At 45.4% G+C, this 57,671-nt stretch carries 51 protein-coding genes (2 of these 51 running past the window's edge); 27 read left to right on the top strand and 24 right to left on the bottom strand.

Going from position 1 to position 57,671, the window contains the following annotated elements; translation table 11 throughout:
* The 6 genes from lapB to ACPXXB_RS08490 all read left to right on the top strand — a co-directional run.
* Positions 1-489: the end of a lipopolysaccharide assembly protein LapB gene (lapB, locus tag ACPXXB_RS08515; RefSeq protein WP_423906573.1), read on the top strand. 702 nt of this gene lie to the left of the window's left edge; the window shows 489 of its 1,191 coding nt (coding positions 703-1,191); its start codon lies beyond the left edge, outside the window; it ends in the stop codon at positions 487-489.
* A 71-nt stretch (positions 490-560) separates the two neighbouring features.
* The gene (locus ACPXXB_RS08510) at positions 561-1,886 is read left to right on the top strand and encodes a UDP-glucose dehydrogenase family protein (protein ID WP_423906571.1); all 1,326 of its coding nucleotides are present in this window, start codon (positions 561-563) and stop codon (positions 1,884-1,886) included.
* A complete protein-coding gene (gene rfaE1, locus ACPXXB_RS08505; protein WP_423906568.1) occupies positions 1,867-2,871 on the top strand; it encodes a D-glycero-beta-D-manno-heptose-7-phosphate kinase in 1,005 nt (334 codons plus the stop codon). The genes ACPXXB_RS08510 and rfaE1 overlap by 20 nt, the downstream gene beginning before the upstream one ends.
* Positions 2,868-3,878: an ADP-glyceromanno-heptose 6-epimerase gene (gene rfaD, locus ACPXXB_RS08500; RefSeq protein WP_423906565.1), complete on the top strand. Its 1,011-nt coding sequence runs from the start codon at positions 2,868-2,870 to the stop codon at positions 3,876-3,878. Before rfaE1 ends, rfaD begins: the two co-directional genes overlap by 4 nt.
* A 48-nt stretch (positions 3,879-3,926) precedes the next feature.
* Positions 3,927-4,817, top strand: a complete 891-nt coding sequence (rfbA, locus tag ACPXXB_RS08495; protein WP_423906562.1) for a glucose-1-phosphate thymidylyltransferase RfbA — start codon at positions 3,927-3,929, stop codon at positions 4,815-4,817.
* A gap of 106 nt (positions 4,818-4,923) precedes the next feature.
* A complete protein-coding gene (locus tag ACPXXB_RS08490) occupies positions 4,924-5,697 on the top strand; it encodes an S-methyl-5'-thioinosine phosphorylase (RefSeq protein ID WP_423906559.1) in 774 nt (257 codons plus the stop codon).
* Here the strand turns inward: ACPXXB_RS08490 and ACPXXB_RS08485 are convergent.
* Together ACPXXB_RS08485 and mfd are read right to left on the bottom strand one after the other, a co-directional pair.
* A complete protein-coding gene (locus ACPXXB_RS08485) occupies positions 5,689-6,363 on the bottom strand; it encodes a CsiV family protein (protein WP_423906556.1) in 675 nt (224 codons plus the stop codon). The genes ACPXXB_RS08490 and ACPXXB_RS08485 overlap by 9 nt on opposite strands.
* A gap of 60 nt (positions 6,364-6,423) precedes the next feature.
* A complete protein-coding gene (mfd, locus tag ACPXXB_RS08480; RefSeq protein WP_423906554.1) occupies positions 6,424-9,882 on the bottom strand; it encodes a transcription-repair coupling factor in 3,459 nt (1,152 codons plus the stop codon).
* Between the two features lie 204 nt (positions 9,883-10,086).
* Here mfd and ispD point away from each other — a divergent pair, with 204 nt between their 5' ends.
* Together ispD and ispF are read left to right on the top strand one after the other, a co-directional pair.
* Entirely contained in the window at positions 10,087-10,791 is a 705-nt protein-coding gene (gene ispD / locus ACPXXB_RS08475; RefSeq protein ID WP_423906551.1) for a 2-C-methyl-D-erythritol 4-phosphate cytidylyltransferase, read from the top strand.
* A 2-nt stretch (positions 10,792-10,793) separates the two neighbouring features.
* Positions 10,794-11,282, top strand: a complete 489-nt coding sequence (ispF, locus tag ACPXXB_RS08470) for a 2-C-methyl-D-erythritol 2,4-cyclodiphosphate synthase (protein WP_423906550.1) — start codon at positions 10,794-10,796, stop codon at positions 11,280-11,282.
* On the opposite strand, the gene ACPXXB_RS08465 is transcribed toward ispF, so the two are convergent.
* The 4 genes from ACPXXB_RS08465 to ACPXXB_RS08450 form a co-directional block, all read right to left on the bottom strand.
* Entirely contained in the window at positions 11,279-11,632 is a 354-nt protein-coding gene (locus tag ACPXXB_RS08465) for an HIT domain-containing protein (protein ID WP_423906547.1), read from the bottom strand. The two genes, ispF and ACPXXB_RS08465, sit on opposite strands and share 4 nt — an antisense overlap.
* A 68-nt stretch (positions 11,633-11,700) precedes the next feature.
* Positions 11,701-12,276, bottom strand: coding sequence for a gamma-glutamylcyclotransferase (locus ACPXXB_RS08460; RefSeq protein WP_423906545.1), 576 nt, complete (start codon positions 12,274-12,276; stop codon positions 11,701-11,703).
* Between the two features lie 90 nt (positions 12,277-12,366).
* The gene (locus ACPXXB_RS08455) at positions 12,367-12,870 is read right to left on the bottom strand and encodes a HugZ family protein (protein ID WP_423906543.1); all 504 of its coding nucleotides are present in this window, start codon (positions 12,868-12,870) and stop codon (positions 12,367-12,369) included.
* A 118-nt stretch (positions 12,871-12,988) separates the two neighbouring features.
* Positions 12,989-17,812: an NAD-glutamate dehydrogenase gene (locus ACPXXB_RS08450; RefSeq protein WP_423906540.1), complete on the bottom strand. Its 4,824-nt coding sequence runs from the start codon at positions 17,810-17,812 to the stop codon at positions 12,989-12,991.
* Between the two features lie 274 nt (positions 17,813-18,086).
* Here ACPXXB_RS08450 and ACPXXB_RS08445 point away from each other — a divergent pair, with 274 nt between their 5' ends.
* The gene (locus tag ACPXXB_RS08445; protein ID WP_423906537.1) at positions 18,087-18,896 is read left to right on the top strand and encodes a 3'-5' exonuclease; all 810 of its coding nucleotides are present in this window, start codon (positions 18,087-18,089) and stop codon (positions 18,894-18,896) included.
* Between the two features lie 82 nt (positions 18,897-18,978).
* Here the strand turns inward: ACPXXB_RS08445 and ACPXXB_RS08440 are convergent, their stop codons facing one another.
* Complete coding sequence (locus tag ACPXXB_RS08440) at positions 18,979-21,099, bottom strand: Rne/Rng family ribonuclease (RefSeq protein WP_423906534.1); 2,121 nt, start codon at positions 21,097-21,099, stop codon at positions 18,979-18,981.
* A 1,045-nt stretch (positions 21,100-22,144) separates the two neighbouring features.
* Here ACPXXB_RS08440 and ACPXXB_RS08435 point away from each other — a divergent pair.
* The 3 genes from ACPXXB_RS08435 to ACPXXB_RS08425 all read left to right on the top strand — a co-directional run bounded on the left by ACPXXB_RS08435 (position 22,145) and on the right by ACPXXB_RS08425 (position 24,506).
* Positions 22,145-22,504 carry a hypothetical protein gene (locus ACPXXB_RS08435; protein WP_423906533.1) on the top strand — a complete coding sequence of 120 codons (360 nt, stop codon included), beginning with the start codon at positions 22,145-22,147 and terminating at the stop codon, positions 22,502-22,504.
* A 375-nt stretch (positions 22,505-22,879) separates the two neighbouring features.
* Complete coding sequence (locus tag ACPXXB_RS08430; protein ID WP_423906530.1) at positions 22,880-24,217, top strand: tetratricopeptide repeat protein; 1,338 nt, start codon at positions 22,880-22,882, stop codon at positions 24,215-24,217.
* Positions 24,218-24,353: 136 nt separating this feature from the next.
* On the top strand, positions 24,354-24,506 hold the full coding sequence (locus ACPXXB_RS08425) for a hypothetical protein (protein WP_423906527.1): 153 nt from the start codon (positions 24,354-24,356) through the stop codon (positions 24,504-24,506).
* Positions 24,507-24,655: 149 nt separating this feature from the next.
* On the opposite strand, the gene ACPXXB_RS08420 is transcribed toward ACPXXB_RS08425, so the two are convergent.
* Positions 24,656-24,982, bottom strand: a complete 327-nt coding sequence (locus ACPXXB_RS08420) for a hypothetical protein (protein WP_423906525.1) — start codon at positions 24,980-24,982, stop codon at positions 24,656-24,658.
* Between the two features lie 107 nt (positions 24,983-25,089).
* On the opposite strand from ACPXXB_RS08420, the gene ACPXXB_RS08415 reads away from it, so the two are divergent.
* Both ACPXXB_RS08415 and ACPXXB_RS08410 read left to right on the top strand, forming a co-directional pair.
* On the top strand, positions 25,090-25,329 hold the full coding sequence (locus ACPXXB_RS08415) for a hypothetical protein (RefSeq protein ID WP_423906522.1): 240 nt from the start codon (positions 25,090-25,092) through the stop codon (positions 25,327-25,329).
* A gap of 68 nt (positions 25,330-25,397) precedes the next feature.
* A complete protein-coding gene (locus ACPXXB_RS08410; RefSeq protein ID WP_423906519.1) occupies positions 25,398-25,658 on the top strand; it encodes a hypothetical protein in 261 nt (86 codons plus the stop codon).
* Here the strand turns inward: ACPXXB_RS08410 and ACPXXB_RS08405 are convergent.
* The 5 genes from ACPXXB_RS08405 to ACPXXB_RS08385 all read right to left on the bottom strand — a co-directional run bounded on the left by ACPXXB_RS08405 (position 25,655) and on the right by ACPXXB_RS08385 (position 30,868).
* Positions 25,655-26,638: an ATP-grasp domain-containing protein gene (locus ACPXXB_RS08405; protein WP_423906517.1), complete on the bottom strand. Its 984-nt coding sequence runs from the start codon at positions 26,636-26,638 to the stop codon at positions 25,655-25,657. The two genes, ACPXXB_RS08410 and ACPXXB_RS08405, sit on opposite strands and share 4 nt — an antisense overlap.
* Before the next feature lie 128 nt (positions 26,639-26,766).
* Complete coding sequence (locus ACPXXB_RS08400) at positions 26,767-27,987, bottom strand: DNA recombination protein RmuC (RefSeq protein WP_423906514.1); 1,221 nt, start codon at positions 27,985-27,987, stop codon at positions 26,767-26,769.
* Positions 27,988-28,127: 140 nt separating this feature from the next.
* Entirely contained in the window at positions 28,128-28,790 is a 663-nt protein-coding gene (locus ACPXXB_RS08395; RefSeq protein ID WP_423906511.1) for an SOS response-associated peptidase, read from the bottom strand.
* A gap of 75 nt (positions 28,791-28,865) precedes the next feature.
* Positions 28,866-29,795 carry a polysaccharide deacetylase family protein gene (locus ACPXXB_RS08390; protein ID WP_423906509.1) on the bottom strand — a complete coding sequence of 310 codons (930 nt, stop codon included), beginning with the start codon at positions 29,793-29,795 and terminating at the stop codon, positions 28,866-28,868.
* Positions 29,796-29,932: 137 nt separating this feature from the next.
* Complete coding sequence (locus ACPXXB_RS08385; RefSeq protein WP_423906506.1) at positions 29,933-30,868, bottom strand: DMT family transporter; 936 nt, start codon at positions 30,866-30,868, stop codon at positions 29,933-29,935.
* 400 nt (positions 30,869-31,268) lie between these two features.
* Between ACPXXB_RS08385 and ACPXXB_RS08380 the strand changes: the two genes are divergently transcribed.
* The 5 genes from ACPXXB_RS08380 to ACPXXB_RS08360 all read left to right on the top strand — a co-directional run bounded on the left by ACPXXB_RS08380 (position 31,269) and on the right by ACPXXB_RS08360 (position 34,145).
* Positions 31,269-32,168: a phosphotransferase gene (locus tag ACPXXB_RS08380; protein WP_423906503.1), complete on the top strand. Its 900-nt coding sequence runs from the start codon at positions 31,269-31,271 to the stop codon at positions 32,166-32,168.
* 196 nt (positions 32,169-32,364) lie between these two features.
* A complete protein-coding gene (locus tag ACPXXB_RS08375) occupies positions 32,365-32,556 on the top strand; it encodes a hypothetical protein (protein WP_423906500.1) in 192 nt (63 codons plus the stop codon).
* Positions 32,557-33,090: 534 nt separating this feature from the next.
* Positions 33,091-33,684 (top strand): hypothetical protein, encoded by a 594-nt coding sequence (locus tag ACPXXB_RS08370; RefSeq protein WP_423906498.1) that lies wholly within the window; start codon positions 33,091-33,093, stop codon positions 33,682-33,684.
* On the top strand, positions 33,669-33,941 hold the full coding sequence (locus ACPXXB_RS08365; RefSeq protein ID WP_423906496.1) for an SHOCT domain-containing protein: 273 nt from the start codon (positions 33,669-33,671) through the stop codon (positions 33,939-33,941). Before ACPXXB_RS08370 ends, ACPXXB_RS08365 begins: the two co-directional genes overlap by 16 nt.
* Before the next feature lie 81 nt (positions 33,942-34,022).
* A complete protein-coding gene (locus ACPXXB_RS08360; protein ID WP_423906494.1) occupies positions 34,023-34,145 on the top strand; it encodes a hypothetical protein in 123 nt (40 codons plus the stop codon).
* Between the two features lie 334 nt (positions 34,146-34,479).
* Here the strand turns inward: ACPXXB_RS08360 and ACPXXB_RS08355 are convergent, their stop codons facing one another.
* The 3 genes from ACPXXB_RS08355 to ACPXXB_RS08345 all read right to left on the bottom strand — a co-directional run bounded on the left by ACPXXB_RS08355 (position 34,480) and on the right by ACPXXB_RS08345 (position 35,704).
* Positions 34,480-34,917 carry a hypothetical protein gene (locus ACPXXB_RS08355; protein WP_423906492.1) on the bottom strand — a complete coding sequence of 146 codons (438 nt, stop codon included), beginning with the start codon at positions 34,915-34,917 and terminating at the stop codon, positions 34,480-34,482.
* A 200-nt stretch (positions 34,918-35,117) separates the two neighbouring features.
* Entirely contained in the window at positions 35,118-35,471 is a 354-nt protein-coding gene (locus ACPXXB_RS08350; RefSeq protein ID WP_423906490.1) for a toxin-antitoxin system HicB family antitoxin, read from the bottom strand.
* Positions 35,468-35,704, bottom strand: a complete 237-nt coding sequence (locus ACPXXB_RS08345; RefSeq protein ID WP_423906488.1) for a type II toxin-antitoxin system HicA family toxin — start codon at positions 35,702-35,704, stop codon at positions 35,468-35,470. The genes ACPXXB_RS08350 and ACPXXB_RS08345 overlap by 4 nt, the downstream gene beginning before the upstream one ends.
* Before the next feature lie 335 nt (positions 35,705-36,039).
* Between ACPXXB_RS08345 and ACPXXB_RS08340 the strand changes: the two genes are divergently transcribed.
* Genes ACPXXB_RS08340 through ACPXXB_RS08325 form a run of 4 tightly spaced genes read left to right on the top strand, consistent with a single transcriptional unit; the run spans position 36,040 to position 42,082 of the window.
* On the top strand, positions 36,040-37,986 hold the full coding sequence (locus ACPXXB_RS08340; RefSeq protein ID WP_423906485.1) for a dipeptide ABC transporter ATP-binding protein: 1,947 nt from the start codon (positions 36,040-36,042) through the stop codon (positions 37,984-37,986).
* A gap of 12 nt (positions 37,987-37,998) precedes the next feature.
* Positions 37,999-39,939: an ABC transporter substrate-binding protein gene (locus ACPXXB_RS08335; protein ID WP_423906482.1), complete on the top strand. Its 1,941-nt coding sequence runs from the start codon at positions 37,999-38,001 to the stop codon at positions 39,937-39,939.
* 2 nt (positions 39,940-39,941) lie between these two features.
* Positions 39,942-40,940: an ABC transporter permease gene (locus ACPXXB_RS08330; RefSeq protein WP_423906479.1), complete on the top strand. Its 999-nt coding sequence runs from the start codon at positions 39,942-39,944 to the stop codon at positions 40,938-40,940.
* Entirely contained in the window at positions 40,937-42,082 is a 1,146-nt protein-coding gene (locus tag ACPXXB_RS08325; RefSeq protein ID WP_423906477.1) for an ABC transporter permease, read from the top strand. Before ACPXXB_RS08330 ends, ACPXXB_RS08325 begins: the two co-directional genes overlap by 4 nt.
* 147 nt (positions 42,083-42,229) lie before the next feature.
* Here ACPXXB_RS08325 and ACPXXB_RS08320 read toward each other — a convergent pair whose 3' ends face one another.
* The 6 genes from ACPXXB_RS08320 to ACPXXB_RS08295 are packed head-to-tail and all read right to left on the bottom strand — an operon-like array spanning position 42,230 to position 51,469.
* A complete protein-coding gene (locus ACPXXB_RS08320) occupies positions 42,230-44,203 on the bottom strand; it encodes an ATP-binding protein (RefSeq protein WP_423906474.1) in 1,974 nt (657 codons plus the stop codon).
* A complete protein-coding gene (locus ACPXXB_RS08315; protein WP_423906473.1) occupies positions 44,175-45,374 on the bottom strand; it encodes an SIR2 family protein in 1,200 nt (399 codons plus the stop codon). The genes ACPXXB_RS08320 and ACPXXB_RS08315 overlap by 29 nt, the downstream gene beginning before the upstream one ends.
* Before the next feature lie 37 nt (positions 45,375-45,411).
* Positions 45,412-46,614 carry a restriction endonuclease subunit S gene (locus ACPXXB_RS08310; protein WP_423906472.1) on the bottom strand — a complete coding sequence of 401 codons (1,203 nt, stop codon included), beginning with the start codon at positions 46,612-46,614 and terminating at the stop codon, positions 45,412-45,414.
* Positions 46,615-46,624: 10 nt separating this feature from the next.
* Positions 46,625-46,774, bottom strand: coding sequence for a hypothetical protein (locus tag ACPXXB_RS08305; RefSeq protein ID WP_423906470.1), 150 nt, complete (start codon positions 46,772-46,774; stop codon positions 46,625-46,627).
* Positions 46,767-48,368 carry an HsdM family class I SAM-dependent methyltransferase gene (locus tag ACPXXB_RS08300; protein WP_423906468.1) on the bottom strand — a complete coding sequence of 534 codons (1,602 nt, stop codon included), beginning with the start codon at positions 48,366-48,368 and terminating at the stop codon, positions 46,767-46,769. The genes ACPXXB_RS08305 and ACPXXB_RS08300 overlap by 8 nt, the downstream gene beginning before the upstream one ends.
* A complete protein-coding gene (locus ACPXXB_RS08295; RefSeq protein WP_423906465.1) occupies positions 48,365-51,469 on the bottom strand; it encodes a type I restriction endonuclease subunit R in 3,105 nt (1,034 codons plus the stop codon). Before ACPXXB_RS08295 ends, ACPXXB_RS08300 begins: the two co-directional genes overlap by 4 nt.
* A 250-nt stretch (positions 51,470-51,719) precedes the next feature.
* On the opposite strand from ACPXXB_RS08295, the gene ACPXXB_RS08290 reads away from it, so the two are divergent.
* The 3 genes from ACPXXB_RS08290 to ACPXXB_RS08280 are packed head-to-tail and all read left to right on the top strand — an operon-like array spanning position 51,720 to position 54,734.
* On the top strand, positions 51,720-52,949 hold the full coding sequence (locus tag ACPXXB_RS08290) for a glycosyltransferase family 4 protein (protein WP_423906462.1): 1,230 nt from the start codon (positions 51,720-51,722) through the stop codon (positions 52,947-52,949).
* Between the two features lie 27 nt (positions 52,950-52,976).
* Positions 52,977-54,161 (top strand): glycosyltransferase, encoded by a 1,185-nt coding sequence (locus ACPXXB_RS08285; RefSeq protein ID WP_423906459.1) that lies wholly within the window; start codon positions 52,977-52,979, stop codon positions 54,159-54,161.
* Entirely contained in the window at positions 54,162-54,734 is a 573-nt protein-coding gene (locus tag ACPXXB_RS08280; RefSeq protein ID WP_423906457.1) for a histidine phosphatase family protein, read from the top strand.
* Here ACPXXB_RS08280 and ACPXXB_RS08275 read toward each other — a convergent pair.
* On the bottom strand, positions 54,731-55,903 hold the full coding sequence (locus tag ACPXXB_RS08275) for a glycosyltransferase family protein (protein ID WP_423906455.1): 1,173 nt from the start codon (positions 55,901-55,903) through the stop codon (positions 54,731-54,733). The two genes, ACPXXB_RS08280 and ACPXXB_RS08275, sit on opposite strands and share 4 nt — an antisense overlap.
* Positions 55,904-55,958: 55 nt before the next feature.
* Entirely contained in the window at positions 55,959-57,185 is a 1,227-nt protein-coding gene (locus ACPXXB_RS08270; RefSeq protein ID WP_423906452.1) for a glycosyltransferase family protein, read from the bottom strand.
* Between the two features lie 173 nt (positions 57,186-57,358).
* Between ACPXXB_RS08270 and ACPXXB_RS08265 the strand changes: the two genes are divergently transcribed.
* Positions 57,359-57,671, top strand: partial view of an ABC transporter substrate-binding protein gene (locus ACPXXB_RS08265; protein ID WP_423906449.1) — the beginning only. Its footprint extends 647 nt past the window's final position; only the first 313 of its 960 coding nucleotides appear in the window; the start codon lies at positions 57,359-57,361; its stop codon lies off the right edge, out of view.

The following is a 57,671-nucleotide window of genomic DNA, read 5'->3' as shown; positions in this document are numbered from 1 at the left end:
ATCTGGCGCGGCTTAGCGTATTGGGCTCCACAAGCGATGGGCGAGGTGGTTGGCCATGTGTCCAGCAGTTATGCGGCGCTAAACGATGAACCTTCATTCAGAAAATTTCTGGAGTCTGCACTGGAAAAAAACTCTGACCCGAGAATTGTTGCCATGCTGGTGGAACTGACCCATAAGAACGACGGCAGAGAAGCAGGGCAAGCTTTAATGTTGAATCTAGTGCGAAAACATCCTAGTCTGGAAAGCATGTATCAACTTGTGAAGAATCATGAACAAAATGTTACGCCGAGCAGGCAAGACAAGGATTTCTTATTGTTGGCGGATTTATTGGCGGAAGTTGTGGAAATGGGGCGCAATTATCACTGTCGGCAGTGCGGATTTCAAAGTAACTCTTTGCATTGGCAATGCCCAGGCTGCAAAGGCTGGGGAACTGTTCAAAGGCAAATCGGGAATAAATTAATCTCCCCCGCAGCTGCTGTCGGCTGGTGAGCCTTGCCAGTAACTAAAAACCCAACGCATGATTCTACAACCGCATAGATTTCTAACAACCAAGGCCAGCTATGAATATTACTGTTGTCGGTAGCGGATATGTTGGCCTGGTTTCCGGTGCTTGTTTATCCGAAATGGGAAACAATGTTGTTTGCATAGACACTGATCAAGGGAAGATCGATGGACTGAGAAAAGGCATTATTCCGATATACGAACCCGGCCTGGAAACTCTGATACGTAAAAACATGGCATCAGAGCGCCTGAGTTTCACCACATCCATTGAAAAAGGGGTCAATCATGGCGAAGTGATTTTTATTGCTGTGGGCACACCGTCTGATGAAGATGGGTCTGCGGATTTGCAATACGTGAAACGGGTCGCGCAATCCATCGGCGAACAAATCAATGACTATCGTGTTGTCGTTACCAAGTCCACAGTGCCGGTTGGCACATCTGGAATTGTAAAAGCCACGATCAATCAAGCGCTTGAGAACAGGGATCTCAGCATTTCGTTTAGCGTAGTATCGAATCCAGAATTTTTGAAAGTAGGCGCGGCGGTTAAAGATTTTATGAAACCGGATCGTATTGTCGTCGGTGTTGAAGATGATCGGGCGCTGGATATATTACGAAACCTGTACGCGCCGTTTAATCGCAACCATGAAAGACTCATTGTTATGGACGTGCCCTCTGCGGAATTAACAAAATACACTGCCAACGCGATGCTGGCGACAAAAATTTCATTCATGAATGAAATATCCAATCTGGCAGACTGTCTTGGTGCAGATATTGAGTCGGTGCGAATTGGTATCGGCGCCGACCCAAGAATCGGCTATTCGTTTATCTATCCCGGTTGCGGTTATGGTGGCTCCTGTTTTTCCAAGGATGTCCAAGCGTTGCATAGAACTGCAAAAGAGGCCAGCTACGATGCAAGAATATTGAGCGCCATTGAAGCGGTTAACAACGATCAAAAACGTGTGCCAGTGAATAAAATAGTCGATCACTTTGGAACAGATCTTAAAGGTAAAAAGTTTGCGCTTTGGGGGTTGTCGTTTAAACCAGACACGGATGACATGCGTGGCGCGCCGAGCAGAGTTGTTATGGAGGCGTTATGGGAGATGGGAGCAACCGTTCAGGCTTTTGATCCTGTGGCAACCGATGAGGCGCTTAGAATATATGGTGAGCGCGACGACTTAACATTATTTAGTGATACACCCTACGATGCCTTGACAGATGTGGATTGCCTGATAGTTGTCACCGAATGGCGGGTTTTCCGAAGCTCTGATATCGATCAAATCAAGTCAAAAATGCGGGGAAATGTGATCGTCGATGGCCGCAATATTTTCTCTCCGAGGACGGTGACCGAAGCAGGGTTAAGTTATTATGGAATCGGTCGACAGTAATCATATCGAAAACCGGGTCGAAAACCGGGTCGAAAACCTGCTCGAAAAACTGGCCAGCACCCGAATATTGGTGGTCGGCGATGTTATGCTTGACCAATACTGGATAGGCGATGTGAAACGCATTTCTCCCGAAGCGCCCGTGCCCGTTATTACCGTGCAGGAAACGACTGAGAGAATTGGCGGCGCTGGAAACGTAGCGAGAAATATAACGGCATTGGATAGCGTATGTACGCTGCTAGGTATTGTCGGTCAAGACCAGGCCGGGCGCAGCTGCGAGAAAATCGCCAACGATTCAAAAATCAATACCGCACTCGAATACGACAGCACGATTAAGACCACCATAAAACTCAGAGTAATATCGAAAAATCAGCAATTGCTGCGATTAGATTTTGAAAATTCACCCAACGCCAAGGTATTAGCGGTCATTCTGGATCAATATCGTAATTTGATCCAAAGCCATGATGCGGTGATACTTTCAGATTATGGCAAGGGCAGTTTGGCACAGGTTGAATCATTGATAGCGGTTGCCAAAGAAAATGGCAAACCAGTGTTAATTGACCCTAAAGGCGGCGATTATTCAGTGTACCGCGGGGCCACTATGATCACCCCGAATCTGGTCGAATTCGAATCAGTTGCGGGGGTCGTCCAGGGAGAACAGGATTTAGAGACCAAAGCAAATTCTCTAATCAATCAATATGAACTCAATCAATTGTTGGTTACATTAAGCGATCAGGGCATGAAGTTATTCGATTCCAAAACTGAATCTATCCATATCCCTGCCAGAAGCCGTGAAGTCTATGATGTCAGCGGGGCAGGGGATACGGTAATTGCAGTGATGGCGATGGCGTTGTCTGCCGGATTACCCCATTCTGTGGGTATGGAACTGGCAAATAGCGCGGCTGGCGTGGTGATATCGAAATTGGGAACGGCGACCGTGGACCGGTATGAGCTAAGCGCGGCATTCAAGAAAAATTACCGGTCATGATTATTGTTACCGGAGGTGCCGGCTTTATAGGGTCTAATCTTGTCAAGGCACTCAATCAGGAAGGGATAGAAAACATCATGGTTGTTGACAATTTGACCAATGCCGAAAAAATAAAAAATCTGGCCGACCTTAAAATCGTTGACTATATGGATAAACATGAGTTTTACGATTTTATGATCGATGGCAGGAAATTTTATTCAGTGTCGGCCGTATTCCACCAAGGCGCGTGCTCGGATACTATGGAAACCGACGGGGAATATGTCCTGCACAACAACTTCACTTATTCGAAAGAATTATTTCAATTTAGCAAGCGACACCAAGCGCAGTTCATTTACGCGTCATCGGCATCGGTTTATGGCAGTGGTTCGGTATTTGTGGAACAGCCGGAAAATGAATCCGCATTAAACGCCTATGCCTGGTCGAAATTATTATTCGACAACTATATTCGAAATCAAAAGTCCGTCGACATTCGCATCGACATTCCCATCGACATTCAATGCGTCGGACTAAGGTATTTTAATGTTTATGGTCCGCGAGAATTTCACAAGGGTCGCATGGCATCTGTCGCCTGGCATTGTTATAACCAGTATAAAGAAGACCAGAATGTCAGATTATTTTCCGGTTCGGACGGCTACAACGACGGCCAGCAGGTTCGTGATTTTGTTTATGTCGATGATGTCGTTGGCGTCAATCTGTTTTTGTTGAAAAATCCTGGGGTGAGCGGCCTGTTCAACGTCGGCACAGGTCGATGCCAAAGCTTTAATGATGTCGCTCTGGCGGTGGTAAATGCTTGTCGTCAAAGCCTTGATAAAGAAATGCTGACCCTTGCCGAAGCGATTGCAAAAAAAGAAATAACTTACGTTGCCATGCCGGACGCGCTGATTGGCAAGTATCAAAGTTATACTCAGGCTGATTTGAGTAAATTAAAATCAACCGGTTTCAACGGGTCATTCGATAATGTCAATCAGGGTATAACAAAATATATTTCATGTTTATCAACCGCATAATCTTAATGGTCAACGGTTGGGATTATTGGGGCGTGTTGGAGGAATAGGGTGAGGGGATTAATACTGGCTGGAGGATCGGGTTCGCGTTTGTGGCCGGCAACGCTTGCCGTGTCTAGGCAGCTTATCCCGGTGTACGACAAACCAATGATTTACTATCCTTTGTCGGTATTATTGTTGGCTGGAATCAAGGATATTTTGATCATTTCCAGGCCTCAGGAGACGCCCCGATTTCAGCAATTACTCGGCGATGGCGGCAAATGGGGGGTAAATTTTTCCTATGCGGTACAATCGGCGCCGGAAGGGTTGGCCCAGGCGTTTATAATCGGTTCGGAATTTATCGGTAATCAGAATAGTGCCTTGGTGCTGGGTGATAATATTTTTTACGGCCATCACTTAACCGATAGTTTACAAAAAGCGGCGACATTAAAAAAAGGCGCCCGGGTTTTCGCATGCCAGGTAAGCAACCCTGAAAAGTATGGCGTAGTGGCGTTCGACGAAAGTGGGCAGGCTTGCAATTTGGAAGAAAAGCCGAAAGTGCCAAAGTCACAATATGCAGTGACCGGACTATACTTTTACGACTCCACAGTGGCGCAACGAGTGCGCTCGCTCAAACCTTCTGCGCGCGGAGAGTTGGAAATTACTGATTTGAATAAAACCTATCTGGATGACGGAATGTTGAGTGTGGAAGTGTTGACTGGTGGAATGGCCCGCGGAATGACCTGGCTCGATACCGGAACATATGACGCCCTGCTTGATGCCGCAATATTTATCCAGGCTGTTGAAAAGCGTCAGGGTATGAAAGTGTGTTGCCCGGAAGAAATTTGTTGGCGCATGGGTTATATTGATGATGGCCAATTGGAGAGTCTGGCTGAGCAATTAAAAATGAATGATTACGGTAAATATCTGAAAAAATTAGTCATTGAACGGAGGGCAAATTGAAAGGCGTACACCCTATTAGTAAGTTTATTTTTCCCAAACAAGCCAGGTTGGCTATCGCTAATCGGTTTTCAAATCGTAAAATGCTGCATCAATTGAGGAACCAATGATGACGCTGGCGATAATTGGAGGTAGCGGGTTTGATCAACTCCCGAATTTCGCTGTTGTCGAGCAAAGGAAAGTGTCAACACCCTACGGTTCGCCATCGGCGCCGCTATCATTCGGAAAGTATTGTGGTTCAAAACTAGTATTCTTGCCCAGGCATGGCGGCGATCATTCCATCGCGCCGCATAGAATCAACTACCGCGCCAATATGTATGCACTGAAAGACGCCGGTGTCACTGAGGTCGTTGCATTAGCGGCGGTAGGCGGAATTAACCCCGATTTCCCCGCGCGCTCAATCGTTATTCCCCATCAAATTATTGACTATACCTCGGCCCGGGAGCATACATTTTACGACGGCAATCTTTCTTCAAACAGCCACGCTTCAAATAGCCATGTAGATGACAAGGTGAATCACATTGATTTTACTGAGCCTTATGATCAACCACTCAGATTGCGACTAATACAGGCGGCTCAACATATGACAATCGAAGTTAATAACAGCGGGGTTTATGCCGTTACCCAGGGACCCAGACTTGAAACCGCTGCAGAAATTGATCGCCTGGAAAGAGATGGCGCGGAAATTGTGGGCATGACCGCAATGCCCGAAGCCGCACTGGCCAGGGAATTGAATATGCGCTATGCCAGTATCGCTCTGGTGGTCAATGCAGCGGCAGGGCGGGGCGACCAGGAACTGACAATGGAGATAATCCAGGCAAATTTGGCGGCAACAACCGATGATGCTTTGGCAATTTTGGAGCAGTTTATATCACTATTCTGATGGCCATACGCTCAGAATCACCCCAAACAGGGGATGGTCGAAGTAATGAATCTCCTTGAATTTTAGCCGCCGTTTTTCGGATATGAAAAAATGCGGTTGTTGAAATTCAAGGTTTGTGTCTGAAGCAATCAAATGCTCATTTGAGTCGATATCGGCACGGGCATTGGCATCGGTGACAGTATTGTCATTAACAAATACTTCTGGCCTTGTTGGCGAATATTGCACCTCGACATCAGCAAAAATCAGCGATGTTTTGTAGATTCGAATAAAGCCATAGGGCAACGACGAGTTTGCTGCGCCGAAAGAGATTAAAGGCGCATGTTGATATACCTCGGCAGGTTGAATCCATCCGGCTGAGTGTAAAATTCCATACCCTGCGGCTGCCAAATTATTTCTTATGTCAGCAAGATTAATTAAAGCAGGGCTGGTTTCATAGTCGATAGCTTTGGTGGCCAGGCGTTGCATTTTCTGTAACTTGCCAGTGACACGTTGACTCGAAAAATCCCATATTTCATCAGCATCATTATCGGCATCGTTGGCAGCTTCCAGACGCTCAAAAACGATCAGTTCTACGGCGTAGTCTCTAGCGTAAACGACCTGGCCAAGACCAGGCAGCAGTATGCCCAGAACGACCTCAAAAACAACAATGAGTGATTTATTTCGCATATAACCCATAAAAAATTCAGCGTAGCATAAACCAGCGCTAATTATGCCGCCACCAATTGGCTAATGCAGGGTTTCATACAACGTATCAAAGAGAGTTTCAATCTTGTTCATTCTCGTAAAAGGGTCTGCCAGATCATCGGTAATTTTAAACGCATTTGGGCCGGATAGCTGGTAAAGATGAGGATTGTCTTGAATTAAGGAAAATATCACGCTGGGGTCGATCACCGGATAGTCATGGAACTCGATGACACCGCCATTATCGCCAATATCCGCTTTTCGTATATCCAATCGTTCGGCTTGTAGGCGCAAGGCGGTTAAGCGGAACAGGTTTTTTCCCTGATCGGGCAGCAGACCAAACCGATCAATGGTTTCTATTTGCAACTCTTCGAGTTGCTCCAGGTCCGTGGCATTGGATATTCGTTTATATAAAATCAATCGTGTATGGGTATTGGCCAGGTAATCCGATGGAAATAATGCGGCAACGTGCAAGTCAATAATCGATGCTTTTTCAATTTGCAAAGCGCTATCCGGTTCAGGCAGTTTGCCTTCCTTGATTGCGTTTACAGCAAGGGTTAGATATTCGCTATACAGTGAAAAACCGATCTCATCGATTGATCCGCTCTGAGTTTCTCCGAGCAATTCTCCGGCGCCGCGAATTTCCAAATCGTGGGATGCCAGCGCAAATCCAGCGCCTAAATCTTCCATTGAATCGATCGCATCAAGTCGTTTTCTGGCGGCATTGGTAATGTATTCTTTGTCCGGTATCAGTAGATATGCAAACGCCTGATGATGCGAGCGGCCGACGCGGCCTCTTAGTTGATGCAATTGCGCCAAGCCAAAACGATCGGCCCGATTGATGATTATGGTATTGGCAGTCGGGATGTCGATTCCGCTTTCAATAATGGTAGAGCAAACCAGAATATTAAAACGTTGATGATAAAAATCCTGCATCACCCGCTCAAGCTGCGATTCACGCATTTGCCCGTGGCAAATATTCACTTCAGCTTCAGCGACCAACTCGGCGATATCGACGGCCATGCGCTCGATGGACTTAACCTCGTTGTGCAGAAAAAAAACTTGCCCGCCTCGCCGTATCTCGCGTAAACAGGCTTCCCGAATCAAGCCCCGATTCCATTGACGAACAAAAGTCTTTATCGACAATCGGTTGACTGGGGGTGTTGCGATAATCGAAATCGACCTTAGCCCGGCCATGGTTATGTTCAACGTGCGCGGGATGGGTGTTGCCGTCAAAGTCAAAATATCAACCTGGCTGCGGATTCGTTTAATTTTCTCCTTTTGTCGGACCCCGAATCGATGCTCTTCGTCGATAATCAATAATCCCAGAGCATTAAAACGAATGTCATCCTGCAGCAATCTGTGCGTGCCAATGACAATATCAATATGTCCGTTGGCAATACGCTTAATCAGTTCCGCAGATTGTTCGCGGGTATTAAATCGTGACAGTGCCGCAACATTGATCGGCCAGTCTGAAAATCGCTCCACAAAGGTCTGATAGTGCTGATCAGCCAAAAGCGTAGTAGGCACCAAAATTGCAACTTGTTTTGCATTGCTTGAGACGATGAACGCGGCTCTTAATGCAACCTCGGTTTTTCCGAATCCCACGTCACCGCATACCAATCTATCCATCGGATCGGGATAGCCGAGATCGGAGACGACTTCGCTGATAGCTTGCTGTTGATCCGGGGTTTCCTCGAATGGAAATTGACTGTTAAAGCGCTCGTTTTCCAGCGTGTTAATTTCAAAAGCGTGGCTCTTGCGCGCATTTCTGAACGCTTCCATTTCCAGTAACTCTGCGGCGACATCGTAGGCTTTTTCCCGGGCGCGTTTTTTTGATTTTTCCCATTGATCGCCGCCGAGTCGGTGCAATGGCGCCAGGTCGGGAGATCCGCCGACAAAACGGCTGATTAGATTTAACGATAAAACCGGGATATAAAGTTTATCGCCGTTTTGATATTCAAGGGACAGAAATTCACCTGAATCACCACCGACAACCAATACGTGCAACCCTTGGTATCGACCCACGCCATGTTCAATGTGGACCACCGGATCACCAATGCTGAGCTCTGTCAGAGATTTTATGATTGATTCCGGGTCCCGGGATGCCTGGCTTCGGCGCCGGCGTTGGTAAACCTTTTCGCCATATAACTGGCTTTCGCATATAATTTCAATGCCATTCGCATTCGAGGCAAACCCCCGTTCAAGGGGGGCAATTGCCAGACCCAGAGCGGCTTGTTCATCGGCGATGAAGTCATGCAACCCCTGAAATGAGGTCGGTCGCAGGTTGTTGCTTAAAAGCGCATCCTCTAATGCCTCCTTGCGTCCTGGGGTTTCTGCGACAATTAAAATTTTGTTATCACTGGCGCGTAAATGTGCCAGCAATTCCTGATAAGGCGTGTCCTTTCTGGAGTCGACTGGAAACTGTTTATTGGGATTAGCCTCAGCCGACCAGGATGTTTTCCTGTCATGCCCGCGAATAATATCTATTCCTGAATATTTGCTGATCCTTTCTTCAACTTCACTGGTGTCCATATAGAGTTGATTTGGTGGTATGACTTTGCGAGCTGGATCGTAATTCGCATTGATGTATCGATCATTAATTTCTGCCCAATAAGTTGAAGCGGACTCGTTGAAATCCCGGGTTTTTACGAAAACCGAATTTTCCTGAAGATAATCAAACAAGGTTGCAGTATGGTCAAAAAACAACGGGAAAAAAAATTCAGTGCCCGCAGGGGTGTTGCCCATGGAAACTTGGTTGTAGATTGTTTGTTTCATGGGATCGCCTTCGAAGTAGCGACGAAACGATGAGCGAAAATGTTTGATTCCGGGCTCAGTCATTGGAAATTCGCGTGCCGGCAGCAGTTCAATTTTATCCACCTGTTGTTTTGATCTTTGGGTGTCTGAATCGAAAATACGAATAGTCTCCAGCTCATCGTCAAACAAATCCAACCGAAATGGCGCGCCTGCGCCCATAGGAAACACATCCACCAGTCCGCCGCGCACGGCAAACTCGCCGGGCGACATGACCTGATTCACGGCAATATAGTTTGAGTCAATCAGTTGACGTTTTAAGGTGTCAAGGTTGATGTGTTGAGATTTTTTCAATGCAAACGTATGCCCCAGTACGTAATCCACGGGCGGAAGTCGCTGCATCAAATTTGCAGTTTGAATCAAGACAATACCGCGGCGCAAGGTCGGCAGTTTCCCTAAAATTCGGAGTCGGTCTGATATGATGTCCTGATGGGGGGAGAATATGTCGTAGGGCAGGCTTTCCCAGCTCGGGAAATTTAATACCGGAATATTGTCCGCCTGGTGTAGAAAATATCGAATCTCGGTTTCCAAAATCTGAAGTTGGCGCTGATCTTCAAGTACAATTACCAATATTCCGTTGTATCGCCGGGCCGCTTCAGTTATCGCCATTCCCGTGGCGGCGCCGTGAAGATTCGACCAGGAAATACGCTGCCCATGATCGGGCAGGATTGGATTTAGCAGCGAATGCATGTCAGATTTGAGCGGATGTGGGCACAGCACAGACGTTTACCTAGCCAATATGAAGGGGTCGGATTTTAACCTTCCTTGTTCCAATATTTCACAATAACGGTGATAATTTTGTTGCTTTCAATGTTAATGCCACCATGGAAAAATAATCAGCCTTTGACATAATAGACCTTTGACATAATAAACATTGAGCGGCAAGAAAATTTTATGGCTGAACAACATAAGGTCTGGGCAATAATCCCGGCTGCGGGTATTGGGGGCAGGATGTCGGCCGATATACCGAAACAGTACCTTAAAATTTATGGCAGACCGATGCTGCACCATACCTTGTCCCGCATTTGTGCCAGCCCGGTGATTGATGGTGTGATAATCGGCATCAGTCCGCAAGATAGCAGGTGGTCGAAAGACCTGTTTACCCATCCAAAGATATTGGGCGTCTGCGACGGTGGCAGGGAGCGCAGGGATACTGTTCTCAATGGGTTAAAGTTTCTGGATGGTTTGGACGAGGTGGCGCAATCGGATTGGGCCCTGGTTCACGATGCGGTTCGCCCCGGTATAATGCAACAAGACATTCAGAATTTACTGACCCAGGCCAATGACAATCAAATTGGCGCGGTACTTGGCAAAAGACTGGCGGACACTTTGAAAATTACAGATGAGAACCAAGCGATTCAACAGACCGTTGATCGGAAAAATTTTTGGCGAGCATTCACCCCCCAGGTGTTTCGCCTTGGTGATTTATTGCGGGCAATCGAAGTTTCGGTTGCGGACGGAGTCCAGATTACCGATGAGTCCATGGCAATGGAGCAATTGGGTTTCCACCCCGCTATGGTCGAAGGTCATTCGAGTAATAACAAAATAACCACAAGAGATGACCTTGATTTGGCGGATTTATTGCTGGCGAAATTTTAATAATGAGAATCGGTAACGGTTACGATATCCACGCATTGGTCAAAGGCCGAAAATTAATTTTGGGTGGTGTTGAAATAGACTGGCACCTGGGCTTGGCGGGTCATTCCGATGCGGATGTATTATTACACGCGATATGCGATGCCTGTCTTGGCGCGGCGGCTATGGGTGATATCGGCCATCATTTTCCACCCGACGATGACCAATATAAAGATTTGGACAGTCGGATACTGTTAAGAAATGTTGCCGCAATGCTGCGCCATGCACAATGGAAAATCGGTAATCTGGATTGCACCATCATTGCGGAAAAGCCGCGCCTGTCTCCTTATATTTCAGCAATGCGGGAGAATATTTCATCGGATTTGTCTATCGCCCTGAGTCAGATCAACATCAAAGCAACCACCGCCGAAGGCTTGGGATTTATCGGCCAACAGCAGGGCATTGCAGCCCAGGCGGTGGTATTGCTGGAGACTGCCGATAGCCCGGCGCGTTAATCTGCCGCAACCATTCGCCCTAGTCGTCTGCCGCCCATTAAATGCATATGCAGGTGGTAAACCTCCTGCCCGCCGTGGTTTCCACAGTTGATAATCAAGCGATAACCGTTTTCTGCCAGGCCTTCTTGTTCGGCCAGTTTTTTGGCAACAATAAACAGGTAGCCCAGTACCGCCTGGTCCTGTTCGGTTACTTCGTTGACGGTCGGAATTGGTTTATTCGGGACGATTAATAGGTGGGTGGGAGCCTGGGGATAAAGGTCCCTGAACGCGGTGACTCGAGCGTCCTGAAATAAAATATCCGCAGGAATTTCCCGGTTTATAATTTTGCTAAAAAGTGTTTCTTCAGTCATAAGATAAATAATATTAAGTTTTGTAATTGCTCATCTTAATGCCAAATCAGGCGCAACTTTTAAAGGGGCTAAAGCGCGGCGGCGATACGATGCAATTCGGTATTGCGGATGCCCAGTGCATTGAGATAATCGACGGTATTTAAAATATACTCCACGTTTGTGCCCCTCGGTCCCTTGGCGTTGCGGATGAGCGATACGGCTTCTTTGATATCCATTCTTTGGGCGTAATTGGGGTGCCCTGTTTTTGAAACAAAAGTCAGCGCGTTAACCACCTCTCCACATTGTAAATGAATGGATATAATTATCGGATTGTAGGCTTCGGTTATCATCTCTCGGTCAAAAAGATAGCTCACTGTGTGTTTGATGTTGTGATCATGGGCTCTAAATGCCATGCCCCGGCATGACCCTCCCCGGTCCAGCCCTAATATCAATCCCGGTCGCGCTATGCTGCCGCGATATTGTGTGGACCAAAGACATAGTCGGCGGTGAAAACCATAAATCCGCGCAGGTTGTGAGTCGGTGTGTGAAAAACCCGGATTCCACATTAACGAGCCATATCCAAAAACCCATAGATTTGTTTTTGGAATTGAAAACTTTGGATTAGCGACCTGGGGCAAACCTGGTGTAAAATCTATTTTCTTCACGATGTTGAACTAAAAATTGATAGATTGATACTACTGATGACCCCGAATGAACACAAGCTGGCATCAAGGCGAGAATCGATATTCAGTAGATTATCGGGCCACTGGTTTTGCTTGTGTGAGCTGGGAATCAATCTCATAGGCCTGACCAAACCCCTTAATGTAACGCCCTGACTGAGGCGTTAGTTTAAATAATTTAAAATCGGCAAGGCTGGAAAGAGTGGTGATGACTGCTCCGTGTATTTCCTTTAATTTCCCGAATGCTTCATCGAACTCGCTAACCCCTGGTGGAACTTCATCGGCAATACATTGAAAACTCAGGCGAGCACGCGCGTATATTTGGAGAGTATTTTTTTCGTCCTCAATAATAAGGATACTTGCAATACTGTTATCGAAGTTGGCGTTATCCAGGTTGGATGTATGTGCGGCCAGGGTGCTGACAAAAATATAAAAAATACCGGGATTACTACGATAAAACGGTGCGTAGCTAGCCAGAGGCTGGCCGTTTTGAGTTACCGTTGCTAGCTCAAGGGATCGTTTACTGCCAATAAATTTCCGGGCTTCATCGGCAATTTCTAAAAGCAGTTGTTGGGTCATTCCTGGAATTTATCGCGTTGCGCACCAGAATCCAATACATTCATTCATGGATAAATATAAGCGCTCTTCGACAATGTTTGCAAACCGTTTGATTTTGTCGCCAGTGCAATAAACAACTTTATTTCAAACGACTTAACTCACTTACCAATACCGAGAGCATAGCAAAATCGGGGCTAACTTCCTCTTTCAGGCGGATTGTCATTTGCTCCAGATTGTCAATTAACTGGCTATTATTATGTGCCCAGGCATCCAATCTATTGCTGGCAGAGGCTTTAGCTTTTGAAGAAATGATATTGGCAGTAATATCGGTTTGGTGGCTCCTCAAATCGCTGGCCAGACTAAACTTTGATCTTTCATGCCAATTATTCTTTACTTGCAGGTTGGATATTTGATGCTGCAACCATTCGAGTCCAAGCATATGTTCGACACCAAAATACACTTCGGCAACCAGAGCCACCGATTGCTTGGAATTCAGGGCGATATTTATAATATCCAGCGCATTCACAATCGCCATCCTTGCGCTGATGTTCCGGGCCAGGGATTTGGGCAGTCCGCTTTGTTTGAGGCTGCTAAAATATTGCTGGCTCTGGTGGTTCAGGGCGAGATTGGAGGTTTTCTCAAAATCTCGCCCAAAGTTTATGAGCAACTGCTGGTAGTCCGTGGAAAACCGTTTTACCGTGGCGCGGATGTTAATAGGTTGACTGGAATGTCTTATCAGCCACAGGATCGCAGATTCCAGAGTTTTGGTTATATCGGTCAGACAGCGCATCTGTAAACAGGCATCTATCTTGTTGTCCTGCAACTGAATTTTTTTAATTACGGTATTGCTTTGCAGAATATCCCTGGCCGCAATGTATGCAGCGGTAATGGTTTCTACCGAATTGCCAGTTAGTTCCGCCAGGCGCAGATGGAAAGTTGTGCCCATGGTGCCGACAAGATTATTGGTAATCTGGGTTGATATGATTTCTCTTTTTAGTCGGTGTTTATGAATTTGCTTCAGGTACTTTCCGGTAATCAGGCCAGGAAAATAATTTTCTATTTCTTCCTTAAGGTAGTTGTTATCAGGCAGTCCGGAGTCGAGTAATTGCTGATAAAGGTCCATCTTGCTGTAGGACAGAAGCACAGCTAATTCTGGGCGGGTCAAATATTTCCCGGTTTCAAACCGATCGCTAAGCTCAGCACGATCTGAAAGGTATTCCAGTTCCCGGTTCAGCAATCCCTTTTCTTCTAGTTGTGAAATCGCACGGGATTGTTGCGGCATTAACTCGGAACTGTATGCCGTTTCAATGCTCAGTATCTGGGTTTGCAGGTAATTGTTGGCAAGAACCAGATGCCCTATTTCCTGTTCCATCTTTGCCAGCACGGCATTTCGGCTGTTCAGTGAGAGACGTCCTGCCTGCATTTCAGCATTGAGGAGAATCTTTATATTCACTTCATGATCAGACGTGTCCACGCCGGCTGAATTATCGATGGCATCGGTATAGCATAATCCGCCTTTTTGGGAAAATTCAATTCGAGACCTTTGGGTCATGCCCAGATTTCCGCCTTCGCCAATAACCTTGCATCTTAATTCAGAAGCGCTTACTCGCAGACTATCATTATTCCGATCCTGCGCATCCTGATGGGACTCGGACGATGATTTAACATATGTGCCGATACCGCCATTCCAAAGCAGTTCAACTTCAGATTTTAATATTACATTAATTAAATCATTCGGTGCATAGCGGCCCTGCTTTACGCCAAGAACTTTTCTAACTTGTGGCGAAAGTGTGATTGACTTCGCCTCTCGAGAATAAATGCCGCCGCCTTTGGAAATCAGTTTCGGGTTATAGTCAGTCCATGAAGAGCGGGGCAGGTCGAATATTCGTTTCCGCTCTTTATAGCTAACCGCAATATCTGGATCGGGGTCGAGGAATATGTGCTTGTGGTTGAATGCCGCGACAAGTTGGATTTGATCGGAAAGCAACATGCCATTGCCAAATACGTCGCCCGCCAGGTCGCCGATGCCTGCGACCGTAAACGGCTCGGATTGAATGTCCTTGCCCAGTTCCCTGAAGTGGCGCTTTACTGATTCCCAAGCCCCGCGAGCAGTAATCCCCATCTTCTTGTGGTCATAACCGGCGGAACCGCCGGAGGCAAACGCATCGCCCAGCCAAAACCCATAATTTTCTGAAATTTCGTTTGCAATATCCGAAAATGTTGCGGTGCCTTTGTCAGCGGCAACAACAAGGTAAGGATCATCTTCATCCATCCTGACAACATTTTGTGGAGGAATAATCTTGCTGCCTGACAAATTATCCGTGACATCCAGAAGGCCGCTAATAAATACTCTGTAGCAGGCGATGACTTCCTTGAGTATTTCATCCGGCCCGCTAACCGGCAGTTGTTTGGCTACAAAACCGCCTTTTGAACCGACTGGCACAATCACGGCGTTTTTTACCCGTTGCGCCTTGACTAATCCCAGAACTTCGGTACGGAAATCTTCGGGTCGTTCCGACCAACGCAATCCACCCCGGGCGACCAGCCCGCCCCTGAGATGAACGCCTTCAATGCGCGGTGAATACACGAATATTTCAAATCGGGGGATGGGTTCCGGTATTCTGGGTATCGAGCGTGAATCCAGTTTAAAGGAAATGTATGATTTGGGTGAGTTGTCTTGACTGGGTTGAAAATAATTAGTTCTTAGCGTTGCCGCTATGACATCAAGAAGGGCGCGTATTATTCGCTCTTCATCCAGGGTGCCGACTTCGTTGAGCAGTCGCTTTATATTCAGATTATTTTTCCGAACGCCGGTGTTTTTCTTGCGTGGATCAAATCGGGCCGCAAATAGATTGGATATGGCGACAACCAGTTCAGGATTCTTTGTTATCGCCTCAATGATGTAATTTTCGCTGTAGCGCAGCCGGATTTGCTTCAGGTAACGGAAGTAGGCTCGAAAAAGATTGATACGTCGCCAGCTAATACCGGCCAGCAGGGTGAGTTCATTAAAACCATCATTTTCAATTGCACCGTTCCAGCATTGAATGAACGTAACCTCAAAATTTCGTGCGCTAATTTCAAAGTCAAACTTTTTTCTGTCCTGACGGACAATCTCGAATTCCAATATGCGGTATAGGCTGCCTTTTGTGGTTTTTATTTTATAAGGTCGTCCACCGAGAATACGCGCGCCCATATTCTCGAGGATCGGAATCGCATCCGACAGCGCCATTTTATTGACGCAATACAGCTTAAAACTGGCGTATGCTCCTTGGTCGACGCCCGGTCTTTTTGAGAGCGTTAAGGACGCATGAATCTCGCCTGCCTCCAAATTCCGAAAAACTTGAAGGTCTGATACCGCATTGTCAATCGTGAAATCTTGTTGATATGCGGCCGAAAAGCCATCACGAAAATTTTCCAGGATTTCACTTGCTGCCTCTCGCTCAAATTGTAATTTCAGTTTTTCATAAAGGTTGTCATTCCAATCTCGGGCTATTTCCTGTACTGAAATTTCAAGCGCGATTGGATCAACCGAAATTGCCGACTCGGGGTTTGTGTGGATGGTGTAATGAATTCGGGTCAAGATAGAAGAGGAGAAATAAACGTCGAATTCAATTTCCTCCGCGTTAAGTTGTTTGCCCAGGAAGTCCTGGATTCTGGTTCGTAACTGACTGTTAAATAGATCCTTTGTCACATAAACCAGACAAGAATAGTAGTGACCGCATATATTTCTATGCAGGTGCAATCGAGTTTTACGCCTTTCCTGATTTAATAGTGTCATACACAATGAATACAAACTTTTTATATCCATTTGGAATATTTTTTCCCTGGGTAATGTTTCCAGTATTGTTCTTAATTCTTTATAGGCATAACCGCCTTTGCGCAGCGTGCTTGATTCCAAAACGTGAGCCGTTTTAGTACGCAAATGGGGAATGTCGGAGGTCGGCAACGCGGTGGTTGATCCGGCCAGAAATCCGAGGAAACAACTTACTTTCTTTTTTGAGCCTTTATTTTTCAAGTTATTTTCCGGGCCACTTTCAAATCCATGGTCAAATAAAATGCAATCCATATAATTGGGTTGATGGATATTAGCCCGTTGACGTGTCTTGGTGAAAACGATGGGTGATGTTTTCGTAAATACAATGTTTGGCAGGATACCCATAACGGATTTAGCATCGTTTGTGTGAGCTGTTTTTAAGGTACCCAGCAACGACGATTTGTTGAGTTTGACTGATGGATTGGCCGCCGAGCCCGATACCTCAAGTTCGCAGTACCCCAGGAAGGCGAAATGATCCTGGGTCATCCATCTGAATAATTCACCATATTCAACAAATGCGGGTCCTTGTTTCATTGAATCGACGATTTCAGCATGTTTCAAGACCTGCTGACTCATGGGTTGCCAGTCAGTTACAACGCCATTGATTTCAGCAATCACATTTTTGAACACGATTGCGATTGCCTGGTGTTCTTTTTCAGGGGTGTAGTCGATTACAAATTGAATGTGCGATTCAATAAAAGTATTTTCATTCAACGGTTGACTTGTTGGACGAAATTTTTGGTACGCGGTGGCTTTGTGATTTTTGTCTCGGGTTACCTCAAACAACGGGTGCAGTGTTTGTAGGGGCGTTTTTCGTAACCCGTTTAATTTCATTAACAATGAATTTATGACGAATGGTTGGTCATCCAAAATTATGTTAATGATGGTTTTTTCTTGAGTGTCGTGCGACTGTCCAGACGGAAAAAAATTATATAGTGCGACTATGGTTTCTCCGGGTTTTCTTCTGATACCCAGCTTGCGATGTTTTAACGCGGCGTTTCTGAATTCCAGAGACCGGTGAACTTCGAAATCCTGTCTCGACAGTCGGTGATAATAGGCTCGAATAAAATCAATTTCTGCGGCTGATTGTTTAGATGCTGCCTTTCGTTTAAGATTGGAAATAAGCAGTTCAGTAACCGTATTTTTCATTTTTCAAAAATGGGTTGGCATTGATTTTTATGGCCAGTATTTTAACACGTATCAAGATAAATAACCGGCTAAATTATAAATGAAACGCCGATTCAGCGTTTCATCGGCATATCCTTAATTGATATTGTCGCAATGTTCAAATTGCTGCTCAAAATCACAGATCCAACTTGCTTGCCAAATCCAGCACCGACATGATAAATAATAATTTGCAGTTGAAATCCACGGGTTGCAACCCTTGTGTTTTCGTGGTCATCGATAGTGCGCTGTTGTGCAAATGAACATACTGGTATTCGACATTGAGACAATTCCTGATACCCGGTCCGGCGGCCGCTTGTATGAGTTAGCAGAGCTATCCGACGATGACATTGCAAAAGCCATGGTTGCAAAACAGGTGCAAAAAACCGGAGACTCTGATTTTCTTCCGCTGCACCTGCACAAAATTGTCGCGATTTCCGCCGTGCTTCGAACCGGAGATGCCCTTAAAGTTTGGTCGTTAGGAACAGCTGACTCGCCGGAGAGCGATCTGATTACGCGGTTTTATGATGGCATCGATCGATATTCCCCAACCTTGGTGAGTTGGAATGGCGGCGGGTTTGACTTGCCGGTGTTGCACTATCGATCATTGCTCAATAATGTTGTCGCAAAACGTTACTGGGACAATGGCGATGGTGAGCGGGAGTTTAGATTCAACAATTATTTAAGCCGCTACCACTGGCGTCATGTGGATTTAATGGACGTTTTGGCGGGTTTCAATTTACGCGCCGCGGCGCCATTAAATCAAATTGCCATTATGCTCGGATTTCCGGGCAAGCTGGGCATGAGCGGGGCAACAGTTTGGTCGACTTACCAGGCAGGAGGCATTGAAGAGATTCGACAATATTGCGAAACCGATGCGTTAAACACCTATCTGGTTTATTTAAAATGGGAGCTAATCCGAGGAAAGTTTAGCAAGGGTCAGTATGATCAGGAATGCGAAAAAGTGCGCGCACTACTGAAATCATCGAATCAAACTCATTTCAATGAATTTCTTACTGCCTGGAACAATGCCTCTTCTGCGTTATCCTCGGCTCAATCCAAATGCTAAAGTTTCAATAACCAAAGTTTCAATTTTATTGAATCTCAGCCGGTTGCTAAAATCGGCGGCAAACCTCAGTCAGGATTAGACCTTATCTGTTTCCAATATCGTCTGGAATATTTTCATCGGGTGCAGTTGGAATGAGGCGTGATCTCTGCGGGTTCGTGTTTTGATTATTACGCTTGTCCTGTGAATATCCTTGCGACCTCGGTTTGTTTGATGCGGCTGAGTGCCTGCGTTGATTTGGCTTATTTTGTTGAGATCGACCAGAATCAGCAGATTTATTATCTCGCCCGGGATTTAGTTGCTGTCGGCTTTGATTTTTCTGGCCGATATCTTCGCCCTGATTTTTTTTCTGGCTCTGGTTTTGGCTTCTGTTTTGCTGATGGCTGCCCCGGCCTCGCCCTTTGGCAGGTTGAGTGCCGGATCGGTTATATGTCTTTCTCCTTGGCCGGTCGGATGGTTTCTTTATTTCTTCAGATGCTGATGCCTTGGTTGAATCGTTACGTCTAAAAACCGCGGCGCCAATGCGGCGTAAAAATCCGGTTTTTTCGACGTTTGTGGCCGGGTGCATCGCCGATTTGGGAGTAGGGGGCGCACGATGGGCAATCTCGCCAAGTTTAACCAATGCAATCTCGGGTTTGTTTGCGATTGGTTTTGAAAATGCACTGGGTTCAGGATTTTCAATTTTAATTTTCTGCTTATAGCTGGCGACCCCGCCCAACTCATCAAGTTCATCGCTGCGTAGCCGTTTAATTTGAAAGTGTGGACTGGACAGTTCATCCGAAGGAATAATGATTATTCGGGAAACCAGTTTTGACTCGAGTTGGCTTAGTTCATATCGTTTTTCATTCAAAAGATAAGTAGCCATGTCCAGCGGCAGAATGACTTGTATTGCTTCGGTATTTTCTTTCAGGGCCTGGTCTTCAATTATTCGTAACAGATTCAATGAAGATGACACTACGTTACGGATCGTCCCCATACCCTCGCAACGCGGGCATGTTCTGTAGTTGGCTTCGCTTATAGATGACCTCAATCGTTGTCGAGACATTTCCAGCAATCCAAAACGAGATATGTGACCTACTTGGACACGCGCCCGATCAGTTTGCAACGCCTGTTTTAACCGGGCTTCTACGGTTCGTTGATTGCGATTAATCGTCATATCAATTAAATCAATGACAATTAAACCGCCCATGTCACGTACCTTGAGTTGGCGCGCTATCTCATCGACCGCTTCCAGGTTGGTTTGTAAGGCGGTTTCTTCAATGTCGCCGCCTTTTGTTGCGCGGGCAGAGTTAACATCAATGGAAATCAGCGCTTCTGTGTGATCAATCGCAATCGACCCGCCCGCAGGCAAACTAACTTCACGGTTGAAAGCCGCTTCTATCTGGCTTTCAATCTGGTAACGCGAAAATAAGGGTATGTTATCCTTATAAAGTTTTAGCTTGAATAAATTTTGGGGCATAACCTGGTTGATGAAACGCTTTGCACGTTCATACACTTCTTCATCGTCGACAATGATTTCAGTAATATCTTCTGAAAGATGATCACGAATCGATCGAACGATAAGATTGCTTTCCTGATAAATCAGGAACGGTGCTTTGGGTCCGATTGAAGATTGTTCAATGGTTTCCCAAAGTTTTAGCAGAAAATCCAGGTCCCATTGAAGTTCGCTCTGATTCCGGCCGATACCTTCCGTTCGTGCGATTAACGAATGTTGGGGATCAATTTTTAAATTAGATAAAATATCTCTCAATCCGGTACGTTCATCTCCTGTGACCCTCCGTGAAATGCCACCTCCTTTTGGATTATTCGGCATTAACACCAGGAAGCGTCCTGCGAGGCTGACAAAAGTGGTCAAAGCGGCACCTTTAGTGCTACGCTCATCTTTATCTACCTGAACGATCATCTCCTGACCTTCCTTGATTACCGAATCAATTCTGACCTGGGCAATGGGTGTCTTTGATTCATATTGCCTAAAGTAACCCCTGTATATTTCCTTAAGGGGCAGGAAACCCTGCTTTTCGGAGCCGTAATCTACAAAACATGCTTCAAGACTTGGTTCAACTTTCGTCACTACGCCTTTATAAACATTTCCTTTTTTCTCAGTTCTTATCGCTGATTCCAGATCTAAATCGATGAGCCTCTGCCCATCAACGATTGCAACCCTCAGCTCTTCAGCATGGGTTGCATTAAATAACATTCTTTTCATTATTTGTTCCATCTGCCTGGTTAGTGGGCTTAAAACAGGACAAGTCCCACAGAAATCACATGGCAGTATTTAGTGTCCATCCTCTAAATGGACAGATTAAATCTAAACTAGGGGCGCTCTGACAGAATAAAAAACGAGAAGGGGCAGGAAAGGGTAGAAACCAGATGATTTGCTTAAAGAAGCAACGCATTGCGTTATTATTATTGCGTTATGTATGACTGAATCCGCAACTTAAAGTCTGTTCAGTGTTCAAATTCGTATTATCTTGTTATATTTAAACAAGAGATGACTTCAATCTCTAAATTTTCTCGGTTACAAAACTGATAACTTGTTTACTGCTAGATTCTATTTTGCCTAAACCATCAAGCTAATTTGCTGGTCCCATTCGGAACCAGAGCCGAGCCAGAAAAGTGATTTGCGTAACGCGTCAGGCAATTTGCTATTTGGAAAATTAAATAGCATAAATATAAAATCTGAACCATTAACACCTAACTATTATCTGGCTATTTCTGATTACTTCGTACCCCAGAGCATAAACCATCAACAGTTGCTGGTTTTTACCTCTCGCGGCACATTTCCAAGGCATTTTTCTATCCACCTGTTCAATTCTACGTATCTCTTTTTCAATATTCTCAAGGTCTGTTTGGGCGCCACCGCCCAAAAACTGCGATCATTTTTTTAATCGCGGTTAAAATTTTTCAAAAGGTCCTTCGGATTAACCGATTCTATCACCGTATCTTACAGGCTATCCTGAAGATAGTCTGCTCATATTGACGAAGACTTCGGCGTTTCGGCTACGCTGACAAATTCAGCGGCATGGCAACGGATTGACCGCCGATGCACTTTTTATCCAAAGCGACTGCGCGACTATATCAACCTTAGGGACCGAATGCAACATGTTGCATATGTTCACCACAAATGAGACAAAATCAGGCGGTTTGGGTAAGTTGTTGATAATACCCCATCGGCGTTTCCAAACGCACCAAGAGCCTGTCCAGCATGGATGTGAACCAAGCGACACGGCCTTGACCGACTGAAGTCCGCCATGCAACAAAATAAACCAAGGATCATCAAGCACAAAGCTGGCGAACCGGGCTCTATAGACTGCCATTGCCTGAGCCAAGACCTCATCACCTTTGGCGGTGTACGCGCATCGCTTGGGCTGAGCGGCAGAAGAGATCAAGCACCTCACGGTCATGTTCAGCGCCTTGGAGCGGTTCAATCCGCTCAACCACAAACCAACGGCAAGGCAGCGCGTTTCTGGAGAACCTTGAACGAAGATCTGATAGCAGGCGTGCCCTTGACGCGCTGGACTAATTCAAGGACGAATTGGAGCAGTCTCTCGTCTATGACAACGAGGCCCGACCGCACTACGGCATCAATGCGAGAACACCCAAACAAATGAATGAGTCTTGTCATCGAATTAGTGAACATCTACAGCAATGACGGAGGTGGTGGGGATTATACTTTTCCATGAGTTGCCGCAGGGGAGAACCCGTGTGTTCGCCCTTGTTGTGTGTTCAGTCTCATTGGTATCCGAGCTCGGACAGTGAACGTGTTTAAGAAATTCTTCTGAAATTTATCAATCAATACGGATGCTAACAGTGGAACAGGGCGGAGCATATTAAATAAAGTGTCAGGTATATCCTGTTGTGGGTGTCGGCGCGGTTGAACAAGTGTCACAATTCAGTAAAGTGCCAACGGGTATATATTGTGCTGCTTTCCAAAGCCGCTTTATTTGCGGTATGATAATCAGGAGATGCACTAACAGGTGGTCATTATGTCAGTAAATAGCCAACACGATGCCCGAGAAGTTCCGGTTTCAGCTTGCGAACCACAAAGCCTTGAGGATTTTGAAACTGCGCTGGTTCGGTTTCACAGTTACTTTGGCGACCCCGTTGAAACCTTGGAAGCGACACTAAACAACGACCCTGAATTTGTCCTCGGACATATCTTCGTCGCCAGTGCCATGCTGATTATGGGTGAGCGGCAGTATATTTCGGCGATCAGGAATAGCATTGAGCGTGCGGAAGCGCTCTCCACTAAATCCAATGAACGGGAAAAAATGCTCGTTCATGCTGCTCGTCAGTGGATGGAGGGGCGTTGGGATCGAGCATGCGAAACCTGGGACAGGGTGCTGACAGACCATCCGCGCGATGCCATGGCTCTTCAACTTGCTCATTTAACCGATTTTTTCCGGGGTGATGCGCTCAATTTACGCGATCGGGTAGGGCGCACGTTGACACACTGGCACCGGGATATTCCCGGATATTCCTATATTCAAGGCATGTACGCTTTTGGATTGGAAGAATGCAATCAGCATAAAATAGCCGAAGAGACAGGTTACTATGCACTTTCAATTGAACCACGCGACGGCTGGGCGGTTCATGCGATTGCCCATGTTCTGGAGATGCAGGGGCGATATGACGAGGGCATAACCATGTATACCGAACGGGTCAATGACTGGGCGCCCGGCAATGGCTTTGCGTTCCATAACTGGTGGCACCTCGCCCTGTACTATATGGAAAGGGATGATTTTAACGGTGCCTTGGGATTATATGATAGTCGGATTCTTCCAGAGCCCTGTGATTTATCATCACAGCTTCTCGATGCTTCTGCATTATTATGGCGGTTAATGTTGCAGGGGGTGGATACCGGGTCGCGCTGGAACGAACTAGCCGATATGTGGGCGCGTAAAACTGAATTGGAAAACGGTTACTACGCCTTTAATGACTTTCATGCCCTGATCGCGTTTGTTGGCGCGGGAAGATTATCTAATGCCAGGGAAATTCTGGCGGCAGTTGAAAATACTGCTGAACATTCAACCAGGCTTAATGCCATGATGTCGCGGGATGTGGGAATCCCTGCTTGTCGAGCAATGTTGGCATTCGGAGAAAAACGGTATGATGAGACGGTATCCTGCCTGGTTAATTTACGACCCATCGCCAATCGCTTTGGGGGCAGTCACGCCCAGCGCGATATACTCTCCCAGACCCTCTTGGACGCCGCGATCAGGGATGGCCAACTGGCTCTCGCTTCAAATTTATTGAGCGAGCGAAAGTGTAATAAGCCAATGACTCCGTTGAGCAAACTTTATGAAGCCAGGATATATCATTAATACTGTTTCAACAATTGTGCTGTATAAGCTCAGATACATTTGGCGCTCCGATGCAGAAGGAGAGTTATGCAACATCAGCACATCGGATACCGAACAAAGGCTTTGCCGCATAGCTTGTTTAGGGCAGCTTTGGGAGATGACTTCCAAACATGCTCAAGAACGCCTCAAAATCCTCGGTTTCTTCGCGGATCATGGCGTAGCCGCGACAAATGGTGCCTTCGATGTCAGTCGCAGAACGCTTTATCGCTGGAAACAGTGCGCTAAGCCGGCGAAGACCGCGCAGCCCTGACTGCCAAATCCTGCGCCCCCAAGCGCCAGCGACAGCCACAGCACCGATGCGGGTTAGGGAAATCCGTCAACTGAGCGAGCAATTCCTCAACCTCGGCAAAGCCAAACTGCGGGTCTTGCTGCGACCTTGGTGGGCAGCAAGACATCGCGCTACCCAGTGTCTCCACCATCGGCCGCCACAAACTCATCCCCCGCAAGCCCAAAGGCGGCAAACATCCACCGCTGGAAGTGATCGCCTGCGATGCCGTGGTGCGCCTGCGCGATGGACTGCGCGATGGCCTGAGCCGCTGCCTGTTCACCTTCATCGACCCCCACTCCCGCTTTGCCATCGACATCAAAGCCGCCAGCCAGTCCAGCCGCCAAGCGACCATCGCCCTTGACGCGCTGTGCCAACTGCTGCCAAAACCGCCGCGCTTCAGGATCGAAGACAACGGCTCGGAGTTCATATGACGCTGCCAGCAACGCCTCAATGCCCACGGCATGACCCCACTGGCAGCCTTATCCCCGCTCGCCCACCATTTCGCCGGGAGCGAAATGGCGCCTAGTCCGCGAAGCGGATTCGTTTCAGGGATGATACGAACAAAATGAACCCCTGCGCCGAGCACTTCAACCGCACCATCCAGGAGCAGTTCGTCGATTATCACGAGGATCAACTATTCCATGACCTGGCCAGCTTTAACCGCAAACTGGCCAACTGGCTACTCGACTGCAACACCGTCCTGCATCATCATAGCCTCGGCTTGCAATCTCCTGCAACTTCCTCATCCACAATCAACCAGAGTGCCGAAGAGGGTGGACTTATACATGTGCTTTTATTATTCTAAATAATCTGGTAGTCTTGGAGTGATTTATGATAAAACTGGCTAAAGATTTTGAAAATCAGGAGCAAAACATGAACTTAGCAAACGTGGCTAATAAGGCCGTTGCAGATGCGAGTAAAGCGCTTAACGTATCGTTGACCGAAAGCGAACTTGAAAAAGTCGCCGAGATTATTGCCAAAGCCATGGAAAACGCCGTGCATGAAGCCAGTAATCAACATTCCGCAGTCTGCGTTGATTGTCTTGCTCACGATCAAGATTTGGCGCACAAGATGCAGAAAAAAATTGAACTCAAGAAAATAGCGCTGATCGCTAATTTATCAAGTTTTCGTTAATCCACAAGTTTTGTTAATCCAATCGGCATCGCATCTTGTGCGGTCCCCAAGGACTCCAGAATAAAGTCAATGTAGCGGTTTTCAGGCGAAAACCCCAGAAGCGCTTCCCCATTACTGACAAAGTTCGAATAGGGATTGAAGTCATAGAAACAGGGTGCATCGGTATTTGGATCGATAAGGTATTCAACCCCGCCAAGATCGGCGCCACAATGGCGGACAATTTTAATGACCTCAGCAACGATGGATTCACTCGGACTAAATGCTTCAATCCGGTCGCGACCATGCACACAGAAATTAAACGTGTCGTCGCCATTTTCTGATGGCGAGGCCGTGACGCATCGGTCCGCCGCGCAATAGTTAAATATCCTTTCGTTGATCGGCTGCCTGATGCTGTAAAACAACTGGTCGCCAAGCACCTCTACGCGATATACATAACCATCGGATTCGATGTATTGCTGCACCAGCCCACTGCGATCAACGCCCAGATCAAGTGCACCAAAGCGGATTGTTTCTGCAAGCTCTGCCCGCGTGTTATAGCGTGCAATGCCACTGCCTGAGCCACCGATATTCGGCTTAATGATCACTGGGTAGCCGATACTGTCGGCAACGGCCAGCGCATCTGCGGGTCGATAAATCGCGACCGCCCGGGGATGGGCCATCCCTAACGCAGAAAAAATGCCATTTTGCATCGCTTTCGAGGCGCCAATAAAATGCGCCCGGGCGCCATTGATTACGCGCACACCGGCCAGCTCCAGCCAGTTCAGATAGTGCAAAGTTTGAAACACAATCTGTGGCTCCCGCTCTGCGGAAGGCATTACATTGATACGGTTAATGGCTGCGTCAAAGGGCTTGTCGGTAGCGTCCGCGTCGAAACTGAGTTCGGCAATGTTACGCAAGGTCAGCGCCACCCCTCGATGATCAAATGCGGCTATCAGAGTATCAGACCAAGTCGGGTGTTCATACAAGAATGCGATTTTCATTTAAGGCATCATGCAAAAATTACGAAACGCGCGGCGGTTGTTTATGAGCAGGACAAAATGCTTGAGAGATGAAATGACCAGCATAAAATGCGCTAGCCGCGGAGATGAGCAATGCAGACTAACAACGATTATTCCAACAATTCCGGCGTATCACCAGAAATCTCATCAGCACCCGCAAGCGAAACATTTTTAATCCTGTCCAACGGTTTTTCCAGGGCGCGGGTGCGGGTGTTCACCAAGTCATCGAAATCGCCGCTCAAGCCTTTTATGCGGCGGCCGAGTTTATCCATTTGCTCGACATATTTTTTCCACTGGTTGCGAAATTGGTCCACCAGAGCCATCACCTCCGAGGCGCGCTCGTTCATGGTGAAATTGCGCGCCGCCTGATGAATCAGCGACAGCACCGCGTAGAGCGTCAGGGGAGAGCAGAGCAGAACGTGATTTTGCAAGGCATAGTCCACCAAGTCGGTGTCTTCGCGGTTGATGAATCCATAAATGGATTCGTTGGGAATAAACAGCATCACATAATCCAGCGTGCCTTCGGCGGGGTTGATGTACTCGTGCCCGCAAACCGATTTGATATGATTTTTCACATCCCGCAGAAACGCGGTTTTTTCCTGCGCTTGCGCCTCTTCGCTGTCGGCGGCGAGATAATTTTCGTAATGCGCCAGCGGAAATTTCACATCCATATTCAATCTTTTTTCCTGCGGCAAAATAAAAGTAAAGTCGGGGCGTTGGCCAGACTCGACCTGGCTTTGCTTGGTGTAATTGACATTTTCCATCAGCCCGACAAACTGCAGAATATCCACCACCATACGCTCGCCCCATTGCCCGCGTTTTTGCGACGAGGATAAAATCTCGCGTAAGCGGGCGGTGTTCTCGCTGAGCGCTTCGGTGGTTTTTTGGCTGGTGTCGATGCTGGATTTTAATTCCGTGGATTGCTTGCCAATGAATTCCAGTTTTTCATTCATTCCCGACAGACTTTTGTCGATCAGTTTTTTCTTCTCGTCCAGATCTTTTTCAGAATTTTCCTTGAGCGATTTGAACTGTTGATTTGCCTGCTTGAGGAAGGTTTCGGAATTGGTATTGGCGATGTCGGCGGCCATTGCCTTGAAGGAATTTTCCATCTCCTTGCGAATTTCATGCAGACGTTTCTTTTCCTGCTCGAATTGATTTTGCTGATTCTTCAAAGTCGTTCGGGAAATAACTTCCGCCTCCCGCGCCGATTGCAAATCAGCCTCCAGCCGGGAGATTTTTTCAGAACTACCGGCAGAGGATTTGGAACGTACCCACCAGCCGATGCCGATGCCGAGGACAAGACTGGTGATGGTGATAATCGCTTCCAACATGAAGGCCGCCTGTGAATTGGATGAGGAGCGCGAATTGTAGCCACAGCGCACAACGAAAACAACGGTTGGCGTTTATCGATTGTGCGTGTTCAATTTAGTGTGAATGAGATTGACGCTCAAAAGATTTTCAGAATACTTGATTACAAATTCACGTCTCTGGAAATCAATTCCTCTCCTTCGCTGGTTGAGCGATTGACCGTTTTACTGACCAGATAAATATCCAGACGGTCGGTATGCTGTTGTTTGACGATCAGGTTAAATCGGTTGATGCCATCCTTTAGCCAGGCCTCGGCTTGCCTTAACTCCAGGGTCACTGGCATTCGAGCATGCACTTCAGTTAATTGGCCCACGGCAGGTTGGGTGATGATGGTGCATGAGTAAAGTTCAAGATCGTCGCCGCGCCAGTAGTCCCACAATCCGGCCATGACCAGAGGCTCGGAATTTTTGGTGCGAATAAAATAAGGCTGTTTGCTGCCCTTTTCTCCTTTCCATTCGTAATAACCTAATGCTGGAATCAAGCAGGTTTGGGATTTTCCCCAGGCCGTTCTAAAGGCGGGTTTTTCCGCCACGGTTTCTGAGCGGGCATTAAACGTGGCGAATTTCGGGGCCGGTTCCTTTGACCAACTTGGCACCAATCCCCAGCGCATACTCATTCCTTTGTGTTGGTCTCTGTGGTCGATAAAAACCGGCACAGTTTGGGTTGGGGCGATGTTATATCCCAGGACGATGTCATCAGGCCAGTCGCCCAGGATTTTCTCCCAGTCACCCAAGTCTCGAATATAGTTGGCGTAGCGTCCACACATTTCAATCAGGCATCTCTTTGTATTTCAAGGAGAGTATAACCATTCCATCGCGCAGTGCCTTGCGGTTATTTTGCCCTACATATGATACGCATGAGTCAACTCTCCAATTATGTCGTCAGAGCGAGGCATAAAGCGTTCTAAAATTTGTATTTTATTAGTCGAAGATTGACCGGGCTGTATTCTTTGTCTGCTCATCAACAAAGATTGGTAGTCCAAGGCTTTGACTAATTCATATGTTGATGAATTTATATCTTTGTCGCCTCCAAAAGGGGCGGAAAAACACTCACAAAAGGTCAGCCCGGAAATGTCCCGTAAACACTGATGGGATCGCTCGATTTCCTGTGCCTGCTGTGGGTTGGTCAACGATGAGAGTACATAATGGTTTTGGCTATGGTTGCCGTAACTAATTAGCGGGTGATGGGTTAACAGATCCGGTATCTGGATATAGGGGCTATTACCATAAAGATCGCCACAAAGATTATTTCGAGGGCTTTTCAGAAAATTATCAAGGAAATCATCCAGGGCTTGGTCAAGCAACGCGCTGTTATTTTGAGGATGTTTGCTATAGCGATAAAATCGTCCCGATTTATTGTGAAATGTAAATTCACTGGAAAATTCTTGTTCCATCTGGTGGTGAATCAAATATCGAATTTTGTCTCTCCAGTTGCAGCGTTTTGAAAACGTTATCGGGTTTAGAAAAAGTGTAGCGGGATAACCAAAAGATTCGAGAACAGGCAAAGCGTTTTTAATCACATTCCTATAGCCATCATCAAATGTAATTGCCGCCAGACCGCGTTTCGACTTAGCCCGCGAAAACTCCCACAGTGATACAAATTTAAAAAACCTGGATAAAACCTCGATATGTGTTTGCAGCGTTATCGGCGGGACATTATGAATAGTATTTAATAAGGCCTCAGGAATTTCCTGGTCGATAAAGTGATACAACAAAATCAAACCGTTACTCTGAGCGATTAACTTGATTTGTTGATCTAACTTAGCAGGCATTTGTCCAATTACTAGAAAGGTGGTTTGAAAGCATACATTATGAAACAAGCCATAACAATTTGATTTCGGCAACTTGATATCGAGATTCTGGAATTGACGAACTTTTCTTAGCGCGCCATAAAATCAAGCCGATAGAATCAATTTGGCGTGCCCGGCGTGCGCGATGGGTGCGACGGTTTCGACTCGCCGATTAGTTCAACCACGGCGCGTACCGCAACCGCAAGAATGATTAATATGCCGCCGATGATGGTCCATCTCGAAGGTTGCTCGTTGACAACCAGCCATACCCACACCGGCCCCAGCGCAAATTCCAGCAGCATGAACAGGGTTACTTCGGCGGCGGCAAGATGCCGCGAAGCGTAGATAAACAACCAGTTTGCCACCCCCGAAAGCAAGCCGCCCCAGACAAAACTTAATAGCAAATCGCGCACCGAAACGAGTAGATCGTCGGCTTGCATAATCAGCGAAACAATGATGATGAAGATCGAAGAGATGAGCAACGTCGGCAACATATCCTGCTGCCGTTTGCTGCGCACGATGACCGCGTACAGCGCGAACATAACCGCGGTCAATAACGCAAATCCATTGCCCGCGCCCGAGCCGATGGCAATGCCCTCAAGCACCATTACGGTCAACCCCGCGGCGGCAACGAGCATGGTCAGCAAAGTCGCTCCGGTTAGTTTTTCTTTGAGTAAAATTCGCGCGAACAATGCGGCAAAAAATGGAATGGCACCGAGGATGAATAGCGTGTTGGCAACCGTGGTGTACGTCAGTGCCTGCAAAAATGCCATGCCGGCAATGCCTAGGAGCGCCCCTGCGAGGCAACCCAGCGCACCGATGTTTTTGATGGTTGAAATAAATTTGCCACGATACCGCAACAGGATCAGGATGCTAACAACACCAAACAATGCAACCGAGCGGTGAAAATTGATCTGCCAAGGAACCGCCGCTTCCATGCTGCGCATGATCAATCCACCAAAGCTGATGACCACCGAGCTGACCACCATCAGCATCATCGCAAGTCCGCGGTTTGAATCAACCGCCAGTGGCGTTGGTGGTTGGATGTTATTCATGGTCGGCGTTATGCATAGCCGGATTTTACCCCTATTCTCGCCATAAAAACCTTGTGCAGAATAAACTCCACGCCGATACAAATACGTTGATACGATTGTGACTTTGTTATCCGCATTTTGCATTCATCAAGCGCGCGCCCTCGCTGTCGGGCGATAATTCTTTTTTGTGAGCCGGGTCTGGTTCGCTGCCGTGTCAGGCTGGAGGTGCGCACAACGCACGGCATGCAAAAGGTGACGGCTTGACACGTTCACGAAAGCGTGGCAAACAAGGTTGGATTCGGGTGCAACCAAAATTTTGGTGCGCTTTGCTGATGGTGCGGCTGTCGCCGCTTTTTTATGAATTATCGGGTCACACTTGATAATGGCCAAGATTGGAGAGTATTAATTGGAGGGTATTAATTTGACCGCAAATTTTATTGAACGACCGCTTGACAAGGCCAAGCGACTGCCGTGCTGGCGTGGCCTGGTCGAGCCGCAACCGCTGGACGGCGGGTTAAGCAATCACAACTATCTGGTGGAGGATGCTGGAACGAAATACGTAGTGCGTATCGGCGGCGACGCGCCAATGCACAATGTAATGCGGTTTAACGAACAGACCTGCGGGCGCGCCGCGGCGGTTATCGGTATTGCGCCACAACAGGTTTACACCCAAGCGGATGCGCTGGTCATGGACTTTATTGAGGGAACCACTTTAGATGCCGAATTGGTGCAGACCAACATCGCCCAAATTCTGCCGCCGCTAAAAACATTGCATCAGGCAGGCAGCCGTGCGGTGCGCGGCGCGGTTTTGGGTTTCTCAGTGTTTCATGTGGCGCGTTGCTACCAAAAACTGCTCGATGAGAGCGATTGCCGCAGTGCCGTGGAGCTGCCGCGATTGATGAAAATATCCGCGCAACTGGAAGCGGCAGTCGGCGCCATCGAGCCAGCGCTTTGCCACAACGATTTGCTCGCCGCCAATTTTATCGATGATGGCGAGCGCATCTGGATTATTGACTGGGAACATGCCGGATTCAATACGCCGCTGTTTGATCTTGCCAATATCGCCTCAAACAGCGTGTTTCCCGAGGCGCTTGAACGTGAAATGCTTGAACGCTATTACGGCGAAGCGGCCAGCAAGGCACTATGGCGACGCTTCAAGGCATTGCGTGCAGCCTCCCATCAACGCGAGACGATGTGGAGCATGGTGGCCGAGATTTATTCCGAACTCGACCAAACCGTGAACCAAAACTTTATTGCCTACACGGAAAAAAATCTCGATGACTTCAACCGCGCATATGAGGAATTTTTGCGCTATGCGTAACCATGATGTGGACCTGACCACGCTGGGGCAATACGCAGCCTAGCCTCACTGTTCCCGCTTTCGTGAGAGTGACAAACCTTGTGAAATGACGATGAAATGGGTAAATTGTTTATGTATGTGTATAGTGCTACCAAACATTGAATAAAGAGGTTTTAGTATGCAAGCAACCCAGACAAATTTAGTGAGAAAACAAATCATGTTATCAGTTGATAATGTTCATAAATTAAAGCGCATGGCAGTTGCGCGCGGGTCTTCAGTGGCCGAAGTGATTCGTGTGGCAGTCGATACGTACAACAATCGAGATATAGAGCGCGTAGAGACGCATATACTCAATGTTGACAAACGGCTGGTAAGGGTTGAAACATTTGCTGAAGTGGCAAAATTTTAAACCAAAAACAGATCGGCAAAAACAGATCGGCAAAAACAGATCGGAGTCAGCGTAAAAACTTTCGCGAGAGCATATGTCATCGAACATACGAGACGCACTGGATACTGCCTGACAGAGGGTAGAGCAGAATTGCCGGAAGCGTAGAATATCCACCGAAAGGGGGGGGGGCTTCAATCATCGCTTTATCGTACTCTGCGAACGGTCGCGACAACGCCGTCGCCCCCTGCCCAAAGGCAAGTGGACGCTGGTTGCTCAAGCCAGCGGTTTGTGTTCAGGTGTTTCACTGGATTTCCGCTTGCGCGAGAATGACAAACCTGTTTGACAAACTAGATTTGTTTATTTAGTATCCCGTCTGTCTTAACAAGCGCGACCCGCTAGGCCGGGTCTCTTGTGAATAAAACACCGTTTCAACGGATAGCGGCGTTCTTCGCGTGTTTGTCAAGGCAAAGTCCTGGCGCTATTGCTGATACGAGTTAATCCCTATCCTCGATTCTATTGCTGGAAATCGTAATTTAACTTTCACAGAAACGAACTATGCGTATATCATTCGTCTTGCTGGTGGCAATTATCGTCGCCGGTTGCCAATCGCTACTGCCGCCGAAGCACGAAATCGGGCAAACCTTTCAAAATGTGTTTGTGGTCAGTACTGACAACACCGCCGTGCCGTTGCCGCCGGGCGTGTGGGAGTTGGCGGCATTTGAGAGAAAACACGCGCCCCTCGGCATTTATGAAGTGGCCTTTTTATTCCAAGTCGAAGGCAACAAACTCGCCAAGTTTGTCAGTTCATCCACTGACCGCACTACTGCCGGAAATACTAGTGGCTGGGACCTAGGAAAGCATGGATGTTTGGGTATGGATAAAGACGACAATTTTCTGCTGTATTCTAAAGTAGTAGTTGAGAAAGGCTACTTTGACGGTGGAGAAGATTGCTATAAAATTCATTCGTGGTGGGTGAATAAAGACAGCGATGAACTTTCTGCAAGCATCTGGAATCAATTCATTCGCTACTTAGACAAAAAAATATCCAAAGACCGCAAGAAGCCGTCATGGTGTCCTTCACAAGAACACTTGAAAAACGGGCTTTTTCGGTTTACTACGGCTTCAACCCCGAAGTGGATGGCGATTTAACGCGTTCGCAAAACCGCAACTGGCAGAAAACCCGCTATTTCCACGATAAAAAGAAGAACTCTTACATCGAAGAGAAAAAGCAATGGGCGGAGCGATGGCGGCTCAAAGTGGCGGACGGCATTAAAGGAAAATTGCCGGTGCAACCGGTGCAGTCGGTTTCTGACCGTCTTGCCAAGTTGCAACAACTTCTCGACGACGGGGTGATTAGTAAGCAGGACTTCGAGAAGAAAAAAGCAGGAATATTGGAAGCCCTATAATGGGTAAGGGGGTAGGTCGGCTTACGCCGGGCTTGCTGTGTTTTCTTTTTTCCGTTTAACCGCCGCAAGGCAGGAGTAAAAATGGGTAGCAACTACAGTGCAATCGTCGTTGACGCCGCCCAACTACGCCGAGAACGAGAACCTGGAGAGCACGGAATTTTACCGCAGGAAGCATGGGAGCAAATAGAAACACAATGGGTATAGATTCATCATACGAAGTCGCCAAATGTGCGTTTATGCGGCTTTGCGCGGGTGGTTGCGTCAGGCATTCCACAAGGAGATTATCGAAGCTTACATAACGAATGTAGCGACCCTGGAGCGGGCGCGATAGAAGCGCTTGGATGCCTTCGATGCAATCCATCGTTAGCCAACAACAAGCAAGGACTATTTGATGCGGGGACAGTACAAAGTTATCTTCATTCAGCAGATAGCGGCGAACTGGATTTTTAATCGCCCTTTGGAAACACGGCGATATTGCGGAATCCGAATAGCAAGCGTAGGTCGGGTTAGCCATCCCCGCCGATTTGGCGTTGGAGAATTAAACTTTGCCAGCGTCTCTATCAATCTTTAATTCTTGATCTACCAGAGGTTCGTAAAACGGCAAAACCAGTTTTGGCATCCCCATTTTTTGGGTTTGAGAAGAAACATACTCTCGCCAATAGGGCCAAATATTAAAGACAACGTTTTTACTCGCAAAAGCCAGAACATGATCTTTCGTTAAGCCAGCAATTTTTGAATAGGTCACGGCGTAATTGGCTTCAATTTTGCAGACATCTATTGCATCTTTAGGTCTCTTGTCCTTGGACAACTTGTTATCGTTTTTATCTAATTTCCACCTAATTCCCATTTCTGCAAAGAATATCAGCTTGTTACTCTGTCCCTCCTCTTTGTGCTCTTGAGAGTGAGTGACCTGAGCCAAATTCCCAAGCACATAATCCGCATGGTTTTGATTCAATCCAGCAAGATGGTCTATCATCACAAAACCCAGAGAAGCCTATAATCCTAACATCATTAATGTTGAGCGCTTGAATGGACTCTTTGCTGCGACTTTACCCATTCCTGAAAATTTATTCATATCATTAGAATTGAACTTTCATGTCCCTGGCAATAATGTGTGGCGCGCTTCCTGAAATATTTTTATGGTTTGGATTATCTCTGGTGGTTGAGACCCACCTATTATCTGATTGCATAATAACCCGCGGAAAAAGACAGCAGGGTATTAACATACTGGTTCAGGCTCACCCGCTCATTTTGCGCTTGTTGTGCTAGATAATGATGTAAATTTTTGGCGATGCGGAGCGTCACTCTTCCACTGTAATCATCATTGGGCATAATCGTATTTGGAATAGAACGGCCTTCTTCAAACAGGTCTTCAATAATCTCGTGTAGTAAGCTGGCGGTTTCCTCATATGCCTGAGCGTGAGTCTCTGCATAAATCACTAAATCAGGGAACTCTCTGACTCGTGCCTCATAGGAATCTGAGCCGGCTTCGCCCAACTTACGAATAAGTATCGTGTAATTATTGGTCATTGTGTATTTTCCTCCTCTAGATAGTTTTTAAGTTCTGCTTCGTATCGTTTAACAAGTTTTGACATGCTTTTTGGGTAATTCTTGAGTAGCTCGGAATTGGCACCATGACCACATGTATAATTCGAGCCACGAAAATGATGATGGTCACTTAGCCATGGATGTTTTACCTTTTTATGACCTTGTTGCTTGCCATCTTCGACCTTGAACCCCAAAGCCTCAAGGAGTTGCTTCATCTTTTTGCACCTTACTCTCGAGTTCTCAAGGTTGTATATTTTCTGAAATTTGTTCTCATGATCATTCATGGATGGCGATTAAAACATGACACCATATACGGTGTCATGTAAATATACAGATAATTTGTGGAATTTTCATCACTTTTATTGCGCTGTATCACGGTAATGGGGTCGTATCCAATGAATATTTGCGGGAAATAGGCGGCGGCGTTGATGACGCGGCTTCGCCGCAGGTGTTCTCATGGCGGTTAGAAGTTTATATTTGTTACAGTGAACACACATCAATAATTGTTATACTCTGGTCGAGTAAGCACTAAAATAATTACCTAATCCCTATGAACGTCCTGGATATCAGGAATCTAAAAGTTGTTTTTCAGTTGCACGACGGATTACTTCCGGTGGTGCGCGATATTTCATTCAAAATTCCCCACGGCAAAACCGTGGCCCTGGTCGGTGAGTCTGGCTCCGGTAAATCTGTAACCGCACTGGCCATCATGCGCATTCTCCCGAAAAGCGCGCAAATTTCCGGTGGGGAAATTCTGTTGCAACCAGACTCGAATCAAGGCGTTACCGACATCGCGCTTTTGAAAGCCGATAGCGAACAGATGCGCGGCATCAGGGGCGGAAAAATTTCAATGATTTTTCAGGAGCCTATGGCTTCTCTTTCGCCGCTTCATACCATTGGCGATCAGATCAGTGAGTGCGTGTTGTTGCATCAGGACGTGAACTCAAGCCAGGCAATTAAGCTAACCCTGGATATGCTGGACCTGGTTGGATTCCCGGACCCGCAGCGGGCATTAAAAACTTTTCCATTCGAGTTGTCCGGTGGTTTGAGACAACGGGCGATGATTGCCGCCGCGCTGGTCTGCCGACCCGCATTATTAGTCGCCGACGAACCGACTACCGCGCTGGATGTGACCATACAGGCGCAAATTCTTAAGCTGATAAAAGACCTGCAGCAGGAATTGCGCATGGCCGTGCTGTTGATAACCCATGACTTGGGCGTGGTTGCCAACATCGCCGATGAAGTCGTGGTGATGTACCACGGCGAGGTCATGGAAAGCGGCAGCGTACACGAAATTTATTCCAATCCTGAACATCAGTACCTCAAAGCATTGTTGCAGGCGGTGCCGCATTTTGACATGAAACCGGGTGAGCGTTTAACGTCGGTGCGGGAAATAGAGACCAAGCTCGGGCATTTGCTGCTCAGCGAAGGACAATCTCAAAAAATGCAGGCTCAAAAAGCGCAGTCGAATACAAATCATCCAAATACAATACATTTAAGTGTAAAAAAAGTTTTTCGTACATTTAATATTCGCAACAAGCCGCTGTTCGGCCCGTCAAATAATACTGGGGTAAATCGAATAATCCGCGCAGTTGACGATGTTAGTTTTGATGTATTACGAGGTGAATGTTTTGGGTTGGTAGGGGAAAGCGGCTGTGGCAAAACCACCCTATCCAAGATTTTAATGAAAGCGTTGCGACCGGATAAGGGCACTATTACTTATTTTGATTCTGAACAGGAAATTGCCCAAGGAATTGCCCAAGGAATTGACCAGGGAATTGCCCCCGGAATTGATGTACTCGCCCTTGAACATGAAAAGTTGTTTGATTTTCGACGTAAAATGCAATTCATTTTTCAGGATCCGTTTAGTTCACTAAACCCGCGCATGACGGTTTACGATATTATTCGGGAGCCTTTGGTTATTCATAATGTGGGCGACCGCGCATATCAAGTCGAGATGGTAAGTGAACTGATGCGATTAGTGGGACTTGACCCCCGATGTCTGAGCCGTTATCCACATAGTTTTTCCGGAGGACAAAGACAAAGACTCGGCATAGCCCGTGCGTTGGCATTGCGCCCCGAGTTTATTATTTGCGATGAACCGGTTTCCGCGCTTGATGTTTCGATACAGGCGCAGGTCCTGAATTTGCTCAAGGATTTGCAGTCTGAACTTAACTTAACTTATATATTCATTTCGCACAATCTCGCGGTAGTCGATTACATCGCTGACCGAATCGCGGTAATGTGTCACGGCTGCCTGGTTGAAATTGCATTGAAAGAGGAATTATTCAATAACCCGGTGCATCCCTATACAAAAGCATTGCTATCGGCAGTGCCATTTCCCGATTTGAATAAACCGCTCGATTTTGATGCGATCATGGATGGCAAGTCATCGGTGCCGGGCGCATGGCCCATGCCATATACCCAAACCCCGCACACACAAACTCAACTCACTGCGGTTGCGCCTGAACATTATGTTCAAACTCAGGTCGCGTAATCAGGTAACATAATGAGTCGGCCGGCTAACTTTTTCTTGCTGAGCGGAATTATTTTCTGCGCTCATATATTAAATGCGAGTGTCTTAAATGCGGGCGCATTAAGTGCGGAATCGCCGGAGCCGGATTACTTTAGCGAACAACTGGCCAGCGGCAAATTGCCGCCAATGGCGCAGCGCGTGCCAGAGAATCCGTTATTGATGGATGAAACCATGAATAACCTGATGCCCGGCACATATGGCGGAAAAATGAATCTGCTGATGGGCAAGGACAAGGATATTCGTCGGATGGTGGTCTATGGTTACTCCCGAATCGTCGGCTATAACGAAAGCCTGGAATTGATTCCCGATATTGTCGAGTCATTTGAGGTTCACGACAACAAGGAATTTATTTTTCATCTTCGTAAGGGGCATCGCTGGTCGGACGGCGCGCCGTTAACCTCAGAGGATTTCAAATACTACTGGGAAGATGTGGCCAACAACCCGGAGTTAAATCCATTCGGGCCATCCAAAAAACTGCTTATCGATGAACAGCTACCCGTGGTAGAGTTTCCCGACGCTTACACCGTGATCTATCGCTGGCAGCAACCAAACCCTTATTTTTTACCAGCCTTGGCTGCGCCCAGCCCACTGTTCATTTACCAACCAAAACATTATCTAACAAAATTTCATCCCAGGTATGCCGATCCACAAAAACTCGAAGCTCAGGCCAAACAGTCCGGCAAACGAAACTGGGCCGGTTATTATTTAAAAAAGGCGCGTCAGTACAAACTAACCAACCCGAAACTGCCCTCCTTGCAACCCTGGGTCAACACCACCAAACCCCCGGCAGAACGATACGTTTTTAAACGCAACCCGTATTTTCATCGTGTTGACGTTAACGGCTTGCAGATGCCTTACATTGACGAGGTCATTATCAATATCGTCTCCAGCAGCCTGATTCCAGCTAAGTCTGGAGCAGGAGAATCGGATTTGCAGGGCCATTATTTACGGCTCGATAATTACACGTTTCTGAAAGAAGGCGAGAAGCGCAATGACTACGATGTTCGCCTTTGGCGAAACATCAATGGCGCGCACAAGGCGCTTTACCCGAATTTGAACAGCAGCGATCTGGTTTGGCGGGAGCTGGTTCGTGACACCCGATTTCGACGCGCGTTATCGCTGGGGGTTGATCGCCATGAAATAAATCAGGCGGTTTATTTTGGTCTTACGAATGAAAGTAATAATACGGTGCTGCCCGATAGTAAATTTCACAATATCGACCTGCAACGGCGTTGGGCAGTGTATGACCCTGAGCGGGCTAACCGCTTGCTCGATGAAATGGGATTGACCGAACGAAATAGTAAAGGTCTGCGTCTGCGACCGGACCGCAAGCCGCTGGAAATCATAATCCATAGCGCCGGCGAAAGCACCGAAGAAACCGATATTCTGGAGCTTATTCACGATAGCTGGTTAAAGCTGGGCATCAAAATTTACAGCAAACCTTCACAACGGCAAGTGTTCCGTGAGCGAATTTTTTCCGGCGAAGCGATGATGTCGATTTGGAGCGGCATTGAAAATGGTTTGCCAACGGCGGACATGAGTCCGGCTGAATTAGCGCCGACCCGGCAGGATCAATATCAATGGCCGAAGTGGGGGCAGTATTACGAAACCAAAGGCGAAATCGGAGAAACGCCCGACATGAAGGAAGTCCAGGAACTGTTTGAATTAAACCAAAGTTGGCGCCGCTCTATCGATCTTTCTGAACGCGAACAAATATGGACAAAAATGCTTAAGAATTTTTGTGAGCAAGTTTACAGTATTGGTATTGTTAATTCTGTTCCGCAACCGATTGTGGTCAATCGATTGTTAAGAAATGTACCGGAAAAGGCGATTTATGCCTGGTCGCCAACATCCTATTTCGGCGTTTATCATCCTGATATCTTCTGGTTCGCCACCGAGCAACAGGCCAAGTAAACATGCTCAGTTACATTGTTAAACGCTTGTTGTTGATGATTCCGACTCTGTTGGTGATCAGTATATTGGTTTTTGTCATTATTCAGCTTCCCCCCGGCGATTACCTGGAAAGCCATATCGCCGAACTTCAAAGCCAGGGAGAGTCGGTCGATCAGGACAAAATAAAATTTTTGCGCCAGGAGTATGGTCTGGATAAACCCTTCCATGAACAATATTTTATCTGGGCTATTGGGATGTTGCAGGGGGATCTTGGTTATTCTTTTGAATACGATTTGCCGGTTCGGGAAGTCGTTGGCAACCGAATGTTTCTAACGATAATGATTTCGGTGGTTACCATCATATTTACCTGGGTAATCGCTTTTCCAATTGGCATTTATTCTGCGACTCACCAGTATAGTTGGGGTGATTATGGCTTGAGTTTTCTCGGATTTATTGGCTTGGCGACGCCCAATTTTTTACTGGCGCTAGTGATGCTTTATCTGGCCAATGTATATTTTGGCACCTCAATTGGCGGGCTGATGGCGCCTCAGTATATTGACCAGCCCTGGAGCTGGGGGAAACTGCAATCGGTGCTTGAGCATCTATGGATACCGGTTATCGTAATCGGCACTTCGGGAACAGCAGGAATGATACGCAGGCTACGCGCCAATCTGTTGGACGAATTGCAGAAACAGTACGTCACGACTGCCCGGGCCAAGGGCATGAAAGAAAGTAAGCTGGTCAGGAAATATCCGCTTCGGATGGCGCTGAACTTTTTTATCGCCGACATCGGAAGTTTATTGCCCAGCGTTATTTCCGGCGCGGAGATTACTGCGGTTGTATTGTCCCTGCCCACTACCGGCCCGATGTTATTAAACGCTCTGCAAAGCCAGGATATGTATTTGGCCGGGTCATTTCTGATGTTTCTGGCAATGCTGACGGTTATCGGTGTTTTGATATCTGATTTATTACTGGCCGCCATCGACCCTCGAATCCGCTTACAGGGCGAGGTCGCAAAATGAGTCGGCACTTTGTTTCGGATAAGCCGTTTGATCCTTATTCAATTGAGAATCTGACGGCTGCACAAGAACGCTTTTACTTTGCATCGCAATGGCAATTGATGTGGTGGAAACTCAAGCGCCACAAGCTCGCCATTGTTTCCAGTATCGTTTTGTTTTTCATTTATTTCGGCGCTTTATTCTGCGGATTTTTGACTCCGTATAACCTGCACACCCGAAATATTGATTTTATTTATGCGCCGCCGCAACGAATTCACTTTTTTAATGAAGGCGAATTTGCAGGAGCATTTGTGTATGGCTTGGAATATACGCTTAATATGGAAAATCTAAAACGCGAGTACCGATCGAATACAAACGATATTCAGAAGCTGCGGTTTTTCTGCAGCGGCGATAAATATAAGTTCTGGGGACTGATCAGTACCGACAAGCATTTTGTCTGCCCGGCCGAGGGCGGGCAGTTTTTTTTATTGGGCACCGATCGTCTTGGTCGGGATATGTATTCCCGGATTTTTTATGGTGCCCGTATTTCTCTTACCATTGGCTTGATTGGCATTATCGTGAGTTTCACACTGGGCATTGTGATTGGCGGCATCGCCGGTTACTACGGCGGAATTATTGATAATGTTGTGCAACGGATGATCGAAATACTGCGCTCGTTCCCGGAATTGCCTTTGTGGATGGCATTGTCCGCAGTCCTGCCGGTAACCTGGAGTCCGTTATCGGTGTTCTTTGGCATCACAATAATACTGGCAATGCTGGATTGGACCAGCTTGGCTCGTGCGGTTCGCTCCAAATTACTAGCGCTTCGCGAAGAAGATTACTGTACCGCCGCGCAACTCATGGGCGCGAAACCAAAACGTATCATCGGCAAACATCTATTGCCAGGTTTTATGAGCCATTTAATAGCCTCAGCATCGCTGTCGATTCCCGGCATGATACTTGGAGAGACCGCGCTTAGCTTCTTGGGGCTAGGTTTACGCCCCCCCATCACCAGCTGGGGCGTCTTATTAAACGAAGCACAAAACATTAATGTTGTCGCGCTTTATCCCTGGCTGATGCTGCCGGTGATTCCTGTCATCATTGTTATTCTTGGATTTAATTTTCTGGGCGATGGATTAAGGGATGCGGCTGATCCGTATAAGTAAAACAATAATCCGGCAATCGAAAATAGACGACAATGGCGGACACTTCCAAATATAAGGTAGAGCAAGGCAGGATGGACAAATTATTGTCTGTATCCAATCAGCTACTAAAGACAATATGAGTACTGAAAAGTTGGAAGTGGCTTAAATCTATTTATCTACAAACCATTGTTTTGGAATATCGCAATTTTTACTACTCGGTTCAGGGTTTGCTTGGTGTATTTTTATGTGTAATGGCATAGACACACAGTTACCAAACACTAATGCCTCACCAGGGACTGATTGTTTGATTTTGTTTGTGAAATCTTCGGAAAAATAGGGCAAAATTGCCCTAACGTAACGCATATCTTGTTCGTTTTGTATTCGATGGATAATAAAATTCGCACATTGGGATAGCACCGTTTCTGATAATTCCGATGGTCTTTGTGATGAAATCATAATGTAGTAAGAATATTTTCGTCCCTCACGAGCAATTTTTTCAAATATATTTTCTTTCATTAAGTATTCGTAATTTTTCTTGAGATAGCGATGCGCCTCATCTAATATCAAATGAATCGGATTTTTAATTCTATCTTCACTCGATTTTTTCTTTCTAACGTCAAATAATAATCTACAAATGACACTAGATAGTGTTTCTAATATATCAGGACTGAGTTCACTGGCATCAATAATAATTAATTGTGATTGCGTAGATTCAATGTTAAATACTTCTTCTAGGTATTTTTGAGCAGTCTTGGCAGAGAATTCATTCTGCCGCATAAATTTGCAATCAGAATTATCTAAAAAATAATCTAATCTGGTTAACATTGTCGATGTCCAACTACGCATTTGTTTGTTGCCCTTGGCATCTTCTTCCAATAGAACCATATCGCAAGCAATTTTGAGAAATTTATAATCGAAATATTCTCCATTTGATATTTTGGAATCTAATATTTTTCTAATTCCACTCTGAATTTCTTTTGTATTCAAACTACCGCTAATTTTATTTACAGCAGTTTGCAATAAATTTTTCTCACCCTTATCATATTTTTTGTTTTCTCCAAACAAAATTACACATGCTTCTCGTAGTTTTATGAGCCCATCCGTTAAATTATTGCTACTAGCTGCGTTCTTAAGCTCTTCGTTACTCTGAATAATGCTTTCGATCTTAGCTATTACACTACTTGCCGAAGTAATTCTCGACGTATCAGAATCTGACTGCCCTAACACACTATTTATCATCCCACAAATACGATATTTAAAATAATTAATGAATTTTTTTTGTTCTGCTTCATTAGATACACCAATTTTATAAAAACGGTAACTCTCCTGTAATACCTTGTCCCAAAATGGTCTTTGTGTTGCGTCTGTTGCCAATAAAAAAGAACTCCATTCATCTAACGATAATAAAAAATGTGGCATTACAAATGGTGAATATCCATCTTGGTCTACATCTATATTAGGCTTGTAATATTTTATGACATTAGGATTGTCAGATCCAATGTTTTCAAATGCTTGTTTGTATTCGCCATTTACATCAAACATTATTAGTTTTGATCCGAGAGCAGAAAAATCTCGCTTCTGGTAAATATCCTGAAGGATATGCGCGATAGTATTTGACTTACCACTGCCTGAATTCCCTAAAACTGCTGAATGAAGATTAAAAAATTTATCAATGCTTATTTTAATAGGGTAATTGATTAAATTTTTGCTAGTTCCAAGATTAAAAGACTGATGAATTTCTTGGTTTCCACTACTGTGTTCGTTCGTATAACCTGAAATATCTAAAATCGATTCCATATCTTCATTTGTGATAATACTTACATCACTATATAGAGCAGGAAAAATACCAACACCAAGAGAGAATATATTTTCTTTGCTAAGAGTCCCAACGGTTTTGAGTAAAATTTCTCTGTTGCTTTCTAAATTGAAAGATTGCTCATCCTTGTGAGGGTCAGAGTCTAAAATTTCAGTAACTTCACATACGACCTGTTCATCTATCGCATTTTGAACTTTCAAATAACTACCAATGTTACCGAAATAGTAGACATGCCCCTCTATATTGACAGAATTCCCTCGTATTTCTGAAGAAATTTTGACTTTTAATGCGGAGTAATCAATTGCTATTATTTTTCCGACCTTCATCACCTTGTCTTTTATTCAGTTCTGTTTTAATAGAGCCTACAAATTCTTTCAATAAATTATCATTTTTATTTTCATCAAGATTTTGTAAGAAATTTTCGACTATGTACTCAAAATAGTGAATTTCTTTGCCGTCTCTACCAAACGCATGATAAATTCTGCTGTCATCTATATTTCGTAACGGTTCTTCCGCATATTCCCCAAAAATCATCAGAGTAATAGAAGAGTTCGAGGCTAATGATTGATAAATTATATTATTGATATGAGGATCACTAAAGCTATAACCGATGACGAAAAGAACAGAATTCGGTAGTGATAATTTTTTTTGAAATTCTCTTAAAAGATCAGAATAAGGCGATCCTAAACTTTGACTCTGCTTAGATGGTGTTGGGTAAATTAAAACAATAGAATCAGTTGATGATGGAGTGCCAGGGCTAATTGGAATCTCTTGAACGTGAAACAAGGAATTTTTATTTTCTATGTTTTCTATCCAACTGATCGAGCCGTGTAGTTTATACAAGTAAATCAAGTTCTCTATCGGTTCAAACTTTTCTAAATTAATGTCAATTTTTCTTGACAGTGTGTAGTTAAATCGAGCAGGGTTAAATGTGCGCTCAAGACCTCCTCCAAAACCATTGTTAAAGTTGATGTTTAGATAATCTAGTGCTCTTTCATTAAGTAAATCATAGTTGGTAGTAAATATATTGATTCTTGCTAGGTCCTTATTGCGTAGTGCTATTTTCTGGTAGAATTTTTTGTATAGAGAAAGAGTACCCTTTGTGTCTGCGTTCACATCAATATTTGTTTTCTCAATAATATATTCTTTTATTTCGGTTGTTAGATTTTTTATTTTTTCTCGATTTGAATCATTAAATATTTCAGTGCTATTTTGAGCGGAATATAGCTTACCTAATATGACCTCAAGATTTTTATTCGGAAATTTAGCATATAACTTAGATTCAGAAGCAATTTCAGAAAAGTCGGTTTGCATTTTTTGCATAGTCGGAATAGCTGGCGAACTAGCACCAGCACCAAGCAAAAAATTGACATTTTTTAGATTCGTTAAATCGTAAACTTTTGATTTTATTTTATCTATTAGGGTATCATTATCACCTTCTTGTTTGGTGGTTCCTTGATAATAAAATATTTCACTTTGATTTATTTTGTTAGTCATAGGTATAGACCTCAATATTTTTGCTCTCAATTTCATTTTATTTAACGGTGATTTGTCCGTTCATTAACATGGGAAGTAGCCAGTCTCGGAGTGCTACAAGTTTCTGATTTTCTTTTATGATTGTTAGTTGTTTGTGATAAATTTTATCCCTGAAATAAGCAAACTTTTTAATTGTTTTAGGGCAATAGGGTATTTTCAAATATTTAATAGATTCCGAAGCATGCAATATGATAGAGCCCGTAGCGTATTTTTTGATGGTTTTTTGTATTTCAGCGGTTTGCAATATTTGATAAACAAATGAAGATGTAATGCCGATGTTTTCTTTCGGGTAGATTTTTCTTATCCCGCTTGAGTATGAGCCATCTAAAGAAATAGATATTTTCCCGATAGTGCCATCAAATGATACCATCACATCCCCTTTTTTACATACTGAACTACCAGCAACTTCACTTAGTATCCAATTGCTGGGGTTATTATTCATGCTGCCAACCTTGAAAAAAGGGATATGTTTATTGCTTTCTTTGGTAAGAAAATATTGATCTGATCCAGGTTCAATTCCGCGTTCAAATACCAGAATTTGATTAAGAAATGTTGCCTTCCAGCCTTCAGGAATAGGGCGTTTTAGGATGTCGTTATAGACCATTTTACCGCCGCTGGATTTATAGGGTTTGTCGTTTTTGTCGGGGAAGTCAAATTGCACAAACCAGTAATCGTAGAGGGTTTTTGCCATGGCTTCCAATTCGGCGTTGATGCGGTTATTGAGTTCTATTTTGGTATCCAGAGCTGACAGCATCGCCGCTATTTTTTGTTGTTTTGGCTTTTCAAATAATGGAACAGTGAAATTCATGATTTGATTTTTGTCTCCGCGAGGCATCTTTGTGCCTTTAGATCCATTCATCATGTGAGCAAAGAAATCGTCTCGAAACATGGCGTAGTAGATAAATTTAGAATCATGTTCTTCTTTCGTTTTGAAAACCAAAACATCGGGAGAAGAGCCTCCATCTCGGTCTGAGAACCAAATTTTCTTTAAGTAAGGACGGATATTAGCCACAAGAATATCTTGTTTTTTATATGCGGTGAATTTTCCGCCTCCGGGAGGTAAATTAACGGCACGGGTACGGCCAAGTTTATTTTGGATAAAATTATCTGTAGTCACATAATTATCAAGAGTTAATGATTCCAAGAGCACTTTTTCTTTTGAGTAACACACCGCATCCAAGAGTTGAATTGTTTCACTCACGCCGCAATCCCTACCAATCGTTTCTGGTCCCGGTTTCCAACTCTGCTGACTCGGCAAACAAGGTGTTCAGGTTGTCGCTGTAACAATTGTCTCCACAGTGTAGAGACAATTCGGTGAACAGCAAACGGTTTTCATTTGTTTTTGGCGGTAATTTATTCATATTTCAATCCCGCCAACTGCTTTTTGATTTCGGTTTCCAACTCGGCTGACTCGGCAAACAAGGTATTTAGGTTATCGTTGAAATTTTGCATTTTGACGGTGAATTCATCAGGGGTGATGTCCTCATAGTCGATTTTGACTTCAAAATATTGTCCAGCACTAAGGCTGTAGTTTTTGGCAACAATTTCGTCATAACTCACCACTACCGAGAAATCATCCTCGGCTTGCTGCTTATTAAAGGCTTGGATAATCCGATTTTCTTCGGTCTCGGTCAATACGGTTTTCTGGTTTTTGTCCTCTTTGATGGTTTCGCCAAGACTGGAAGCATCAATCAGCGCCACAGCATCCTGATTGGCTTTGTCAATAAATACAATCGACACGTTAGTGCCAGTAGTGGCAAAGATATTGCTGGGCATGGAGACCACGCCGGCAAGCATTTTTTCATCAATGCCCGATTGGGCTGTGATAAAGCCAGTCGGTACCACTACCGCGGCTTTGCCGTTAGGTTTGAGCGAATGGATGATGTGTTGCAGGAATAATAAATAAATCGCCATTTTATCTACTGCTTTGGCGGGCACTTTGGGAATGCCGGCAAAGAAACGGCTCTGGTTTTCCTTGCTGTCGAGAGCATTACGAAAATCACTAAAGTCCATCTTAAACGGCGGGTTGGAGACGATGTAATCAAACTGTTTTAGTGTCTTGCCATCTTTATGGTAGGGATGGAGTATGGTGTTACCTTGAATGATATTGGGGATGGAATGCACCAGATTATTCAGGATTAGGTTAAGGCGCAACAAACTGGAGGATTTTTGCGATATGTCTTGCGAAAAAATGCTGCAGCGATGCTCACCGATGGCATGAGCAATGTTCATTAACAGAGTGCCTGAACCTGCGGAGGGGTCGTAACAACTTACATTTTTGATCTTGCCGCGCTTGTCATTGGGCACCAGGATGGCTGCCATAATCTTGGCGACTGCGTGAGGGGTGTAGTATTCAGCGTATTTGCCGCCGTTGTCTTTGTTGTAGTCTTTTATCAGATATTCAAACAGGGTGGCGTAAAAATCATATTTCCGATTAAAGATTCGTTCAAAACTGAACGTGACTAATTGGTTGATGACCGCCCGGCAGAAGTCATCGCGTTTGGAAGGGTCGGTGATGTATTCACTGAGGTTATCAAACAGGGTAATTTTCGCACCGCCATCAGTTTTTACCGCAAAGATGTCACTGTTGGTGATGGCAATATCTCGTAGGGTATCGTCAAAACATTTGGCAAAATCGGCGGCATTCTGTCTGGCAAACAGGTGAGAGATAAAATGCTCGGGTTTAAGGCGGGCGGTATCTGGTGGCATTTGCAACTGCAACATATCCCGTTGTTCTGCGCTCATTCCGGTAAGCACGGTTTCCCAATTCTCGACTACATTCAGTTTGATCTCTATTTTTTTGGCTTCAAAGGCGAATTTGTCATTGAGAAATTTATACAAAAACACTTGGGTAATGATCTTGTATTCATTGCCATCATTACCCAGTCCGTAACTGGCACAGATGCTTTTGAGACTATCAATGAGTTCACGGGTTTTACTTGCAAAATCTATCACGCACGAGTTTCCTGATGGTATTCGTTCATATACTCCTGCACTACTAAACGGTTTATATCGCGCGAAGCAGCGGAATCCAGGCTAACACCGCGGGTTTTAAACTGATCAATAACCAAAGGCATCATCGTGCTCTCAAAGTAGCTTTCGTTGTTCAGAATTTGGGTGTTTTGTAACACCTGTTCGTCGGCTCGGATTTTTATGTTGCTTAATGCTGCAAAAATTTCCCGTTCCTGACCAGAAATTGTGTTTCGTTCCAACAAGCGTTTGTGGATGCGGGTGTATTTTACATCGTTTCCGTATTTAGCTCTAATCAGGTTGTTTTGGCGGTTGAGTTCTTTTGCGCGTTCATAAATTTTATTGAGAGTAATGATGTTCTCACTCATTTCTTGTTGAGTTACTTCGTTTAGATTTTTCTTTTTAAACAGGCGTTCAAGTTCTTCTTTAAGGTTGATAAAAATGGGGTCTCTTTGGTCAAAATTACCAGCCAGCGCCTCTCGGGTATGACGCAAGGTGTTTTTTAGTCGGTCAGCAATCACTAGCTCTTGTTCGTTCACCTTGGCGAACTTAAACCATACTTCTTCGAAGGCAATATTAAGCAGGTTTTCAGTGTTTGTAGCGTTCTCAATACTTGCTTTGAGGTTTAGCAGGTCGAGATGATTGCTGACTTCACGGTACAGCAGGTTAAGCTTGTGGAAGTTGATTTTGTTGAGTAAGCCGTAGTCGCCTTGCATCCGAATCTGGTTATATAAACTTTTGGCATCGCTGAGCGCTTTTTTGAGTGCCTGGATTTTCGCTCTGTCTTGTATTTGATTGATTTGCTGAGAAAAAATCTCCGCGTTTTCGGTATCAAAATGAAACAAAATATCTTTGATGTGTTCGATTTCCTGTTTGATTTCCTGTTCAGATTTGAACAGGTTGGAGTAGTGTCGTATTTCATCACCAAGCTCTGTCTGCAACTCATCAAAATAAGCCCTGTTGGTGGCATCGAATTCTTTGCGAATATCAGCAAAGTCAACCACAAAGCCGTAACGGAACTCTTTGTAAGGTCGATTAACCCGAGTGAGCGCCTGGAGCAGGTTATGCTGTCTGATGACACGACCTAGATAGAGTTTCTTTAAGCGACTGGCATCAAAACCTGTGAGTAGCATGTTATATACGAAAAGAAAATCTATCTTGCCGGACTTAAAATTTTCGATTTCATTCCTGCGCGTTTCTTTGGTGCCGATATCATGCAGGATAAGGGCGGCAGTTTTAACCTTGCTGTGTTCTTTTTGCTGAGCAATATAATTGCCTGTAATATCCGCGACTTTTTGATAGCGTTGTTCAAACTCCTCTGCCTGTTGTGTTTGTGTGTTGGTGGAAACATATTTGTTTTGGAAAATTTCAAACATCTTTTTTGCTTGCTCCGCACTGTCGCAGATGACCAAGCCACCGATGGTATTGTCGGCAAATGTGGCGCGGCTTTGTTCAAAGTTTTCGATAATATAATCCAGCATCGGCTCAACAAATCGAGGGTGTGCGTAGAGCAGTTTTCTGTCGATATCGCCTTGTTTTATTTCCACTTCCTGTAATGCTTTTTGTAAGGAAATTTTATAGTTTGTTTCGATTTCTTCGCGAATTAGACGTAGCGTGTAGCCATCGGCAATGGAGGCGTTGTAATAGTATTTGTGAATGTAATTGCCGAATAATGCTCTGGAATTATAGTCATCGCCCAATAAAGGTGTGCCAGTCAATCCAATTTTGATGGCGTTTTGGTCGGATTGGCTGAGATTTGCTAAGAAACTGCCTTTAGGGTTATAGCTGCGGTGTACCTCATCGAGAAAGTATATCCTTTGGATGTTGACATTATAGTCTGTTGTTTTGACTACATCGGGGTTATCCTGAAATTTTTGGATATTGACAACAGTAATTTCAGCTCTGCCTGAGAGATTATGAATTACCCGGGTTAATTTAATTTCTCTGGCAAATTCATCTCGTGAATCAATGGTGTGTACTACCAAGCCACGTGCTGAGAATTCTCCTTGTGCCTGAATCAAAAGATCCAGTCGATCAACAATGAAATAAAACTTGGGTGTGATAGCGCATTTTTGGAAATAGTCTGTCAGATGATAAACATTGTAGTAAGCGAGTGCGGTTTTACCGCTTCCTTGTGTATGCCAGATGATGCCTTTGTTCACGCCTTCATCCAGCTTCTTGGCGATGGCTTTGGTGGCAAAAAACTGCGGATAGCGCATAATTTGTTTTTGCAAGCCGTCGTTTTCCCTCACATATGCAATGGCATACTGAAGTATGAAGGCAAGCCTGTTCTTGCTGAATAAAGAGGTCAATATGCGATTTGTAGGGGTGTCAGGATTTTTGTTTGTTTGAAATTCAGGGTTGTGTTTAATGATGTTATGGTTAGTGTCTTTAAGGACAATATTTTCAGTATCATCATCTTCGGGCGTTAGCAGTTCCTCTAAATGAAGAGACTCTACTTCCGAATCCTCGCGGAAGTAGTTAAATATCGGTTCGCCATAAGCAGGCGCCGCATAAAAAGCGCCTTCTATCGGTTGAGGTGAGTCGTTGTTATATTCCATATTATTGGAAAAGACCATTAGCTGGGTGATGTTGACAAAACGTCGAAATTTTGGATTCTTAAAACGGATGTTAATACGATCTCGTTCGGCCAATACGCCATCTTTATTGTTCGGTTTTTTGACTTCAATAAAGGCAAGCGGCATGCCGTTAATTAACAAGGTAATGTCAGGTCGAAATTCTTCATCACCGTTTTTGTAGGTCAATTCGGTAACGACATGGAAATGATTTTTGTGAAAATCAGAAAAGTCAATCAGCTTGGCGCCCGAGCGACTTGCCAGTCTTTCATAGAATGCCTTACCTAAATCTTCGTTATCCAGTTCAAGGGTAATCTCTTCCAGTAGGCGATTGGCATCAAAGTTTTCAACATCAGGGTTGATCCGCCTGATGCTGTCTTTGAAAATATGAGTGAATATGTTGGTTTTTTCATCCCATGAAGTTTCTTTCAGCGATAGATATTGATGACCTAATCGGGTCAAGTGCAAGATAGAAGGTATCTTCACTCTGGAATCTTCGGTAAATGTCATTTTTGTATCTGTTGCTACGGAATGGTTTTCGCCACACTTAAAGAAAGGAGATGTTAGCGTTTTGTATGTGCTTCTCCTAATTTGACTGGACACTTAATTAGTATTATAAAATGCTTTTTCAAAATCACAAAGCGATACATAATTCAAATACGAATGCCTGCTAACTTTGTTTATAAAAAACCTCAATATATTCAAAATATGCTACTGCTTGCCTGTTTTCCGGTATCAAGTACAGTGAAACCGGGTTAATATGAAAAAGATTGCCTGTATTTTAAAGGGTTATCCTCGTCTTTCTGAGACATTTATCGCACAGGAAATCCATGCTCTGGAAAACGCGGGTGTTGATATTGTGATTTATTCGTTACGGCATCCCACCGATGCTGAGGTTCATCCGATTCATAAAAAAATTAGAGCGAAAGTCCATTATTTGCCTGAATATCTTTATCGGCATCCAATACGGGTGATGAGTGCATTCATTTATGCACTGTTTGATCTGCGGTTTTACAAAGTTGTGTGTTTATTTCTTAAAGACCTAGCAAGGGATTTTAGTCCAAACCGCGGGCGTCGCTTCGGCCAAGCGCTGGTGCTGGCTAGAGAAATCGACCCTGATCGTGAATGGCTGTATGTGCATTTTTTGCATACGCCGGCATCGGTTGCACGCTATGCCAGCCATCTGATGGATATGCCGTGGAGTTGTTCAGCCCATGCAAAAGATATATGGACGTCACCGCAATGGGAGATCAAGGAGAAATTGTCCGAACTTCAGTGGCTGGTGACTTGCACTAAATCCAATGCCGACTATTTACGGGCAGTGAGCAAATCGAGTGGAAAGGTTTCTTTACTTTACCACGGTCTGGATTTAACCCGTTTCCCTGAACCAAAACTTGATGGCAACGCAAACGCCGATAGCAGAAATAGTGACGACAAAAATAATATTGTGCAACTCATTTCCGTGGGTCGGGCGGTAAATAAAAAAGGCTATGATGTATTGCTCAAGGCTCTGAGTGATCTGCCCAAAACACTGTGCTGGAATTTTATACATATCGGCGGAGGGCCGTTACTGGAGCGACTCAAACAGCAAGCGACAGCACTGGAGATTGATCATAAAATAAATTGGCTTGGCGCCAAGAGTTTTGAACAGGTCATCGTTCAATATCAGCAATCCGACGTTTTCATATTAGCCTCACGGATTGACGCTGATGGAGATAGAGACGGCTTGCCGAATGTTTTAATGGAGGCCATGTCCCAGGCTTTGCCCTGTATCGGCACAAATATATCCGGGATTCCAGAAATAATTGAGGATCAAATCAATGGAATTTTAGTGCCAGCCGAAGATGCAAATTCTCTGTCACGGGCAATAATCCGTTTAATTCAATCACCCGAACTGCGTAGAAAATTTGGAGAACAAGGCTACCAAACAGTCTGCAATCATTTCGCACTGGAAAAAAATATAGGGCGCTTGGTGGAGCGGCTTAAATAAGGCCGCCAATAAAATGAAGGGCCATAAATGAAGATTGGATTCTACGCACCGTTAAAATCCCCGAATCACCCGGTGCCGTCTGGCGACAGAGCAATGGCCAAGTTGTTCATCAAGGCATTAACTTCATCTGGGCACGAAGTCGAAATTCTATCTGAGTTAAGAAGTTGGGAAGGGATAGGCTCGCAACGGGCGCAAGGAAAAATAATCGCATTGGCGCAAAAGGAAGTTGAGCGATTAACAAATTATTATCAAACCAATCAACCTCCAGAGCTGATATTCGTCTATCATGTCTATCACAAAGCGCCGGACTGGATTGGCCTTGAGTTAGCCAACAGATTGCATGTTCCATACCTGATCGCCGAAGCTTCGTTTGCACCGAAACAAATCCATGGCCGCTGGCACATCGGCCACCAGCAAACCTTAAAATGTATCCGCACAGCCGAAACCATTATCGCCTTGAATCCGATTGACGTTGAATGTCTCAAGCCACTGTTAAAATCTTCACAATCAATCGAATTGCTCAGCCCTTTTCTGGGTGAATTTCCATCACCACTGGATAATGTTTCCGCGCTAACAAAGCCCGCGCTAAGAAAATCCGCGTTAAGAAAACAACTGGCCGAGCGTCACAATCTTGATTTGAATAAGGTTTGGTTAATCACGGTCGCGATGATGCGTGCGGGAGACAAATCCACTTCATATAAACAGCTGGCTGAAACATTGAGCCAAATTGATATGGACTTATGGCAATGGGTTGCCATCGGTGATGGCGGAAATTTTAATCAGATACAAAGCTTTTTCCGGCCGGTCGCTGCAAACTGTTTTTTTATCGGTAAACTGGGTCTCGAATCTATTCATCAATGGCTGATCGTCGGTGACATTTTTACCTGGCCGGCGATCAATGAAGCATATGGCTTGGCGTTGCTGGAAGCCCTCGCCGCAGGATTGCCGGCAGTGGTGCAGAATTACGGCGGGGTTTCGAGTATTGTCGAACATAACAGAACCGGTTATGTCACCAACCCGGACAATCGGGATGAGTTTACCCGGTCTTTGGCAAAATTAATTGACGATGAAAAACGGCGTGAAAATATGGCTGCCGAGGCCATAAAGAAGTTTATATCCGAGCACAGTTACCCTGCTGCGGTGCGTAATATCACAGCCATTTGCAATAATGTTGGGCGTAACCATGCCGGCCGTAACGGCGCGCCTGATTGAATGATGCAAATCCTGCTGTTACGCCATGGCATAACCGAGTGGAATATCCAGAAAAAACTTCAGGGTCGAACAGATATTCCGCTTGACCCTATTGGAAAATCTCAGGTTTTAAGTTGGAATATACCGACGGATATAGCGCAGTGGTATGTCAGTCCTCTACTACGCGCCCGACAGACAGCCAAACTGCTTGGGTTAAAAAATTGCCTGGAGTGTCCTGATTTGATAGAAATGGACTGGGGAGACTGGGAGGGCAAATCACTCAGCAATTTACGCAAAATAAACGCCTCAGCGATGATGGAAAATGAAGCCAAAGGATTGGACCTGCGGCCGCCTGGCGGGGAATCGCCTCGGCAAGTTGGTCAGCGCGTTCATCAATGGATGACCGCATTACCCGAACAGGCTTATATTGGCGCTATCACCCATAAAGGCGTTATACGGGCAGTGTTAAGCTTGGCGACTGACTGGGATATGAAAACCAAGCACAGGGTGAAAATTTGCCATAACACAGGCTATCTGTTTAGCTGGGCGGCAGGAAAACTGGAATTTAAAAAAGCAATAGCGCTATGCCGTTAACAACGCCAAAGGATATGATTTTTAACAAACGCCGCCATCCAACTGGCGCCATTAATATCGATCTGTGGCTTGATCGGTGGAAGCGGTGGGCTACCGGAATTTTCGCAGTCAGCAATAGCGGTCAGAAGTGCCGATGCCGTCAGGTTTTTCTCTCTTAACAATTTTGCCATATTGTTTTTTTCGAACGCGCGGGCGCGAATTAATTGTTCCTGCTCCGGCGCCTGTTCCGAGCGCCCTTCAAATGGAATGATAACCGCAGGGGTGTGTGTAACCAGTATATCCATCATGGTGTTATAACCGCCCTGAGATACAGAAACTGAGCATTGACAGAGTAAATCAATAAAATCATTTCGATTCCGTTCGATTTTTAAATTATCTGATTGTTGTGCCTGAATTTCACGAAAATCCACTTCCGATAAATTATTTCCAACCAATATATGCCAATCATATCTCTGGCCTGGAGAGAGTTTTGACGCGCTAATCACTGTTTGATATAACTTTTGTCCAACCGCGCCGCCGCCGGCGGAGACCAGAATACTTTTTATATTGCCCGCTGTATTTATTGCGCCGGTCAACGGCTTAGTAACGTAACCGGTATAAACCAACTTGTCCTTAAAACTCCCGGCGGCGGGAAACGTTCGATCAAATTCGATAAAACTTTTGTCGCCATGGACAAAAATATAATCAAAATACCGATCCAGCAAATCGAGAATTTCCTGTATGCGCTTCTGCCCGGATTTTGGTTGAATAATATCCCTGATAGAACAGGCAACAATCGGCCGGGCGGATTTCTTCCGTGTTATTGCTTGTAACAATGGCAGCAATTCAAATCTCATTTGCCGTCGACCGAATGGATAAGTTTCTATCAACACTAAATCGGGCGTCGCATCATTAAATACCTGAAGCAGCATGCTTGTGCGGGCGTGCTTAAAATCGTCGGTTATGGGGTTATCGTATTCATCAAACAAATCGGTAAACGCTGAATCCGTTTTTATAGCGGGTAATTGAATAACAGCTGCCTTGCCAAAATCTATTGATTCTGCAGCGCCTCCACTAACAACCGTTACATCAAAGCCACTGTCTGCCAGCGCTCTGGTTATCAAAGCGGTTCGATGCAAATGTCCGGTGCCCAGTAAATGCTGGACGTAAACTAATATAGTTTTCGGCACGTTCAGCTAGCCCGCTTTAATCGGCCTGCTTAATCGGCATGCTTAATCGGCCTGCTTAATCGACATGCTTAATCAGCTCCGCTACTCGCTGATTGATGTTCTCCAATCCATTTAATAATTCCTCGGCCCCGGAGCTTGAAGGCAGCGGTTGCTCGGGCAAAGATTTCAATGCGTCGATCATTAATTGTGTGTTCTCAGATTCGCCACACTTTAACATCGAAATCAGACCTTGATTAGAAGCATAATCAGCGCGAATGCGTTGCTCCATTCTCGGGGTTTCCCTAGGCACCAGAATCGCTCTTTTATCAAAAGACAGAATTTCACAAAATGTGTTGTAGCCGCCCATGGCGACAATGCCAACCGCATTGTCTATCAATACTTCAATAGAACTGTCAAAAGTTTTTACCTGCAACTGAGGAATTTTCCTGATTCGTGCTCTAAACTGACGCTGTGCCAATTTAGACATAAACGGACCGAGAACAATGAATCCTGACAGCAATTGATTTTCGCCCGGTTTATTTGCCCCGGCTTCATTTTTTCCAGCTTTTTCATATGCTCGAATTACCCAGTCAACCATCAATTCCCCATCGCCGCCGCCGCCGGTTGTAATCAACAAATAGGGCTTGCTTCGATAGTCTCCGGGTAAATAGCCATTTGCAGGTAGTTGCCGCCGCAGGTAGCCCAAATAACGCATTTTCTTTCGAGTGGATTCAGGCAACTCGATGCCCTGGATGGGATTAACGATGGACTCGCTACCGTAAACCCAAATCTCGTCATACAGCGTGTCTAACGCGGGCACGACTTGTTTTCTGGTCCATTCAGCCTGCAATGCTTCTGAGTCATCCATGATATCGCGCAACCCCAGCACATTGGTGGTGCCACGCTGTTTCATTAGTTTTAGCGTTTGCGCGACCTCGCCGCGCAAGCCTAACGGCTCTTTATCTACCAGGAAGATATCAGGTGAATAAATCTCGGCGGTGTGTTGAATTATTGAAGCTCTTATCGCCAGCGTTTGATTGATCTTGACATGCAGCCCCAAAGAGGTGTAATCGCCATTTCGCAGTTTCACAACACCAGGTATGCAGATAAAATCAACCCTGGCTTTGAAATCGAATTGGCCAATGATAGGCGAACCCGAAAGAATCAATACCGATATACCTTTATAAGCATCAACCAGCGAATGTGCAATCGCTCGGCATCGTCTTAAATGTCCCAACCCAAAACTGTCATGGCTGTACATCAGAACCTTGGTGTTCTGCAGCCTGTCCAATTGTTGTGCCATGAGTCAAATTTAAGTCAAATTATTTGTTCAAAACATGATGGTAACTGATATAACCGCAATAAGACAGAATATTGAAAAGCCGTGCATTGGTTTACCGCTTTTGTGTATTATTGTGGACAAGATTAATCTAAATAGTTAGTATTTAACCGAATTACACCTGTGGAGGACATCTGATGAAATTAAAGTTCTATTTGGCCGCAACGACCGTGGCAGTGTTTGGTTTGACCGCCAATGCCCAGGCGGCAGTGCCGGAGTCAAGCGACCCCATCAAGCTGGCGGTGAACGAATGGACCGGTCAGCATATTTCAACCCACGTTGCCGGCAAAATACTCAAACGCATGGGGTATAACGTCGAATATGTTACTGCGGGTTACTATCCGCAAATGCAGGCTATGGAAGACAACACCGTTTCCGCTGCCCTGGAAATATGGAGCTCGAATATCGGCGAGCATTACGACAATGCGCTGGCGTCCGGCAATGTGGTAG

The organism is Candidatus Spongiihabitans sp., assembly GCF_965237845.1.
Lineage (GTDB): Bacteria > Pseudomonadota > Gammaproteobacteria > Arenicellales > Poriferihabitantaceae > Spongiihabitans.
The sequence above is the reverse complement of the archived record's forward strand: the minus strand, read 5'-3'. Positions and strand labels throughout refer to the sequence as shown.

Coding starts and splice junctions, on each gene's coding strand:
- ACPXXB_RS08510 (WP_423906571.1), top strand. CDS start 561: ATGAATATTACTGTTGTCGGTAGCGGATATGTTGGCCTGGTTTCCGGT.
- rfaE1 (WP_423906568.1), top strand. CDS start 1,867: ATGGAATCGGTCGACAGTAATCATATCGAAAACCGGGTCGAAAACCGG.
- rfaD (WP_423906565.1), top strand. CDS start 2,868: ATGATTATTGTTACCGGAGGTGCCGGCTTTATAGGGTCTAATCTTGTC.
- ACPXXB_RS08490 (WP_423906559.1), top strand. CDS start 4,924: ATGACGCTGGCGATAATTGGAGGTAGCGGGTTTGATCAACTCCCGAAT.
- ACPXXB_RS08485 (WP_423906556.1), bottom strand. CDS start 6,363: ATGCGAAATAAATCACTCATTGTTGTTTTTGAGGTCGTTCTGGGCATA.
- mfd (WP_423906554.1), bottom strand. CDS start 9,882: ATGCATTCGCTGCTAAATCCAATCCTGCCCGATCATGGGCAGCGTATT.
- ispD (WP_423906551.1), top strand. CDS start 10,087: ATGGCTGAACAACATAAGGTCTGGGCAATAATCCCGGCTGCGGGTATT.
- ispF (WP_423906550.1), top strand. CDS start 10,794: ATGAGAATCGGTAACGGTTACGATATCCACGCATTGGTCAAAGGCCGA.
- ACPXXB_RS08465 (WP_423906547.1), bottom strand. CDS start 11,632: ATGACTGAAGAAACACTTTTTAGCAAAATTATAAACCGGGAAATTCCT.
- ACPXXB_RS08455 (WP_423906543.1), bottom strand. CDS start 12,870: ATGACCCAACAACTGCTTTTAGAAATTGCCGATGAAGCCCGGAAATTT.
- ACPXXB_RS08450 (WP_423906540.1), bottom strand. CDS start 17,812: ATGAAAAATACGGTTACTGAACTGCTTATTTCCAATCTTAAACGAAAG.
- ACPXXB_RS08445 (WP_423906537.1), top strand. CDS start 18,087: ATGAACATACTGGTATTCGACATTGAGACAATTCCTGATACCCGGTCC.
- ACPXXB_RS08440 (WP_423906534.1), bottom strand. CDS start 21,099: ATGAAAAGAATGTTATTTAATGCAACCCATGCTGAAGAGCTGAGGGTT.
- ACPXXB_RS08435 (WP_423906533.1), top strand. CDS start 22,145: ATGCAACAAAATAAACCAAGGATCATCAAGCACAAAGCTGGCGAACCG.
- ACPXXB_RS08430 (WP_423906530.1), top strand. CDS start 22,880: ATGTCAGTAAATAGCCAACACGATGCCCGAGAAGTTCCGGTTTCAGCT.
- ACPXXB_RS08425 (WP_423906527.1), top strand. CDS start 24,354: ATGACTTCCAAACATGCTCAAGAACGCCTCAAAATCCTCGGTTTCTTC.
- ACPXXB_RS08415 (WP_423906522.1), top strand. CDS start 25,090: ATGAACCCCTGCGCCGAGCACTTCAACCGCACCATCCAGGAGCAGTTC.
- ACPXXB_RS08410 (WP_423906519.1), top strand. CDS start 25,398: ATGAACTTAGCAAACGTGGCTAATAAGGCCGTTGCAGATGCGAGTAAA.
- ACPXXB_RS08405 (WP_423906517.1), bottom strand. CDS start 26,638: ATGAAAATCGCATTCTTGTATGAACACCCGACTTGGTCTGATACTCTG.
- ACPXXB_RS08400 (WP_423906514.1), bottom strand. CDS start 27,987: ATGTTGGAAGCGATTATCACCATCACCAGTCTTGTCCTCGGCATCGGC.
- ACPXXB_RS08395 (WP_423906511.1), bottom strand. CDS start 28,790: ATGTGTGGACGCTACGCCAACTATATTCGAGACTTGGGTGACTGGGAG.
- ACPXXB_RS08390 (WP_423906509.1), bottom strand. CDS start 29,795: ATGCCTGCTAAGTTAGATCAACAAATCAAGTTAATCGCTCAGAGTAAC.
- ACPXXB_RS08385 (WP_423906506.1), bottom strand. CDS start 30,868: ATGAATAACATCCAACCACCAACGCCACTGGCGGTTGATTCAAACCGC.
- ACPXXB_RS08375 (WP_423906500.1), top strand. CDS start 32,365: ATGTTATCAGTTGATAATGTTCATAAATTAAAGCGCATGGCAGTTGCG.
- ACPXXB_RS08370 (WP_423906498.1), top strand. CDS start 33,091: ATGCGTATATCATTCGTCTTGCTGGTGGCAATTATCGTCGCCGGTTGC.
- ACPXXB_RS08360 (WP_423906494.1), top strand. CDS start 34,023: ATGGGTAGCAACTACAGTGCAATCGTCGTTGACGCCGCCCAACTACGC.
- ACPXXB_RS08355 (WP_423906492.1), bottom strand. CDS start 34,917: ATGATAGACCATCTTGCTGGATTGAATCAAAACCATGCGGATTATGTG.
- ACPXXB_RS08350 (WP_423906490.1), bottom strand. CDS start 35,471: ATGACCAATAATTACACGATACTTATTCGTAAGTTGGGCGAAGCCGGC.
- ACPXXB_RS08345 (WP_423906488.1), bottom strand. CDS start 35,704: ATGAAGCAACTCCTTGAGGCTTTGGGGTTCAAGGTCGAAGATGGCAAG.
- ACPXXB_RS08340 (WP_423906485.1), top strand. CDS start 36,040: ATGAACGTCCTGGATATCAGGAATCTAAAAGTTGTTTTTCAGTTGCAC.
- ACPXXB_RS08335 (WP_423906482.1), top strand. CDS start 37,999: ATGAGTCGGCCGGCTAACTTTTTCTTGCTGAGCGGAATTATTTTCTGC.
- ACPXXB_RS08330 (WP_423906479.1), top strand. CDS start 39,942: ATGCTCAGTTACATTGTTAAACGCTTGTTGTTGATGATTCCGACTCTG.
- ACPXXB_RS08325 (WP_423906477.1), top strand. CDS start 40,937: ATGAGTCGGCACTTTGTTTCGGATAAGCCGTTTGATCCTTATTCAATT.
- ACPXXB_RS08320 (WP_423906474.1), bottom strand. CDS start 44,203: ATGAAGGTCGGAAAAATAATAGCAATTGATTACTCCGCATTAAAAGTC.
- ACPXXB_RS08315 (WP_423906473.1), bottom strand. CDS start 45,374: ATGACTAACAAAATAAATCAAAGTGAAATATTTTATTATCAAGGAACC.
- ACPXXB_RS08305 (WP_423906470.1), bottom strand. CDS start 46,774: ATGAATAAATTACCGCCAAAAACAAATGAAAACCGTTTGCTGTTCACC.
- ACPXXB_RS08295 (WP_423906465.1), bottom strand. CDS start 51,469: ATGACATTTACCGAAGATTCCAGAGTGAAGATACCTTCTATCTTGCAC.
- ACPXXB_RS08290 (WP_423906462.1), top strand. CDS start 51,720: ATGAAAAAGATTGCCTGTATTTTAAAGGGTTATCCTCGTCTTTCTGAG.
- ACPXXB_RS08285 (WP_423906459.1), top strand. CDS start 52,977: ATGAAGATTGGATTCTACGCACCGTTAAAATCCCCGAATCACCCGGTG.
- ACPXXB_RS08280 (WP_423906457.1), top strand. CDS start 54,162: ATGATGCAAATCCTGCTGTTACGCCATGGCATAACCGAGTGGAATATC.
- ACPXXB_RS08270 (WP_423906452.1), bottom strand. CDS start 57,185: ATGGCACAACAATTGGACAGGCTGCAGAACACCAAGGTTCTGATGTAC.